The following is a 46,079-nucleotide window of genomic DNA, read 5'->3' on the forward strand; positions in this document are numbered from 1 at the left end:
CAGGTACGCGTCGCCGAGCGCGTGTGCGGCCGCCCACCCCCGCTCGAACGCGGCTGCCGCCTCGGCCAGCTCGCCGCGGTTGAACGCGAACCAGCCGCGACCCCACGCCGCGAGCACGCCGAGGTCTCGCCTGTCCAGCTCCTCGGCCAGCGCCATGGCGTCCGCCGAGGCCGTCCCGAGCAGGTCTGTTCGCAGCCCGTACATGGCCGCCTGGGCGAGGCCCCGGAGCATCTGGAAGTCGGGGCCGCCGTCCTCGCGCAGCCGGCGCGCGGCGGTGAAGTGCTCGATCGCGCGCGGGATGTCCATCACCGAGTGGTGGGTGGACAGCGCACCCCCGATGCGGCCGTGCACCGACGCGGCCGCGCTGTCGTCCTGGGTGTGCTCGAGCGCCGACTCGAGGAGCCGGACGGCGTCGCGGTAGCCGATGCTCGACCTGATCCGGAGCATGGCCGCCCGCACCTCCGCGTCCGCCAGCCGGCCCGGGGGCGCGTTCGCGTTGGTGAGCAGGCCGACCGCGGCCTCGGCGTGGGCGATGGCCGCGTCCCACGCGTAGAGCCGCCGTGCCTCGTCGGCGGCCCGGAGGCTGATTTCCGCCGCCTGCACGGGATCCGCCGCTGGGCCGGCGGCGCGCAGGTGCACCGCCGCGGTGACCACGTCGCTCGACCGCTCCGACTCCAGCAGCGCCGTCGCGGCCCGCACGTGGAGGCGTCGGCGTCGCGGGACGGGCAGGTCGGCGTACACCGCGTCGCGCATCAGGTCGTGGGGGAACGCGTAGCTGACCGTCCACGAGCTGCCCGACACCACGAGGAAGCCAGCGCCGACCGCGTCCTCGACCGCGTCGATCAGGTCGTCCTCCGACTCGTCGGCGAGCCGCAGCAGCAAGGAGAACTCCACCTCACGGCCGAGCACCGCGGCGCGGCCGACGACGTCCTGGGTCCGCTCCGGCAGGCCGCGCAGCCGGTGCCGCAGGATGTCCCGCACACCGGCGGGCACCGGCCAGCCGTGGCCGCCCAGCTCCCCACGGGAGTCGAGGTCGCGGACGACTTCCGTGGCGTAGAGCGGGTTTCCGCCGGTGTTGTGCCACAGCTGCCGGACGAACCCCTCGGGCGGATCGGTGGCGATCAGCTCGGCCACCAGCGCCCCGAGGTCCTCTTCGGACAGTGGGCGCAGGTCGAGCCGCTCCGCGACGCCGCGTCCCCCGATCTCGGCGAGCAGCTCCAGCAGCGGGCCGTGCCTGCCGCCGGGCGGGTCGCGGAAGCACACAGCGACGAGCACGTGCCCGGGCAGGTGTCTGATCAGGTGCCCGAGCAGCAGCGCGCTCGCCCGGTCGACGCGTTCGGCCTCCTCCACCACCACGGCCACCGGGGCGAGGGCCGCGAGCCGCGCGAGCACCCACCCGACCGCGCCGAACACGGCCTCCCGGTCCTCGGCCCGTGCGTCGGCCCGTGACTCGGCCGGCAGGTCGAGCAGGGCGGCTAGCCGGTCCCGGACGGCCTCGGGCGCGCCGGCGAGCACGGCCGCGGCGTCCACACTGGACCGCAGCGCGTCGGCGACCGGCTGGTAGGGCACCGCCGTCGCGTGATCGCAGCGCCCGACCAGGACCACCGCCGGGTCCGCGGCGACGAGGTGGGCGAACTCGGCGACGAGCCGGGTCTTGCCGACCCCGGCCTCGCCGGAGACCACCACGACCCGCCGGTCGCCGTCGCGAACCGCCCGCCACAGGTCCAGCAGCCGGCCGAGCTCCGCGGACCGTCCCACGAGCCGCACCCGACGGGCCACGGACAGCAACGCGTCCGGCGGGGCGACCGCCGGAGTGCCCGCGGGACGCGCGGCATGGTCCGCGCGCGGTGCGAGCGTGGGGTCGTGGCGCAGGATCGCGGTCTCCAGCTCCGCGAGCGCCGGTCCCGGGTCCAGTCCGAGCTCGTCGGCGAGCCGCTGCCGCGCCGCGGCGTACACCGTGAGCGCGTCCACCTGCCTGCCCGACCGGTACAGCGCGAGCATCAGCTGGCCACAGAAGCGTTCCCGGTAAGGGTGGTCCGCGACCAGCGCCTCGAGCTCGGAGATCACCTCCTGGTGCCGGCCCAGCGCGAGATCGGCCTCGATCCGGCCCTCCAGGGCCACCAGGCGTAGCTCGTCGAGCCGGGCGGTCTCGGCCGCGGCGAACTCGGGGTACCCGAGGTCCTCCAGCACCGGCCCGCGCCACTGGGCGAGCGCTTCCCGCAGCAGGCCCGCCGCCCGCTGCGGGTCACCGAGGCCGAGGGACTCCTGCCCCAGCCCGGCGGTCCGCTCGAACCGGTACGCGTCGACCTGCTCGGGGGCCAGTCGCAGCCGGTAGCCCGGGCGCTCGGTGACGAGCGCCTCCGCGTACGCCAGTAGCCGCTTGCGCAGGTGGGACACGTGGGTGCGCAACGTGACCTCGGCGGCGGCCGGTGGCGTCGGACCCCAGAGCGCGTCGATCAGCCGCCCGGCCGGGACGACCCTGCCGAGGTTCAGTGCCAGCACGGCGATGAGCTCACGCTGCTTCGGGCCGCCGAGGTCGAGCTGGACTCCGTCGGCCACCGCCTCGAGCGGGCCGAGGATGCCGAGCCGCAGTCCGGGCGTCACCAGTGAAAAGTACGCGTTCGGAACCGGAAACGGCGTGCTCGGTCGCGGAGTGCGTGTCGCAGGTGGACGCAGTGGAATGCCCGAACCACAAGGATTCTCGTCGCCGGTGGCGGTGGCCTGGCGCTCGCGCAGGCGCTGCACCACGCCGGGCTCGAGGTCGTCTACGAGCAGGACCCGACACCCCGCACCCGGAACCAGGGCTACCGGATCCATCTCGACCCGACCGGCAACGCGGCCCAGATGTTCGCGGCGACCTGATCAGCCTCCTGCCGGCCGTGAGCTGAACTCAAGTCGATTCGTGGATCTAGCTCAACCATCCACATGACATGGCGTGCTTCGGACACATGACTGTCCAACTGAGATGAATTCAGTTAACCTACGGCACTGGCGACGTTGCCGCGAAGGAGAACCGCCATGCCGTTCGTGCTCATCCATGGCGCCACGTTGGGCGCAAACTGCTGGGACACACTCACCCCGCTGCTCGACGACGAGGTCCTCGCCGTCGACCTGCCTGGCCGCGGCGGCCGAGCGGAGACCGACCTCCGTACCGTCACCCTCGCGGACTGCGCCAAGGCCGTGGTCGCCGACATCGAGCGACACGACCTCACCGACGTCGTCCTGGTCGGCCACTCCTTCGGCGGCGTCACGGTGCCGCTGGTGATGACCCTGATACCCGAACGGATCCGGCACGTTGTGCTGTTGTCCGCCGTCGTCCCCGAGGACCGCACCCGCGTGCTCGACCAGATCGACCCGGACGTCCGGACCGCGGTCGAAGCCGCCATCGCTGGCGGCATCTACTCGGTCGGCGAAGAGGCAGCGCGAGCGATGCTGTGCAACGACGCCGACAACGACCAGTCCGCGTTCATCCTCGACCGTGTCGTCGACGACGCCGCCGCACTACTGACCGAAACCGTGGACCTGAGCGGCTACCGGCTACCCATCCCCCGCACCTACATCCACCTGTCCAACGACCACTGCTATCCCCCGGAACTGCAGACCAAGTCCGCCGAACGCATCGGCGCGGGCGTCGTCACGATCGACGCGGGGCACATGGCGATGGTGACCGTGCCGGACAAGATCGCCACGATCATGAACGGTCTCTGAGACACGACACGCGGGCGTGAACACAGGGACGGAAGTCCCGGTTGTCGAGGACCGTCGGACCGCAGCGACGGCCGGCGGGCACGACGCATGCTGTTGGTGGCCAAGGAGGAAAGCGATGAGCCACCAGAAGGTCAAGAACGTCATGAGCACCGATGTCGCCACTGTGCGCGAGGGCACTCCGTTCAAGGACGTGGTCCGCGCACTGTCCCAGCGGGACGTGAGTGCCGTGCCGGTCGTCGACGACGACCGGCGTGTGCTGGGCGTGGTGTCGGAGGCGGACCTGCTGATCAAGCAGGGGACACAGGAAATCGAGTTCACCCGCTCACTGGCGAGTTGGTGGCGAGGCAGGCGCAACATCCGCCGCGCCGTCGCGGTCACCGCCGGCCAGCTGATGAGTAAGCCCGCGATCACGGTGCCGGACAACGCAACCGTGGCAGGCGCGGCCCGGCTGATGACCCAGCACAACGTGAAACGCCTGCCAGTCATCGACCCCGACGGCAAGCTGGTCGGCATCGTCAGCCGCAGGGACGTGCTGACCGTGTTCCTCCGCAAGGACGAGGACATCCGAGACGACATCGTCGAACGGGTCTTCGAACACGGCATCGGCATCGCGGTCAACCCGGCCACGATCAGTGTCGAGGTCCGGGACGGCGAGGTCACCCTCACCGGACAGCTCGCTCTGAGAAGCCAGCTGTCCCTGGTCGAGGACATGACCCGCCACATCGACGGCGTGGTCGACGTCATCGCCTCGCTGACCTACCGCCACGACGACACCCACGAACACATCCCCGAAGGCATGACGGTCGACATCACCCGACCGCCCCGCGTCCAGTCATGACCACCACCAAGCCGGACCACAACACGATGCTCGCCGCGATCGAACTCGCCAACCGCGCACCGTCGGTGTGATCGGTGACAACTCGGCGCACCTGATCGCCGACGCACCCATCAGCTGGCGGCGACCGACCCCGAGGGCAGGGACCTGCTGTCGCGCTCGCCGGCACGATCCCCCGACGCCGCACGGACCGCCGCCGCTTCACCTCCTGGGGAGGTGCCGGCCGACCACCTCGACGTCATGGTCCGCGAAGCAGCCCAAGCCGGTGCACTGCTGGTGCCGGTCACCGACAGCGCCACCCGGTGGCAGCTCACCCGCGCCATCGATCTCGCGGCAACGCAAGCAGGCAGCCAACCCCGACTACCAGGTGGAGCTGGCCGCGTGGAGCGGGCGCGGCTACGCCGCCCAGGACGGCCTACTCAACGCCAGCACTCCCGTCGCACCGGTGCGGCACGACGACACCGCGATGCGCGCCTTCCCCCGAGGGTCGCTCGCCAACGCACCGACCGGCCGGGGCGAGCAGGACGGCGGTGAGCTGCTCGTGCTCGCCACCCAGCAGGACGACCCGGTATCGCTGCTGCGTGCAGGTGAAGCGGCTAGTGCCGCGCTGCTGACGGCCACCGACCTCGGGCTCGCGACCTGCCCGCTGTCGCAACCGCTCGAGATCACCGACACCCGCGCCACCATCCGCGACCAGGTCCTCGACGGCACCACCCACCCCCACCTGATCCTGCGCGTCGGCTGGGGCGCCCATCTCGGCGCCCCCGCTGCCGCACAGCCCTGTTCGCCGGACCGAGGACACCGTCGACTACCTGCCGGGCACCCTCAGAAGGGCGTGACCATCCACATCACCGCCCCCGGTGATCGCCGGCCGCGACGACTTCGTGTTCCCGTCTGTGGACGACGCGGCTCGTCGCCCATCCCTGGACAGTCGGGTCAGCTCAGGGGTCCGGCAGGCGTGGCCATTCCGGCCCCTTCGAGCGCGGTGGCGGCGACGGCACGCATGCGGCGAAGCAGCCTGGTCGTCACCGGGCGCACGCGCGGATGCTCGCCACCGTTTGCCGCGGCCTCGTCCTGCCAGCGCTTCTGCCGCGCCGCGAACGTCGCCGGATCGGCCAGCTCAGCGCAGTCGAGGGTGTCGTGGTCGATGTCCACGGTGATCGTGTCGCCGTCCTCGATCAGGGCGATCGGGCCGCCCAGTGCCGCCTCCGGCCCGACGTGACCGATGACCAGGCCGACCGAACCACCGGAGAAGCGTGCGTCGGTCATCAGCGCGACGGCGATGCCCTTCTGGCGGCACAGGGCGGTGATGCGGGAGGTCGGGTCCAGCATCTCGGGCATACCGGGCGCGCCACGCGGGCCCTCGTAGCGGATGACGACCATGTCCTGGTCGGTGAACACGTCCGGGGTGTCGATGAGCGCCGCCAGCAGGTCCTGCTCGCTGTCGAACACCCGTGCCCGCCCGACGAAGCGGTTGTCCACGAGGCCGGCCTCGACACCGGCCAGCTTGATCACCGCGCCACCGTTCGGGGCGATGTTGCCCGCGAGCAGGCGAAGTCCACCCGTCGGTTTGAAGGGGCCCGCCACGCCGAAGACGACCTCACCGTCCGGCGCTGGCGGGTCGAGCCGGGCGATCTGCTCGGACAGCGTCTCGCCCGTGCAGGTCAGGGTCGAGCCGTCGAGGACGCCGTGGCCGAGGAGTTCCTTGACGATCACCGGCAGGCCACCGACCGCGTCGATGTCGACCATGCTGTACTTCCCGAACGGACGGGCGTTGACCAGCACCGGCACGTCCCGGGAGAGCTTGTTGAACTCCTGCTGGGACATGACCTCGGTCCAGAAGTCGATCCCGGCACCGCGAGCGATCTCCGGTGCGTGCAGGACGACGTTGGTCGAGCCGCCCATCGCGATGGCCACGATCGTGGCGTTGCGGAACGCGGCCGGGGTGGCCAGGTCACGGGGAGTGATCCCCCGCTGGGTCATGATCTCCAGGCAGTCCACGAGCTGCTCGGGGAACACCTCGACCCGCCGCGGGTCCTCCGACGCCGGCGACACCATGTGCAGCGGCTCCAGCCCCAGCATCGCGATGAACGACTGCATGGTGTTGTACGTGAACATGCCCCCGCAGCTGCCGTACCCGGGACAGGCGTTACGCGCCCAGCGCTCACGCTTCTCGGTGTCCGGGTCGCCCGCGACCTGGAAGCAGCTGACCAGGTCGATCGTCTCGCCGGTCAGCGGGTCCGTGCCAGGGCGGATGGAGCCGTCGGAGAGCACGACCGCCGGGACGTTGCGCTCCAGGACCGCCGCGGTGGTGCCGACCGGCGGCTTGTCACACGCCACCACCGCGATCACACCCCGAATGTCGCTGCCCTCGAAGTGCAGCGACAGGCCGTCGTTGGTGGTCTCCCGGCCGATCAACGAGTAGCGCATCTGCGGCGTGCCGTTGCGCTGGCCGTCGGAGATCCCGCCCGAGTAGTTGGGCGCCAGCAGCCGCACCGGCAGGTCACGCTCGGCGATCCGGCGGCCCATGGCCGCCTGGATGGCCTCGACCTTCTCGTTCACGCCGATGTAGCAGACGCTGTCACCCAGCGTCCCGACCACACCCCACGGCATCCCGTGGATTTTGTCGACGTCCTGCCCCAACACCCGCGCCGTGGCCACCGCCTGACAGTCCTGACCAGGCCGCCACACCTCCTGGCCGCTCGACTCGCTCATCCACCCATCCCCTCGTCCGGTACCGTCGCCAGCCTCCCGATTATCAGGCCGGGCGTCAGTGCGGGCTCGGGCGCACCCACCTCGTGTCACGCCGACCACGTCGGCACGGCGGGTGAGTGGGTGTAGAAGTCGCGGTGAGCGATGGCGGCGCGGCGCCAGGTGTAGGTCGCCGCGAGCAGGCGGCCCGCGGTCGGCTCGGGTCGACGGGTGAGCATGCGATCCATAGCCGTCGCGATGTCGTGGACATCCGCGGCGAACGCGACGGAACCGCCGGCCCCCGCGAAGACCTCTCGTAGTACCGGGAGGTCACGTGCGACCACGGGCACTCCGGCGGCCAGTGCCTCCATCGCCGCGAGTCCGAATCCCTCCTTCGTGGACACCATCGCCAGCGCGGACGCCTCCGCGACCAGCGCGGGCAGCGCGTCTTCCTCGAGAACGCCGGTGATCACCGGCTCGACTCCCAGCTCGGCCGCACGGGCCTCGAAAGCCGCGCGGTACTCGCGGTAGTCGAAGAGCGTTTCCCCGCCGCCGATCACCAGTCGCAGGTCGGGGTGGTGGCCCCGCAGGAGGGCGAATGCCTCCAGCAGGTCGATGGATCCCTTGCGTGGCTCGATTCCGCCCAGCGCGAGGACATAGCGGCCGAGTTCGGCCCGCCACCGTTCTCGGCCGGCGGCGTCGTCGGCCGCCGCGGCGAAGCGGGCAGCGTCCACGCCGTTGGGGATGACGGTCGGTGTGAGGCCCCAACGCCTGTTGACCTCGTCGGCTACCGACGCCGACACGCAGATGCGGGCGGTCGGCTCGACGACGGCTCGTTCGTGGCACCTCGCGAGTTCCGGGGTGGTGAAGTCGTCGAGGTGGTGGATGGTCCGCAGGCACGGGAGCGCGGCGTTGGCGCTGATGCAGTCCTGTGCGTGGACGATGTCGTAGTCCGTCCTCGCCAGCGAGAAGGCTTCACGCAACACCGCTATGGACCGGACGATGCGTTCGCCGACGGGCTCGTCCTCGGCGGCGTGGAAGGGCACCGTGTGCACCGTGACGGCAGGGTCGACCGGTCGGAAGAAGGTCGTGTCGCCGCCGCGGCCCAGGGTCCAGACGTGGACGTCCTCGCCGAGTTTCGCGAGTGCCTCGGCCAGCGCGAGGGTGTGCACGACGCCACCGCGTGGGCGGGTGGAATAGGTGAGGAGAGCGATGCGCGTCACGAGGTGCTCCGGTAGGTCTCCGGCTTGAGCTCGGTGAGGTGGTGCAGCACGCGGCGTGCGGTCGCGATCTCGGCGGCGACATCCAGTTCCGCCACCGCGATGCCCGCCTTCGACCACGTGCGGGCGAGGATGTCGCCGCCTGGGCCGACGACCTTGGCCTGGCCGAGGAACCGCATCCCGCCCATCGTGCCGGTCTGGTTCGACGACGCGAGCACCACCTGGTTCTCGGCTGCGCGGGCGCAGTCGTAGAGGTCGAACAACCGCGACTGCCGGTCCTGTGCCATGCGGGGCGAACGGTTGGTGATGCTCGTCGGCCAGGCGGACAGGCACGCGATGATGTCCGCACCGTCGACGGCGAGGCTCCGCGCGGACTCCGGGAAGGTCTTGTCGTAGTCGATGAGCATGCCGATCCGCCCTACCGGGGTGTCGAACGCCGCGAAGGAGTCACCCGGCGCGTAGACCGCGGCCTCGCCCAGCGGTTGGTGCACCTTGCGGTGCCTGCCCAGCACACCGTCACCGTGTACGCACACCGCCGCGTTGAACCGCTTGTCGCCGTCCAGCTCGCAGTAGCCGACACACACGACCATCTCCCCCGCCAGCGCCGCCACCTTCGCGAGCAGCGGGTGGTCACGCTCGAGCGCGGGCGGCAGCGCGTCCGGGTCGGGCTGCCGCAGGTCGGCGAGGTACCCGCCGAGCGCGGCGTCCGGCAACACCAGCAGCTGTGCGCCGTCCTGACGAGCGTGCTCGATCAACGTGCCGATGCGCTGCAGGTCGAAGTCGAGGTCACGCCCGAAGTGCGCAGCCACAACCGCGATCCGTGTTGGAGACATGGGCGCATCATCCCGTCCAATGTGGTGGGTACGCCTCGGGCCTGCGGTCACGGAGGTGGCCCATCGACCGCCGTGCGGTCTCCAGTGCCGCCGTGACGTCCAGCTCCGCGATCGCGACGCCTTCTGCCACACCGGTGTCGGCGATGATCTCCCCGCCCGGCTCGACGATCTTGGCGCTGGCCACGAAGCGTAGGTCGCCGAACGTGCCGGACTGGTTCGCCGACACCCACACCACCTGGTTCTCCAGTGCCCTTGCCCGGTCGAACAGGTCGAACCGGCGCTTCCAGCGGTCCTCGGCGAGGTCGGCGGCGGCGTTGGTGCGGCTGCCCGGCCACGCGGACACGCAGACGATGATCTCCGCGCCGTCCAGCGCGAGTGCCCGCGCGGACTCGGGGAACGCCTTGTCGTAACAGATCATCATGCCGAGCCTGCCGACCGGCGTGTCGAACGCCGTGAACTCGGCACCCGCGCCGTAGTTCGCGTCCTCCGACAGCGGCTGGTGCACCTTGCGGTGGTTGCCGAGCACACCGTCCCCGGTGACGCAGACCGCGCTGTTGTAGAGCCGCTCCCCCGCGTCCTCGCAGTAGCCCGCGACCACGACCATGTCACCAGCCAGCGCGGCCACTCGCGCGATCTCCGGGCCGTCCAGGCGAAGCGGCGGCGGGCCATCGGCGCCACCGTCCAGATTGGCCAGATAGCCGCCGAGTGCCGCCTCGGGTAACGCGAGCAGGCCAACGCCCTCGGCACGTGCCTGCGCGACCAGCTTCTCGATCCGCGCCAGGTCCGCGTCGAGGTCGCGGTCGAACGGTGCTGCCACCGCGGCCATCCGCACGACGCTCATGCCCGTCCCAATCCGGTCACCCCGGCGGGGACGACCTCTGTCAGTGCGCCGTCCGGCCAGCGCAACCACACCCCGCCGCCGGCGACGAGTTCGCCGCAGTCCGCCGTCACCGCGGGCCCGGCGGGCGGCACCGGCGCTGCCGGCGCGTCCGCCGTGAGCATCGCGAAGCCGGGGAAGCAGGTCAGCCAGTCGCCCACGGTCGCGTGTGCCGGGCGCGGCACGGCGGCGACGTCGAGGATCGCGCCGCACCCGCTGGCCTCGGCGAGCATGCCGAGCGTGCCCGCGACACCGGCCATCGAGACGTCCTTCGCGGCGGCGGGCCGCACAGCACCGACCGAGGCCAGCATGGTGCGCAGCTCACCCGGCGTGCGGCTTGTCGTCGAGTCCCACTGGCGGCCCGTGTAACCACGCCGCCAGCGACCGCCGAGGTCGGCGGTCAACCGTACGGTGTGGCCGGGTCGGCCTCCGCCCCCTGGCACGGGGTGACGGGTACGGCCGAGCGCGGTGACCGCCAGCGCGGCGGGCACGCCGAGCTGCGTGTGACCGCCCAGCACCGGCACGGCGTAGGCCTCGCTCGCCTTCCGCAGACCGGCGAGCACGCGGCTGGCGAAGGAGGCGTCGCGGGCACCGAGCGCGTCCAGCAGTCCGACCGGCGTGGCACCCATTGCCGCCAGGTCGTTGACGTTGACCAGTACCGAGCACCAGCCCGCCCACTCCGGGTCACGCTCCACCATGGACGGCACGATCGCGTCGCAGGCCGCGACCAGATCACTGCCCGGTACGGGAACGCCGTCGTCGCCGACGAACCCCGGCACGCCGGGGAGCCCGGTGAGCAGCGGGCCGAGCGCGCTCTTCGTGGCGGCCGCCAGCGCCGCGATCCGCCGGATCGGCTTGCGCATGAGGACGTGCGGCGTGCCCGCGACCGTCACCGGCCCCACGGCTTCCCAGCCCAGGCGCGCGAAGAACCGCTCGTTGCTCGCCTGCACGGTCGCCTCGAACCGGAGCACGCCAGCGCTTTCCGCGTGCACGCAGGCGGCGTCGACCAGCGCGGAGCCCACGCGGTGCGTCGACCGGTAAGCAGGGTCGACGACCAGCCGCCCACCCTGCCACCAGCCGAGGTCCACGCCGCCAGTGACCGGGCCGAGCCGGACACCGCCGAGGACCGTGCCACCGGCGTCGCGGGCCACGAGGACGACCGTGCGTGGGTCGTCGTCTCGCTCGTCGAGGTCGTGGCGCGGGAAGAGCCCTTGCTGCTCGACGAAGACAGCATGGCGGAGCCGGTGGTAGGCGGCGAGCGTCGCCGCGTCCTCGGCGACCTCGATGGTGAACGCCGGCCCGCGGGCGACACTCGCGGTGTCGCCCAGCAGTACCAGCACGTCGGCCATCGTCATCTCAGCCTCCTGCCGTCGAGAGCACGCTGCACGCACCGCATGCCGCGCAGCCCGCCTGCTGGTCGGCGCCACGCATGCCCGCCGCGTGCAGCAGTTGACCGACGCGCCGCGTGACGTCCGCCACGAGCGACGCGGGTGGCGCCACCGCCCCGTCGCGGCGGGCGAGCGTGCCGAGCATCGGGCGCATCGGCACGACGAACGGGTACACGCCCCGCTCGATCAGCCGGGCCGCTCCGGCGACGAGGTCGTCGGGATCCTCGCCGAGACCGATGAGCAGGTACGTGGACACCTGGTTCCAGCCGAAGACACGGACCGCCTCGTCCCACGCGGCCTCGTACTCGGCCAGCGGCACGGTGGACTTGCCGGGCAGCCAGTGCTTTCGCACGTCGTCGTCGAGCGACTCGACGTGAATGCCGATCGAAGTCGCGCCGGCCTCCTTCAGCTCGGCCAGCACACCCAGGTCACCCGGCGGCTCGATCTGCACCTGGACCGGCAGCCCGGGAACCGCCGCCAGCACGGCTCGAACGCAGCGCGCCAGGGTTTTCGCGCCACGGTCTGGACCCTTGGTCGTGCCGGTCGTGAGCACCATCTGCCGCACCCCGTCCAGCCGCACCGCGGCCTCGGCCACCTCGGCGAGTTGGGCCGGGGTCTTCGCGGCGACGGTGGCGCCGGCCCGCAATGACTCCTCGATCGCGCAGAACCGGCACCGCTGGTCCTCGGCGTAGCGGACACACGTCTGCACCACCGTGGAGGCCAGGACGTCCTTGCCGTGCAGCAGCGCGATCTGCCGATAGGGGATGCCGTCCGCGGTCTCGAGGTCGTAGAACCGCGGCCGCCGCACCGCTTCCACGGACAGGCCAAGGTCGAGCGTTCCTTTGTGGACACGTCCGTCCCTGACCGTGTACGGGCTCTCGGGGTCGAGCGGGATCGCCGCGTTGGCGCCGTCCACGACGAGATGCCCGTCGTCGCTCGGGCCGGCACCCTTGTGACGGGTGACCGGCGCGGCCAGGTTGACGCCGCGCACGGCCAGGTCAGCTCGAATGTCTACTACGGACATTCGGTCACCACATGTAGGTGGAGTTGATGATCGCGCCCTTGCGGGCGTAGTGAATGAGCGCGTCCTGGACGTCGAGCGGGTGCGTCGGGATGACACCCTCGATCAGGTCCTCCTCGCGCAGGCCGTGCAACGAGAGCCCGAAGCGGCAGCAGTAGACCTTGCCACCTTCCTTGATGAACGTCTTGAGCTGGTCGTTGATGTTGTGCTCGCCGGGGAACGCCGAGTTGCCGGTGGTGGGGAAACCTCGGGTGGCCATGCAGTTCATCGCGCCGGGCCCGTAGAAGTAGATCGCGGACTCGAAGCCCTTCCTCAGTGCGCGGGTGGCCTGCAGGATCGCCACGAAGCTCACCGACGACTCGTGGGCGATGCCGTGGACGAGCGTGAAGTAGGACTGGCCCTCCTCGGCCTGGTAGTCGGGGAAGACCTTGGTGCCGCCGTAGAGGTTCGAGCCCTCGGGCAGCGACGGGTGCGGGATCTCGTTCAGGCTCTGTGATTCGAGCTCGGTCAGGTCGGTCATGGTCTGTCTCCTTCGATTTCAGTCGTAGAGCTCCGCGAAGGTGTCGCGGAAGACGAGGTCGGCGAGTTCGCCGTCGCCGGCGACGGCGGCCAGCCGCGCGTACTCGCCGGCGTGGTCGCCCCAGGGTTGGTCGGAGGCGAAGAGGATCCGGTCGTGCCCGATGCCGCGGCGCGAGACCTCCTCGGCGAGCCATCGCGGCGTGAACCCGATGGCCCAGGAGAGGTCGGTGTACACGCGTTTGCCCGCCGCGATCCAGTCGAAGAACCGGCTGCCCGCGAGCTTGATGTGTCCGCTCATGCCGCCGCCGAAGTGCACCAGGTGCACCGCGACGTGGTCGCCGTACCAGTCGACCAGGTGCCCGACCTCGTCGATGTCCGACGCAGCGCCCGGCGAGGTGTGCACGTGGACGACGAGGTTCCGCTGCCGTGCCACGGCGAAGATCCGGTCGAGACCGGGACGGCAGTCCTGCTCGGTGGGCCGCCCGCCGAGCAGGAAGCTGAGCTTGAGCGCCCGCACGCCTTCCTCGCCGGCGAGCGTGAGTGCCTTGTCGGTGCGCTCCCGGTCACGCGGCAGTGGTGACACCCACAGTGCGGCGCGGATCCGGTCGTCGCGCGACGCGGCCTCGACGCAGAGTTCGTTGAACGAGAACGCGATGTCGGGGTCGGGCACGCCGTAGTTCGGGATCACCAGCGCGCGCTCGGTGCCTTCCGCGTCGAGGTCGGCGATCAGGTCCTCGATCGTGGCGCGCGCCGTGACATCCGGGCGCACCGGCGGCCCGCCGTAGAAAGGAAACGCGGGCAGTACACCGAGGTGCCGATGCGCGTCGGACAGTCCTTTTCTGGCCATGGGGGAATTCCGTTCTCACGGCAGGAGATGTCACGCGACGGTGCGTGGGGCGACCCAGTCGTCGTCGCGGGGGTAGGTCGAGGTCGCCGTGCCGGCGATCCAGCGCACCTCCGCGCTGGAGGATCGGCGGCCGAACTCGGCGATGCGCGCCGCCAGGTACTGGGCGTCGGCGGCGACACCGCAGAACCGGCCCGAGCCCCACGTGTGCTGCCACGGCAGACCGAGGAAGTAGACACCGGGAAAGCTCGTCACGCCGCGATGATGGGTCGGGTAACCGCGACCGTCGAACACCGGGAGGTCGATCCACCGGTAGTCGGCGCCGAACCCGGTACACCAGACGACCGACCCGATCTCCGCGGCGGCAAGGATCCTCGGCTCGACCTCCGGACGCCACACCGGGTCATATCGCTTCTCGGCAGGCGCGTCGATGCCCCTGGCGGTCAGACAGGTGTCGATCGAGTCCTTGATGGACTCGGACACGGCGTCCGCCGCGTCGAGGTTGGCGCGCAGGTCGGCGGCGAAGTACAGCGTGCCGGCGCGGACGTCGACGAGCCTGCCGTAGAGCCGCATGCCGTCGCGGGCGAAGGCACGCAGGTCGATGTCCCGGCCCCCGTCGCGGCCGGTGACATAGTGGTTGGCGCGGAACCGCACCGCGTCGACGTCGGCGAACTCGTCGATGCCGCGGCGGTAGTAGCCCATGTCCTCGAGCCACGCCACCACGTCGCGCCCCCGGTAGCGCCGGGCCACGCGTGGCGCGCTGCCCACCGCGAGGTGCACCCGCCTGCCCGCGAGGTGAAGGTCCTCCGCGATCTGGCAGCCGGACTGCCCGGTGCCCACGACCAGGATGTCGCCTTCGGGCAGCCGCGCGGGGTTGCGGTAGTCGGCGGAGTGGAGCTGGACGATGTCGTCGGGCAGCCGTTCGGCGATACGCGGCACGCGCGGCGTCTGGTACGGGCCCGTTGCCACCACGATCTGGTCCGCCGTCAGCGTGCCCGCCGAGGTGGTCACCGTGAACCGGCCGTCAGCCTGTTGACGCAACCGGGTCACCGCGACACCTTCGGCAATGGGCACGTCGAAGGACTTCGCGTAGTCCTCGAGGTAGGCGACGATCTCGTCCCGCGGCATGAACCCGTCAGGATCTCCGCCCGGATAACCGAAACCAGGCAACTGGCACTGCCAGTTCGGCGTGACGAGACAGAACGAGTCCCACCGCCGCTCCCGCCACTCGTACCCGACGCGCTCCCGTTCGAACACGACGTGGTCGACACCTGTCCGGGTGAGACAGTGACTCATCGACAGGCCCGCCTGGCCACCACCCACGACGACCACCGACCGGTGAACGCCCTCCCACTCCCCGGTCATCGCTCGAACCCCGCGACCGGTTGACCGGAACCGCCGGGCCGGCGTACGAGAAACCGGATTTCGGGCACCGCGTCTCCTCTGTCGGAGTTTCTCGGTGAAGACGGCCGAAGAAACTCCGGCAGCGTTGGCGGACCTGACCGCGAAACCCATTCCACAACCGATTCATTGCCAATCGGTTGCATCCGAACTACGCAGGTGTTTCCGGTGCCGGGGAATTGTTACGTACCCGACCGTTCGTGCTTAACACAACGGTCCCCACGGGTCGCGAGGGTGTTCTCAGTGGGAAAATACTGCGAGGTCGTAGAGGGAATAGCCGTATCCGGTCCCCCGCCGCACGCCGACCATGCGGACGTAGCGCGCCTCGGTGGCCTGGAACGTGATGTTGTCGATTCCCCCGTTGCCGGTGCTGGTGGTGTGAACCTGTCGCCACGTACTGCCATTGGTCGATGTCTCGATCCGATAGGCCGCGCCGAAGGCGGCCTCCCAGTCCAGTCGGACCCGTGCGACCCGTCGTGTGGCGCCGAGGTCGACGGTGATCGAGTCGTTGTCGCGCCACTCGCTGGCCCACCGGGTCGTCGGGTCGGTATCGACCGCGTGTGCGGCGGGGTGGCCCGACTGTGCGCCGGTCGCGGTGGCCGTCCTGCCCAGGGCGAGGTTGGTGATGTCGTCGCCGCGGCGTGCGGGGAACTCCACCACCTGCTGGTAGGTCGGACGGTTCTGCCAGGAGATCTTGTCGTGGCCGATGCCGCCGATCTTCTGCTGCACGATCGAGTCGGCGCACCACTGGTCGCCGGCCTCGCAGTTGCCCTCGTCGCCGGGGTAGGTCACGGTCAGCGGTTCGGCCGCGGCGCCGAGCAGCGTGTCGGACAGCGCCTTTCGGCACGCGCTCAGGCCGCCACACAGCGGGGTCGTCGTCTTACCGGCCGGGTTCTCGCCGAGCACCGCGCGGATGTCCTGTGACACCTGGCCGAACCAGCCGTACTGGAACGCCGAGCCGCTGTGCGGGTGGCCGGTGTTCAGCCCGGGTTCGCCCAGCTGCCAACCGGACGGCGACTCGTTGATCCGCATGACGCCGGTCAGCGCGCGGTACGCGTCGGCGCCGACCTTCGGCTCGTAGATCGCCTTGACCAGTCGTGGCCACCACGCGTCGAACAGGGCGATCGCGCCGGCGTGCGCATAGGTGTGGCTGCCCAGGCTGGTCTCGGTGCGCTTGCCGCCGGCGGCCAGCCAGGCGCGCAGTGTCGCCGCCTGCGCGGCGGTGGCGGGGTCGCCGTCCAGCACGCGCAACAGGTTCGGCAGGATGCGCTCGGCACGCATGTCGGTGACCGCGGCGTCGGCCATGGCCTGGGTCAGGGTGACCCGGTTGACCTTCCCGCCGTTCGCGATCAGGTCGCGCACCCGCCGGTCGAGCACGTCGCCGCGCTGCACCGAGGACTTCTCCGGGCTGCCGCTCATGCCCGGCGCCTGCTTGTTGTTCCAGCTGATGTAGTAGTCCTGGTTCACCGAGTTCGGATGCTGCGCGAACGGGGTGTAGGTGGCCGTGTTGCCGTTCGGGTTCCAGTCCTGCCACTCGTTGGCCACGCCGGACCACGCCGGCAGCGCGGGATCCATTGTGGACTTGCGGACCGGGTTGTCACCGGAGTTGACGTACGCGACGTCCCGCGAGTCGGCGTAGAACCAGTTGAACGTGTAGTTGACGTCCATCGCCGCCTGCTGGAACTCCTGCGCGGAACGGATCGCGGCCGGGTCGTTGAACTTCTGGAACCCGATGATGGAGTCGGCCTCGTGGAGGAACGTCGATCGCACGGTGGTGTAGGCGACCGGCTTGCCGCCGACCGTGGCCCGGTGCGTGACCGGTCCGTACCTCGTCCGGTAGGAACGAAGCGTGTAGGAGCCCGCGGCCGTGCCGTCGGCCAGCGTCGGCGTCCAGGCATTCTTCCGCTCCACCACGTCGAACGGCAGGCACTCACCGCGGAAGCGGTAGTAGCCGGACGCCTTCGTCGGTGTGCCGCCGTTCGGTTCGCACAGCTCGACGGCGTAGGTGTCGATGATGTCCTGTCCCGCCGTGGTGGCGCTCCACGCGTAGTCCTGACCGCGGCCGAGCAGGGTGTAGAAGCTCAGTCCGGCGAACGACGCGCCCCTCGACGAGATCCCCGGCCCCTGCAGTTCCTGCAACGTCAGCAGCTGCGGCGCGAAGTACCCGGTCTGCGGGCCGAACACGGCGACCGGGTGGCCGGACTCGGTGTGGGCGCCGGAGACCACCAGCGCGTTGGACATCCCCCGCGCCTGGAACATCCCGGCCGCCGCGGCCTGCTGCTGGGTGGAGACCGCTGACCCGGTCTGGTCGAACACCATCTGCTGCGGGGTCACCGATCCCTTGTCCGGCAGGGCGAGCCCCTGTGGGTTCGCCGGCGACGCGGCATAGGGGAACGACCGTCCATCGTGGATGGTGCTGATCGCCTCGGGGTCGTTCTGCGACTGGAACTCCTGCCAGCGCCGCTCGCCCTCCGCGAGGCCGTAGCGCTCCTGCAGCGCGAGCTTCGCGACAGCCTGCTGCACCTCGTTGCCGCCGCCACCGCCGAACTGCGCGCCGACGAGCGACGCCAGCACGACGATGTCGGTCAGCGTGAACGGCTCGATGGTGCCGGCGTTGGTGATCGCGTCGATCTTGCCGATGGCCACGTACTCCCCGGGGAAGTACCGGCCGTCCTTGGCCTGCCTCGCGTAGGCGTTGATGCCATCCACATAGGCCTGTGCGTCGGAGTACGCCAGCTCGCCGGCGGGCCCCTGCCTGCGCACGCTCTCGATCTGCGCGGTCAGTTCCTGCTCCGTGTAGGGCGACGCGGCGAAGAAGCCCTGTTCCAGCACGCGGTTACCCTCGGCACCTCCGGCGAACGAGGTCACCTGGCCGCGCCCGGCACGCCGCATCACGTCCATGAGGAACAGCTTGTTCTCCGCCGTGGCGTACCCGGCGCCGAACATGGTGCCCGACCGGGTGGTCCCGTAGATGTGCGGGACGCCGGCCTTCTTGTCGCGCACCACGGTGACGTCCGCGCGCGGCTGGTAGCTCCGCTCGATGTCGTCGGCGGCCACGCCGAACGAGTTGTCGTTGAAGAACTGGGTGATCGTGTCCGTGGTCAGGGTCTGGTACCCGCTGGCCAGGCTCCCGTACATCCCGAGCTGGTCGGCGGAGTGGGCCGGCCTGGCCCCGCTGACGGTGTGCGCCAGGAGCTCGGCGAAGGTCGCGTTGCCGTTCTGTCCCGGTGGCAGGATGTCCGCGCACTGCCCGAGGCAGTAGTCCAGCTGGGATGCCGTCCGCACCGTCACCGGTGCCGCCATCGCGGGCACCGTGACCACCGCCGCGACCGCCGCGCCCACGGTCAGCACGCCGAAGGCCCTTTTCGTCCACGAACGACCAGACATCGTTGTCCTCTCGTAGCACGACGATTGGATCGTGACTTGAACACTCGTCCAAGTCAAGGGCAGGATGGCGCAATGGCACGGGTACCGGTCGCTCAGCGCAGGTGGCAGCTGATCGAGGCGACCATCGCGCTGCTCTCCCGCGAGGGCGTCGGTGCCGCGTCGATCCGGCGGATCAGCGAGGAGGCGGACGTCCCGCTCGGCCTCGTGCACTACTGCTTCGCCTCGAAACAGGAGCTGATCGCCGAGACGATCCGGCAGCTGAACACGGAGAACACGACGGCGGCGCGGGCGGCGCTGTCCGTCCCGGCCGACGCGGGAACGGACCTGAGGAGCGCGCTCACCGCAGCGTTCCGGGCGTACTGGTCACTGGTCGAACGGTCGCCGAGGCGCCAGCTGCTCACCTACGAGCTGAACGCCTATGCGTTGCGCGACAAGGAGCTTGCCCCGATCGCCGAGCAGGCCCATCGCGAGCTGCTGACCAATGTGCGCGTCCTGCTCGACGAGATCGCGACGGCGACCGGCCGGCAGTGGACGGTGCCGCTGGACGACGTCGCCCGGCTGGTCGTCACGGTCACCGGCGGCGCCACCCTGAACTGGCTCAACGACAGGGACTCCACGGCCGCGCTGACCACGGCAAACCTCGTCGTCGGCGCGCTCGACGCGCTCGCCACCTGACTTGAACGGATGTCCAAGTCAGTCTGACCGAATGATCGGCCTTTCCACGTCGGCCTCCCGGCGGCGATGGGCCAGGCGGGCGACGACGACCAGGAAGCCGATGGCCGTGATCGGATACGTGTTGATCACCAGGTGTTCCCACGGGAGCCAGGAGGGGCCGTTGGGCGAAGCGAGAAGGTGCGGCGATACCACGAATGCCGCGGTGACCACCAGCAGCACCACGACCGCCCCGCGCCGACGGCGCGAACTCGCCGTGTCGTCGCCGATCGTGGCGAACGCACGATGGGCGATCATCAACCAGGCCATCGCCAACCACACCCAATGCGCGATCCAGGACAGCGGTGACACCAGCAACGCCACCGCCGCGTTGGCCAGCAGAGCCAGTGCCCGGTCGGCGTGCCGTATCGCTATCGCGCCGACGACCAGCACGATGACGATGAGCGCGATCCGCGTGGCCAGGTGCGCGCTCTCGGACAGGTGAAGCCGACTCAGCGCCGCCGCGATGGTCTGGTTCTCCCGGGTCGCGGGTCCCGATACGCGGTGCGGTTGGAACAGGACGCCACCGAACCAGAAACGCACCGACTCGCTGGGAGCCAGCGCGAAACCCACACCCGTGGCGACGACGCCGGTGACGACGGCGGTCACCGACGCCCGAAAGTCCTTACGTAGGAGGAAGAAGAGCAGGAAGGCGGCTGGGGTGACCTTGATGGCCGCGGCGAGACCGACCAGGATGCCGCGGGGCAGGCGGGTCGCCGGGCCGAGGCAGTCCACGACCACCGCGGTCATCAGCAGGATGTTGATCTGCCCAAGGCCGACGGTGGTTCGGACCGGCTCGAGCACGGCCAGCACGGGCATTGCCACAGCGACCAGGCGAACCGTGGTGTACGTCGGCGCGGTTGGGCGAAGTCTCCGCAGAACCACATAGCCGCTGATGGCAAGACAGGCCACAGAGGCCGCGACGATCGTCACCTTCGCGACCGAGAACGAGGTCATCGTGAACGGCGCGAGTGCGATGAGCGCGAACGGCGGATAGATGAAATCCGGCACCTCGCTCACCCATCGCGAGGACAGGGAACCGTAGAGATCTCCTCCGTTCGTCCAGGCGGCGGTGCCCTCCCAGTACGCGCTCAGATCGATGAAGTGGTTGTAGAACAGCGGAACCAGGATGAGTTCGATGACCACGCACACAGCGACGCTGACGCCGATGACCTGCCAGTGGCGTCGCGAGGACGGTTCCAGGACGAATCTCGAGACTCGATGAGGCGGGCGCGCCCCGGTGGCACGTCGAGGCGAGCCGGCCACGCTCGTCGCCACGTCTTCCCCTGTGTGCTGATCTTCGGCCACGTCGCGCAGTACGGGCGCCCGCCGGTGGGCGGTTCACCAGCCGGAAATGAAAAGGATCACACAAGCAGTCCGGTTGGCGAGGCAACCAACCTTCGCCTGGAGCCGCGAGCTGGGTGTCATCGCTCAGAACAGGGTCGCGGGCTCGACCGGTTCCGGTTCGGGTAGCGCCTCGAGGCCGGGTACCAGCGCTCGCACGTGGTCGTGGAATCGGCGGGCGAGTGCCGGTGCGTCGTCGTTGTCGGGGGTGTGTACGAAGACCGTCGGCGAGCGGCCCTCGCGCAGCCAGTCGGCGACCACCTCGGTCCACGGCCGCCACCCCTGGACCGTCTCCTCGATCGAGTCCCGGCCCAGGTAGCGGACGATCGGCCGGTCGGTCAGCGCCCGGGTCCGCCGGGGCAGCCGCGGTTTCTTGGCCCAGGCGTCCTGCTCGGCCTCGCTGGTCGGCGGGCTCTGGAAGAAGACCGTGGTGTCGAACGGCACCCACTCGGCGTCCGCGTCAGCGAGCGTGCCCTCCAGCAGCGCCGTCGAGCGGGCGTCGGTGAAGAACCCGGGGTGGCGCACCTCCACGGCGCGTCGACGGTCGGTGGGCAGCCGGCGCAGGAAGCGGCCGAGGGCCTCGACGTCGGAAGGGCCGAACGAGCCGGGCAGCTGGGTCCACAGGACCGCCCGTTCGCCGAGGGGTTCGATCGCGTCCAGGAACGCCCGCATCTCGGCCTCGACACCGACGAACCGGCGCTCGTGCGTGACGATTTTCGGCAGCTTGACCACGAACCGGAAGCCGGGATCGGTCTGCTGCGCCCACGTCGCGACGGTTTTTCTGGCGGGCGTCGCGTAGAAGGTGGTGTTGCCCTCGACCGCGTTGCACCAGCCGGCGTAGGCCCGCAGGCGCTCCCAGGCCGGCAGCGACTGCGGCAGGAACCGCCCGGGCCAAGCCTTGTGGGTCCACATCGCACAGCCGACATGCAGACGTGTCACTCCGCCCAGCTCCCCTCACTCGTGAGAGAAGCTACTACCCGGGCGGGAGTCGTCACTCGCGACCTGATCACACGTACGGAAGGTGCAGGTTGTCGACGGAGAACATCGCGTCCGTGCGGCCTTCGAAGAGGGGGACCAGGCGGCGGAAGTGGTCGCGCATCGCGGTTTCGAAGTCCGCTTCTCCGCTCAACAGCCAGGTCGCGCCGTCGAGTAGCTCGGGGAGGTCCTCGGTGATGCGTTCTGCCGACATGCTCGGTGAGCGGGGGCCGTCGTCCTCGACGGGGTCCGGTTTGTTGCCGAGCATGACGTAGCTCGGGAAGCGCTTCAGGTCGGGTAGGACCGAGTAGAACGGGACGCCGGGGTTGAAGTAGTACTCGGCCCAGTCGTTACCGGCCAGTGCCAGCCACGGGGTGCCGACCGCCATCGCGGCGAACGCGAAGCCCGTGTGCGGGGACAGGAACAGGTCGCAGCGTTCTACCGCGGCCAGCTGTCGAGCCAGCGGCACGTCCACCGCCCACGCCGCGTCCGGCACCACGTCCGCGATGGCGGTGAACTCCTCGCGGGTGAACGTGGTGTTGGTGCGGCCGTCCTCGGCCAGTTTGCCCACCAGGCAGAAGCGCGCCGTCGGCCAGCGCTCCGTGAAAGCGCTCAACACGCGGCGCCAGCTGGCCACTGACGGGTATCGCCACCTCGGGCTGCTGCCGCCGGGCAGCACCGCGATCGTGGGGCCGCCGTCCGGGAGGAGTTCAGCGGCCCAGGTCCGCGCCTCGTCGGGCAGCGTCAGCTCGAGCCGGTTCTTCGGGTGGTACGACGGTCGTGGCGCGCCGATGGGAAGGTGACCCCGGCTGGCGCGGAAGTGCCTGGCAGCCAGGTCGTAGTAGCCAGCCAGTCCGGGGAACAGGTCGTGCTGCCACTGTTGGTGACCGCGAGGATCGTCGACGACCCAGTCCCACTCCGCCGGCACGTGCGAGAGCACGTCCGGGCTCGGCGGCTCGAACACGTCGACGTCCACCGTGTACACCTCGTCGATGTGCTCGCACCACGACGCGAGCTCCACGGCCGTCTTCTCGAGCAACACCACACCGATACGCCGGTCCGGGTCGGCGCGACGGAAGCCGAGGGAGTACTGCAGGGCTTCCACGGCGTGACCGACCGGATGGCAGTAGACGAAGTTCACCAGTACTGACTCAGCGGGCACACCGCCAACCCTAGAACCGCGTGCGAACGGTTTACGGTGCCGGTGGTCGCCGTGCCGCGCGGTCCTCCGGTAGCGGGATGCCCGCCTGCCACTCCAGTTCGCGGAGCTGCTCGTCCACCGCGAACCGCTGCGCTTCGTTCGTCGCGGACTCGAAGGCCTGCAGCAGGAGTACGTAGCCCTTCGCGGTCGCGGCGCGTCGTGTCGACGTGCTGCCGGGTTCGGTGAGGCGCAGCACCCGGTCGGCCAGCCGGTTGAGCCGGGCGTTCGTCCTGGCCCGCCAGTCGCGCCTGCGCCGCAGGACATACTCCGCCAGCGACCACACCTCGCGGACCAGGAAGGCGACGACCACCAGGAGGACCACACCCATCGCCGCCGACATGACCAGCACGATCTTCTCGACCGCGCCGTCGTTCGCGGGGCGTGGCGGGCCGCGGGCCGGTGGCGGTGTGCCGGGGAACGTCTCCGCCACGTGGGCGTCGAACGCACGCACGTACTCCTCGACGTGGACGGTCCAGTCATGGTCCGTGTCGAGGAGCGTCACGGCCTCCCGCGCCGTGGCGGTCAGGTTCCTTTCGTAGTAAGGGGATCCACCGTCGCAGGTCTTGATCGGCATTCTTGGGACGTCGTTCACCCAGAGCACGATCACGCCTGGCAGGATGTCCGCGAAATCGGCACACATGCCGGTGCGCTCACCCACGATCACCGCGATCGGGCGGTCACCGATGATCCGCCGTGCCCGCTCGGCGTCGAAGATCCGCTCCGCGCCCGGTGCGACGTGGACCGACGTGTAGCGGAGTTCGTCGGGCAGCGCGGTCAGCTCGGCGGACTTGCGTGTCTCCGTCAGCACCACCCAGGTCGCTGACACCAGGATGATCAGCACGATCACCCAACCGTGCGGACGGCGCCAGGTCACCGGTCCTCCTCACGGTCGCCCGCCACCACGAGCCCTTCCTCGGCGACCTCCCGCACCGCGGCCATCGCCTCGGGCGTGAGGGCCTGGTCGAAGAGCGCGCGTGCGGTGGCGTACCGCTCGGCGGCGGCCGGGACGTCGGCCTGGTCCTCGGCCAGCCTGGTGCCCAGCTCCTCGATCGACAGGTATGCCCTGGCCCGCGCCTCCCGCAGCCCTTCCCTGGTCTCGCGCCTGCGCAGCGCCCACCGCAGGTACAGGACGAGCAACATCGCCACGACCGTGGCAGCCGCCGCGACCAGCGTGACGACGATCGCGGAGCCGGCCAGGTCGACCTTCTCCGGCCGCGGCAGGTCGTACACCGGCCGAGCGGGCGGTTCGGTCATCCGGTCCAGGACGGCGGTCACCACGTCCGTCGAGCGACCGCGGTTGAGGAGGACCGGGCCGTAGGCGGCGTTCCGCGCGTGTTCGGCCCGATCGGCGCCGGGGCCGGCGAACTCGAGCCAGGCCCCGTGCGCGACGACGACCAGCTCGCCGGGGAAGCGAGCCGCCAGCCTGCCCGCGTAGTCGACGTACACCGGCCCCATCGGGACCCGCGCCAGGCGAACGCCGTCGCGGGGTTGGCTCACGGTCAACTGGTCGAGCTGCGCGTCCGTGGCGGGCACGGTCGCCGGTGACGCCTGTTCGCCGAGCACGACGCCGGTGACGTCACCGTAGGCGAGGACCTGCCGCAGAACCCGCTCGTCGGCCGTCGCGAGTGGCCGCTCGCTTTCGGTGCCCTCGTACCGCTCGATCCACAGCCCTTCGACAACCGTGAGCGCGACTCCGGTGTCGCCGGCCCACTTCAGGAGGGCGACCAACCCCGGCGGCAGACCGGACTGGGGAGCGAGCAGCACCCTCTCGTCGTCGGGCACCCTGGCCACATCGACGGTGGTGACCGCACCGGGCAGCCGCACGACCCGGTTCTGGGAGAGCTGGTCGATCAGCTGCTGTGGATCCGGCGGTTGGGCGGTGGCCGGTGAGCCGGACAGCAGCAGGCACACGGCCGCCGCGAGCACCGCTCCCACCGTTCGCATGGCGGGCAGCTTCGCACGCAAGTGCCTGCCCTGTCTGGCAAACGGCCGCTCCCGTACGACCGGAAAGTTCCGTTCCGGAGGACTCCGCCCCAACCTGAACATTCTAGGGACACAACGAGATCTCGAAGACGGGACGGGTGATCAGCGTCACGGTCGGGCCCCCTATCATGGCGCCGTCTACTCCCCCTCCTCCCCCGAGTTCGTCGCTCTCGAAAGGGCTCAACGACCATGCCCGAGATCATCAACACCCTCTTCGGCCGCTCCAAGAACGCCACGACCAGCCCCGGCGAGGAGGTCGAGCCGACCGTGATCGTGACCGTGGATCCGACGGACGACGCCACCGCGACCGAGGAGGTCGCCGAGGGCGTCGAGACCGCGCCGAGTGCGGACAACGTCGTTGAGTCCACTGAAGACGAGTCCACCGACAACACACCGGCTGACAGCGACTCCGAGAACAGCAGCGACGACGCCGCAGAGTCGGCCGATGTCGACGATCAGGCTGACGACGAGCCCGTCGCGGACGACGCCGCGATCGAGACCGATGCCGAGGAGTCCGAGCAGCCCGCCACGGACGAAGAAGCCGCCACGGACGACGACATCGCAGAAGACATCGCAGTAGACACTGCCGCCGAGGTCTCCGATGAGGACGGCGGTAGCGCGGAGAACGTCGAGCCCGTCGCTGCCGAAGCCGATGACGCGCTGGTCGCTGCCGAGACCGCCGCCGACACCACCGACGTGGACGCTGACGACGACACCGACGCTGACGCGGACGACGCCGAAGACGCCGACCAGATTGAGCCCGTCGTCGTGCCCGTCGTCGTGCCCGTCGTCGTGCCGGTCGCGTCCGAGGCTCGGCCCGCTGCGGGCGCTCGCGGGAGCGTCACCGTGGGCGAGGGGGTCGTCGCGAAGGTCGTGAACATCGTCGTCGGCAAGATCGATGGCGTGCACAGCATTGACGACGAGGGCATCTCGGTCGCGTTGGACAACGACATCGCCACGGTCAAGGTCTCGTTGGTGGTCGAGTTCGGACACGCGATCAAGGCGCTGGCCGAGCAGATCCGGGTCGACGTGATCGAGGCCGTCGAGCAGTTCCTCGGCCTCGACGTCGCGGCTGTGGACGTCCACGTCAGCGACATCCACGCCGCCTGAGGCGAGCAGCCACGACACTCGGTCCTGGATGCGAGAACGCGGCCAGGACCGAGTGTCAGCCGTTCTACCCCTCCGCCAAGAGCGGCCAGATCGCGGCCGCCACCGCCAGCAGGCGATCGTCGTCACCGGAGGGAGTGGACAGCAGCACGCTGCCACGCAGACCACCCGGCAGCGCGCCATGCGGCACGGCGACCCCCGGCAGACCGAAGTAGCTCAACAACATCGTCGTGCGCAGAGCCCGGCGGTTGGCCGTCGCCATCACGTCCAGGTCCGCCAGCAGCGGAGCAACCGCCGGCGCCGGGTCACGGACCGTCGGGCACAGCAGGACCGCGCCAGCCAACTCCTCGACCAACCGGTCCCGCAACCCCGCCTGCGCGGCACGCACCACCGGCTCACCGGCCGCGTTGAAGTCGGCCAACCGACGCAGCACCAAGGGATCCACATCGCTCGGCCCGGCCAAGAAGTGGCCATGCCGCGCATACGCCTCGGCGACGGCCAGCGTGCCGTGCCGGTCCATCAGCTCCTGCGCTTCGCCCAACGACGGCAGCGGGCGGTGGTCGATCCGCACACCGGACCGCGCCAACGCGGCCAGCGTGTCCTCGAACGCGGTCCGGACGGCCGGGTCGCAGTCGTCCAGCAGCTCGCCGGTCGGGACCACACACCGGAACTCCGTCTCATGCGACTCGACCGGCGCGCCACGCAGCCACGCGTCGGCACGCACCGCGGCCGCGACGTCATGCGTGAACACACCGATCGTGTCGAGACTCGGCGCGAGCGGCTGCATGCCGGTGCGGTCGTAGCGATCGATGCTCGCCTTGTACCCCACCAACCCGCAGAACGCCGCCGGCACACGCACCGAACCGGAGGTGTCCGTGCCGACCGCCAGGTCCACGATCCCGTCCGCCACCGCCACGGCCGACCCGGACGACGAGCCGCCCGGCACCCGGTCCGGCGCCAGCGGGTTGACCGGATTGCCGAAGTGCGGGTTCAACCCCAGCCCCGAGAAAGCGAACTCGCTCTGGTTCGTCTTCCCGACACACACCGCGCCGCGGGCTGCCAGGTTCCGCACGATCGGCGCGTCCTCCGTTGCCACCGGCACGTCGCGACGAGTCGCGGAACCGTTGGTGGTGCGTGTGCCGGCGACGTCGAACAGGTCCTTCCACGCGACCAGCGGGCCCGGTCCTTCCCGGCGCGCTCGCTCCGCCGTGACCGTGATGAACGCGGCCGACTCCCGCGCCCTGCGCAATGCCTCCTCGATCCGGTCAGACATCATCCACCCCCACGTCCACGTCCACGTCAGCGTGCCGGCAGTGTGACCGACAGGCGGCGGCGGTACGCGTCCAGGACCACCGCGACGCAGGGTGTTCGCCGACCCAGATGACTATCGGAGAATGAGCGGGAGCGACTGCAGACCGGTGAAGTCCGGCGAGGGCTGGGAGACCGGCGGTCGTTCCGGGTCGGTGCGCAGGTCAGGGTAGCGGTCGTACAGGATGTTCAGCGCGACCCGGCCCTCCAGCCGGCTCACCGACGTGCCAAGGCAGAAGTGCACACCGAGCCCCCAGGACAGGTGCAGGTTGATGTCGCGGTTCGGGTCGAACTCGTGTGGGTTCGGGAAGATGCGTTCCTCACGGTTGGCCGCGCCGATCCACACCGAGACGAGCCGGTCGCGCGGGATCGCGTGCCCGCTGACTTCCGTGTCGACCATGGTCGCCCGGATGATGCGCTGGAACGGCGGGTACATCCGCAGCGACTCCTCGAGCGCTCCCGGCAGCAGTGTCCGGTCGTCGAGGATCCGCTTGGCCTGCACGGGGTTGATGTCCAGCGCCAGCACGGTGTTGGCGAGCATCGACGCGGTGGTGACGTGCCCGGCGATCAGCATCAGGTTGGCGAAGTTGACGACCTGGGCGTCGGTGAGCCGCTCGCCGTCCACCTCCGCCTGGACCAGGGCAGTGAGCATGTCGTCGCGCGGGGAGCGCCGACGGTCGGTGGTGTGTTCGAGTAGGTAGGCACGCAACTGCTTGATGTCGGCGACGCGCTGCTCCATCGCGGCCGCCACGTCCTCCAGCGCGTCCTTGTCGCTGTTGAGGTGCTTGGTCATCAGCTGCTTGAACCAGACCCGGTCGGACCCGGGAACGCCGAGCATCTCGGCGATCACGATCACCGGCAGCGGGTAGGCGAGCGACTCCACCAGATCCATCCGGTCCCCGTCGCCGGCCTCGTCCAGCAGCTCGTGGGTCAGCGCGGCGACGCGCGGCTCCAGGTCGGCGACCATCCTCGGCGTGAACCCGCGGTTGACGATCTTGCGCAGCTGGGTGTGCTCGGGTGGATCGAGCCGCACCATGTTCCCGTCGGTCAGTTCCGTCGCGAACTTGAACTTGCTCGGCATCAGCCGCTGGGAGTTGCTGGAGAAGGTCGCGGGATCCAGCATGATCTTCTGCGCGTCGTCGTATCCGTACACGTGGTGGATTCGCGTGTCCTCGTCGAACCGGACCTTCGCGGGCGGCAGCTCCCCGCGCATCCAGACGTGCTGCTCATGCGTGTCGAACACGGGACTCCCTCGGTTTCCGCGACGTCCTTGCCCGGACAGACAGGAAGTTACCGGCGCCGGACATGACAGGGCATCACCAAAGCTTGTCGTTCTGTCTCCGGTGCCGGCCGGGACTACCCGCGTTGGGGATGGCCTCGGCGAACGGCGTGGGCAAGCCTGCTAACGACGGTGCGAGAACCAGAACCCTGACTGGAGGCAATTCGTGACGACAGTTGGAGTTTGGCGTGCGCTGTCACCAACCGAGAAGATCCAGGCCGGGCGAGAGTCCTACATCGGGTTCTCGGTGCGCGCCGCAGGCCGACTGGATCTTGGTGCCCTGACGACTGCCTACGAGGCCGTGTGTCGCGCCTATCCGCAGTTCGCGGCCCGGCTGGAAGCCGGCGACGACGGACCTGTTTTCACGGCGTCCGACGCCTTGCCGGACGTCCGTGTCCACGACGGAGACCCCGAACGCCCGTTGTCCGGTGTGGACGTGGCTCAGCACCGGGCGTTGAGCGCGCTCAACGTCGTACGCGACGGCGACGACGTGAGTGTGTGTCTGGTAACCCATCACGGCATCGCCGACGCCGACCACGCCATCGCTGTGTTCGCCGCACTGTGGTCCTGCTACACCGATGTCGTGGCCGGCCTGCCCGTGGACCTGCCCAGTCATCCGTTTCCCAGGTCGTTGGAGGACCTGCTGGCCGAGCGCGGCATCCATGGTTCTGCCCCCACCGAAGCGGGTGTGGCGGTCCAACCGGTATCCGAACAGCCCGCGGTCGTCCGGCACGTGGTCCAACATCGCCTGACGGTGGCGGAGACGACGGCACTGGCGGAACTCGGCCACCGTGAGCACGTGACGATCAACGGCTTGTTGTCGGGCGCCATACTTCTCGCCGAGGCCGAGATTCGCGGGCTGCCGGTGACCGACCTGGTGTACCGGTTCACGGTGAACCTCCGCGGTCATCTCACTCCGCGGGTCGGTCCGACCGAGGGTACGAACGTGCTCGGCGGCGCGGGTTTCCAGGCCACCAACGGAATGGAACCCACCGCGGTGTCGATCGGTCGCGCGGTCGGTGAGCAGCTACGCGCGGGGCTGGCCGACGGTTCCATCCAGCGCAGCCTCCTCGACCTCGTCGCGCAGTCGAGGCCCGGCGCGAAACCGTGGGATCCGAGCAAGGCCCCCGCCATTGTCAGCATGATGAACTGGGGACCGATACCACCCATGCGCACACCGGAAGGTCTACTGTTGACCAACTTCCGCTCCGCCTCCCGCATCAGGGAGACCTCGGCCATGGGTGGCTACGTGGTGAGCACCTTCGACGGACGCACAGGTATCGATCTCACGTGGCCCGTCGACGATCCGGAACTGCCGAGGCGCCTCGACTGCCTGCGTGAACAGTTGGGCCGTTTGCGGTTGACCGACAAGCTTAACGGCTGAGGCGTGCCGATGTCCGCCGCCGGACTGCTGACCACGACCGACGACGACCTGCTGCACCGGTTCACGGAGTCGGCCAACACACAGGACCGGGTGCTGGTCCCGACGCCCTCGTTCCGCAGCTGGTTCGCCGAACGCGTGCAGGCCAACAGCTATCGGGTCACGCGAGTTCCGTTCGGCGGGCTGTCCGGCTGGCGGTTCCAACCGGACACCGGGAACCTCGTGCACGACAGCGGCCGGTTCTTCACGATCGAAGGACTGTCGGTGAACACCGACCACAGCGAGCGCGCGCACTGGACGCAGCCGATCATCCGGCAGCCGGAGATCGGCATCCTCGGCATTCTGGTCAAGGAGTTCAACGGTGTCCTGCACTGCCTGATGCAGGCCAAGATGGAGCCGGGCAACGTCAACCTGACCCAGCTCTCCCCCACCCTGCAGGCCACCCGCAGCAACTACACCCGGGTACACAAGGGAAAGCCCATTCCGTACCTGGAGTACTTCATGGCACCGTGGCGTGGCCGGGTGCTGGTCGACGTGCTGCAGTCCGAGCAGGGCGCGTGGTTCCTGCACAAGCGCAACCGCAACATGGTCATCGAGGTCACCGACGACATCCCGGTGCTCGAGGACTTCTGCTGGCTGACGCTGGCGCAGCTGCACGAGCTGCTGCACGTCGACAACCTGGTCAACATGGACTCGCGGACGGTGCTGTCCGGCATCCCGTTCGCCGCGCCGGTCGACCGGCCGTCCATGCTCGACGAGGACTCGTTCCGCGGCGCGCTCCTGCGGTCCCTGGCCGAGCGCAAGGGCGCGCTGCACGAGCTGCCATCGTTGCTGAGCTGGTTCACCGAGGCCAAGACCAAGCACAGCCTTGACCAGCAACGGATCCCGCTCAACCAGGTGTCCAGGTGGCACGCCACCGACGAGCACATCAGCCGTGACGACGGCAAGTACTTCACGGTGATCGGCGTCGACGTCCGTGCGAGCAACCGCGAGGTGGCGCACTGGACGCAGCCGATGCTGGCGCCGGTCGGCCAGGGGCTGCTCGCCTTCCTTGCCAAGCGGATCGGTGGCGTGCTGCACGTGCTCGTCCAGGCCCGCACGCAGGCGGGCACGTTCGACGTGATCGAGATGGCCCCGACCGTGCACTGCACGCCGGAGAACTACGCTGGCGCCGAGCCGCCGCCGTACCTACGAGAGGTGCTGGAGGCCCCACCCGAGGCGATCAAGCACGACGTCGTGCACTCGGAGGAGGGCGGCCGCTTCCACCACGCGGAGAACCGCTACCTGGTCGTCGAGGTCGGTGACGACTTCCCCGTCGAGGTGCCACCGGACTTCATCTGGATGACCGCGCGGCAGGCCACCGATCTGGTGCGGTACAGCAACTACTTCAACGTCGAGGCACGCAGCCTGCTGACGTGCCTGCACACCCTGTGGTGAGCCGGACGCGCGAAGAAGATCGCCGCCGATAGTCTGATGAGGAATCGGTGAACCGTTGCCGCACAACGGTTGTACTCCCATGAGAAAACGCAGGAGAAAATACCTGATGGATGATTCCGTCGACCGTCGAACCTTCCTCGCCTCGGCCGTGCTCGGGTCCGCGGGCGTCGTGGCGGGCGTGAGCCTGCTCGGTGCGAGTGCCCCGGGTGCGACGGCCTCGGCGGCGACAGGCCGCGGACGATTAGCACCGTCCGCGGCGCCGAACTTCGGTCTCACCAAGTTCCTCGACGCGCTGAGGATTCCGCCGGCGATCCGGTCATCCTCGCGACAGAACCTGGACGATCTCACGATCACGATGACCAATGCGCGGATACGGCTGCACTCGCAGCTGCCCGAGACCACGGTGTGGGCCTACGAGGGACAGTTCCCCGGCCCGACCATCGAGGTGCGTAGCGGCAGGCGGCTGCGGGTCGCGTGGACCAACGAGCTCGAGGGCACGGTCCCGCTCGTGGCGGTGCGGGCGCCGTTCGCGCAGCCGACACCGGCGAACGTGCCCGGCTACCGCAACCCGGACGGCAGCCTGCCCGCCGGGGTCGAGCTGATCGACGGTGTCGCCGAACTGCCGCCGTGGAACGTCGTGCACCTGCACGGCGCGCTGACGAACGGCGGCAACGACGGCTGGGCGCACAACGGCATGCTGCCGGGGAGCACGCAGCTCACCGAGTACCCGAACCGCCAGGCGGCGACGGCACTCTGGTACCACGACCACGCGATGGCCGTGACGCGCTTCAACGTGTTCGCCGGTCTGGCCGGCATGTACCTGATCCGGGACGACGAGGAGGACGCGCTCGGACTCCCGGGCGGTGACCACGAGATCCCGCTGATCATCGCCGACCGCAACCTGGACACCGACCCCGCGACCGGCGCGCTCACCGGTCAACTGCTGTTCAAGTTCCAGTACCTGCCAGCGAACGGCATAGCTGCCCCCGTCACCGGCCCGTTCACCCTCGTCAACGGCGTCATCTGGCCGCACCTCGACGTCGAGAAGCGCTGGTACCGCTTCCGCGTGCTCAACGCGGCGAACGCCCGGTTCTTCCGTCTCAACCTGGTCGACGAGGCGGGCACCGTCCAGAACGACGCGGTCCGGATCGCGGGCACGGACTCCGGCCTGCTGCCCGCCCCGGCGCCGATGCCCGCGGGCGGGCTGACACTCGCCCCGGCCGAGCGGGCCGACCTGCTGATCGACTTCAGCCGGTTCCCGGGGCAGCGGCTGCGTCTCGTCAACACCGGTGCCACGGTCGAGCCGGACATCATGGAGTTCCGCGTCGGGAACCAGGGCCAGCCCGACCCGTTCCAGTTGCCGGCCCGACTGTCCACATCGTACGTCCGACTGGCACATGGCACGACCGTGCCGGAGGACCACGACGAGGTGTTCGTGGCGACGACCTCTGCCGGTGTGGCCGGCCGAGCGCACCCGGAGATGTGGGAGCTGACGGAGATCACCGACCCGGACGAGCTGCCGGAGCAGTTCCCTGCGGAGGGGGTCATCCAGCTCACCGACCCCGCGACGGGAAACGTGCGAACGTTCCGGAAGGTCGCGCGCCTGTTCGACGACACGACGACGATCTTCATCGACCGAGGCCGGTGGGTGGTGTGGAACCTGCTCCAGCTCGGCGGGGCCCCGCACCCGACGCACATCCACATGGCGCGGTTCCAGCTGCTGACCCGGCGGACCTTCACCGACCTGACGGCTTTCGACATCGCGGCCGGCGGCACCACCCGGCCGCTGCCCGCACCGAACGACGGCCCGCCGATCGAGAAGTACGAGGAGGGCTGGAAGGAAACCTTCAACCTGCGGCAGGGTGAGTGGATCACGGTCGCCGGCCAGTTCGAGGGCGCGACCGGCGAGTTCATGTACCACTGCCACATCCTCGACCACGAGGACGAGGGCATGATGCGCCCCTTCGTCGTACACCCCGCCGAGGTGGCCCGGTTCCACATGCACTCGGGTGGCTCCAACCACGGCGGGCATTCAGCCGCCTCCAGCAACACCGCGCCCTCGAGCGGCCACGGTGGGCACTCGTAACCACTAACACAACGACCGACCCGCAGTGCCCATGGGGCGCTGCGGGTCGGTTCGGTCCTGGTCGGCGTACGCCTTTATGGTGCGTCCCAGGTGATCGGCAGTTCCTGCACGCCATAGGCGAGCATGTCGGGGCGCAGGGGGACCTCCTCTGGCGGCACCGTGAGGCGAAGATTGGGCAGGCGTCGCAACAGTTCGACGTAGCCGACCGCCAGCTCCATCCGGGCCAGTTGCTGGCCGAGGCACTGGTGCACGCCGTGGCCGAACGCCATGTGTGAGGTCCGCACCCGGTTCAGGTCCAGCTTGTCCGGCTCCTTCCAGTGCTCACTGTCCCAGTTGACGGCCAGCAGCGAGATCACCACGGTCGAGCCGGCCGGGATGTGCTCGCCGCCGAGTTCCAGGTCCTCCTTGGGGAACCGGAAGACTCCGGTGTTGCTGACCGACAGGAAGCGCAGCAGCTCCTCGACCGCGTCGCCGACGCGGGACGGGTCGTCGCGCAGCATGGCGAGTTGCTCGGGGCGCTGCAGCAACACGAAAATGCCCAGCCCCAACATTCTCGCCGTGGTTTCGAAGCCGGCGATGAGCACCAGGTTGATCATATTGATCAACTCGTCGTCGGTGAGCGCCGGATCGGCCCCTGCGTGGTGGATCAGGCCGGAGATGATGTCGTCGACCGGGTTCTCGCGCTTGTCCGTCACCAGCCGCTGTATGAACGCGCGCAGGGCTTCGTAGTTCTCCTGCGCCACCGTGATCGGCACGTCCATCTGCATCAGTGCCGCCGCGCGTTCCTGGAACTCCGCCCGGTCCTCGTAGCGCACCCCGAGCATCTCGCAGATCACCAGCGAGGGCACCGGGAACGCGAAGTCCGCCATCAGATCGGCGGTGTTTCCCTTGGCCAGCATGGCATCCAGCTGCGCGGTGACGATCTCCTCGATCCGTTCGCCGAGTATGCGGATCCGGCGGACCGTGAACTGCCCGGTGAGCAACTTGCGGTAGCGGGAGTGCTCCGGCGGATCCATGTTGATGAACGACCCGGCGCGCGCCTTGTCGTCCCGCATCTTCGCCTTGGTTTCCTCGGACAGCTGTTTGAACCTGGGGTGGTAGGTGAACCGGTCGGCGGAGAACCGCGGGTCCGACAGCACCGCACGAGCCTCTTCGAACCCGGACACCAACCAGAACGGGTCACCGGTGGGCAGCGCCGCCTTGGTGATCGGGGTTCGCTCGTTCTGGTTCGCCAGGGCCGACGGCAGCGTGAACGGGTCTTCGCGGTAGAAGAACTCGAGGGGAAGCGGTGCGCGGAGTGATTCGCCGGCTGGCGGATTCTCGGTCTTCTGGGTCACCGCGAAGCCTCCCCGTCCTCAAGGAAGCCGGTGATCGACTCGGCCAGGCTCGCGGCGTCCAGCCCGTGCAGCCGGTCGTGGTCCGCGGCACTTCCATAGGCGCGCACCTCCTGGTCCCGCCGGACACCGAGTGATCGCAGCCGGTGCGGCACGTCGCCGAGCGCCTCGGCCACCTCGTGCGCGGAGGTCCCACGCAGATAGGGCTCGACCATCACCACGTTCGGCGCCGATGCCACCACCGCCGAGCGCAGACCCGCGTGGTCGAACGGCCGGACCGTGGACGCGTACAGCACTGTCACGTCCATAGTGGACGTCGCGGCGAGGACGGCCGCCAGCACCGGACCGACCGCGACCACCACACCGGCGCCACCCTGGCGCAGCACGGTGAACCCGTCCGAGAGCGGAATCGCCTCGCTGTGGACCTTGTCGGACAGTCGCAGGTAGACCCGGCCGTCACCGGCGATCGCCTTCCGCAGCAGCGGCTCGACCTCGTCCTCGTGGCCCGGCACGTGCACGGTCCAGCCGGGCACCGTGTCGAGCAGCGCCACGTCGCCGGGCGCCTGGTGGGTCCGGCCCCTCGGTATGTCGTCGTAGGAACTGCCGATGCCGACCAGCACGGCGCCGACGTCCTGGTGTCCGAGGCTGATCTTGATCTGCTCGAACGGCCGCTCGACCAGGAACGGCGCGTAGGTGTGCACCACCGGCCGGTACCCGGCCAGCGACAGGCCGCCCGCGATCCCGATCATCGCCTGTTCACGGATCCCGACGTTGACCACCCGCTCCGGATACCGGGCCCGCGCCTCGTTGAAGAACGGTGACGAGATGTCCGCGGTCACCAGGGCCAGCTTGGAGTTGGTGGACAAGGACTCGACCACGGTCTCGACGAAGACGAGACGCATCAGCTTTCGGGTCACCTGAGTGGTCACGACTGGTCCGCCTCCCCGGATTCAGATGTGTTGGTCACGTTGGGGAAGGCACGTCCTGTTGACACAGGAAGTGTCATGCCATTCCCCCCGCGCTGTCGTGGATCTCCGCGACCACGGCCTGTGGCCGCCCGTCGCGTGCCTGGGTCAGCGCCCGGTACAGCTCGTCGTGGTCGCGACCGTCCACAGTGGTCGTGAGCCAGTTCTCCGACTCGAAGCGCCTGGCGATGCCACCCGGCCAGCCGAGGCTCGCCGAGGAGTTGTCGATCACGATCGCGGTGAGCTGGTCGAGCCCGAGCCGCCCGGCGATCGCGATCGCCTCGTGGTTGCTGCCCTCGTCGAACTCACCGTCGCCCAACATCACGACGACCCGGGCGCTGCGGCCGTCGGCACGCAGCCCGAGCACGGTCCCCACGCCGAGCGGGAGCCCTTGCCCGAGGGAGCCACTGCTGATCTCGACCCCGGGCACCAGCACCCGGTCCGGGTGCAGACCGAGCGGCGAGCCGAGCTTGGCCCAGGTGTTCAACTCGTCCGGGTCGATGAAGCCCTTCGCGGCGAGCACCGCGTAGTAGGGCATCGGCGCGTGGCCCTTGGAGAGATAGAACCGGTCCCGGTCGGGATCGTCGATGTTCGCCGGCGACACGTTGAGCACGCGGTCGTAGAGCACCCAGATCGCGTCCTGCGTCGACGTCAGCGACAACATGTGCGCGTTGCCCCCGACCATCCTGTCGATGAAGCCTTGTAACGTCTGTTCTGTCGTCTGCACTGGTTCCACCTGCAACGCTTCCCGGGTTGTGGTGATCAGGCCGGCTTGCGGACCGTCAGGAGAAGTCCAGTCTTGCCCAGACCGCTCGTCCAGGACATCACCAACGTGGGTAGCGGTGGCAGGCCCCGGCACCGGCCAAGCCCTATCAGGTTGAGGGATGCTCGGCCGGTCGCCCCTTCCCTATCGTTCGAAAGCGGTGCCGTAACGCGCCCGCGCACGCCAGGGCGCGCGAGGCGGCGACACCGACGAGGTGGACGACGAGGTCGTAGCGAGCCACCATCCGCACGGACTGCCGCCAGGAGGACTTGTTGAAGGTCATCATTCTTTCCGGGATCACCCCCTCGACGTTCTTCGCTCATGTCTCGCTCGCAACGGCCCTGCGCGACGCCGGGCACCAGGTGATGGTGACCGCCGCCGCCGACGACGTGATCCCGAGCATCGCGGCGGCCGGGCTCCCCGCCCTACCGGTCATGGAGCCGGGACTGACCCGAGAGCAGATCTTCGCCGAGGCCGGGCTGGCACGGGTGCCGGAGGACGCCGTCGAACGTGAGTACATGGCGGGTCGGTGGTTCGCGCTCATCGAGACCAAGCCGCTCGACGCCCTCCTGGCGTTCGCCAAGGACTGGCGCCCGGATGTCGTCGTCGGGGGCATGCTGGCCTATGGCGCGCCGCTGCTGGCGGCCCGTCTCGGGGTCCCGTACGTGCGGCAGGCCTGGGACATCCACAACCCGAAACTGTTCGACGCGGGGGCGGCGTTCCAGTTGCGGGAGGCGTTGGCGGAGCTGGGGCTGGACGGCCTTCCCGAACCCGACATGATGATCGAGGTCATGCCGCCGAGCCTGCGCACACCGGAGACCAAGCCCGCGCAGGCGATGCGGTGGATCGCGGGCAACTCGCAGTGTCGCCTGGAACCGTGGATGTACACCAAGGGTGCGGACACCCGGATCGGCGTCACCATCGGGACGGGAGTGGCGGACTACAACCAGTACGACTTCGTCGAGGGCATCGTCAAGAACATCGCCACCCTCGACGTCGAGGTGGCGGTGGCGGTCCCCCAGGCCGCCGTCCCCGTCCTGCGGGAACGCCTGGACGAGAACGTCCCGGTGGGCTGGGCCCCGCTCGACGTCCTCGCACCCACCTGCGATGTCCTGGTGCACCAGAGTGGTGGCAGCACCATGATGACGGCGTTGAGCTTCGGGGTGCCTCAGATCCTGCTCCCCGACGCCGGGCAGTTCCGCCAGGGCGACATGGCACGCCGCCTCGTCGAGGCCGGCGCCGCACTGACACTCTCCCACGAGCAGGCCACGACCGAGATCATCGCTGAGACCTGCCAAGAGATGATCTCCAACCCGAGCTACGCCGCGGCCGCGGCCGGGCTCGCCAAGGAGATCGCCGCGCTGCCCCTGCCATCCGAGGTGGCCAGGCGCATCGAGTGGCTCGTCCACGAAACGTCCGCATGACACCGGAACGGACACAGGAGGTGGCGATGCGGTTCAACGCTTTGCGGGTCGCGGTCGCGGCGATGGTGGCCCTGTCCTTGGCTGTGCCGGCTCAGGCCAGCCAGCGGCAGGAGGAGCCGGTTTCGCTGGTGGGCAAGAAGATCCTGTTGGCCAACGACGACGGCGTCCAGGCGGCGAACCCCAACGGATCGGACGGCCGGGGCCTTTACGTGCTTCGGCGGGCGTTGTGTCGTGCTGGCGCCGACGTGGCGATCGTCGGACCATGGACACAACAGAGCGGACGAAGCCGGGCCACGTCGGGGGCCGGCGTCGTGTCCGCCTCCGCGCCGGTCGCCGTGCCCGCCGAGTTCTCCGCCGACTGCGCGAGCGCGCCCGCGCGCGGGTTGGTGCTGGGCGTATGCCAGGGAAGCGTGCCGTGTGGTCCCGACAGCCAGTCGGTCACCCCGGCGGACGCGGTCATCATCGCGCTGACCGGCGTGCTGCCGCAACGTCTCGGGTGGAACGAGGGACCAGACCTGGTCGTCTCCGGGATCAACGCGGGGCCGAACACGGACTTCGCGATCAACGGGTCCGGCACGATCGGCGCGGCCACCGCCGCGGTCGAGCGGGGAGTGGCCGCCGTCGCGGTCAGCGCCGGCACACGCGTCACGCCACCACCCACGACCGAAACCTATGCGGCCGCCGCCGACGTCGTCATCCGCCTACTCGCGTCGCCCCGCCTGTGGACCTTCGTGCGAGACATGGTCCTGGTGAACGTCAACCAGCCGGACGCCCAGCCCGGCTCCGAGCCGGCGCCGGTGCGCTGGACGTCAGTGGGACGGATGGCGCAGGGCGAGGTGACCTACACGCCGACGGGCGACGGGGCCTACCAGGTGTCGTTCAATCCGGTACAGCCCCCGCCGGAGTTCGAAGAGGACAGTGACACCAAGGCCCTGCTCGACGGGTACGTGAGTGTGTCGGCGGTGGACGTCAACCGTACCTACACCGGCCCTCTGCGCTGACGGGACCGGAGGGCGCGCCGCGCGCGCCCTCCGGTCCCGAGTCACTCGCCCCACTTCGCGTAGATCACCGGCTGTTCCCGGTGCGGGAGCTGGTACAACCTCATGTTCTCGAGGCCGAGCACCTCGCGGAGTGCGGTGGTGACGCCGGGCCACCGGGGGTGTCCGAGCTCGTCGAAGGCGATGATGCTGCCCTTGGCCAGGTGGGGGCGGATCGCTTCGAACACGTCGCGGGTCGGTTCGTAGAGATCGAGGTCGAAGAAGGCCATCCCGATGACGGTCTCGGGATTCTCCGCCAGATATCGAGGAACCGTCTCCCGGACGTCTCCCTGGACGACGAAGGTCCGTTGGACGTGCGAGACGGGATCGCCCGCTTCGTGCGCGGCGAGCACTTCGCGTAGGTGGTCCACCTCGTCGTGCGGGACGGCGAACCGGCCGACCGCCGCGCTCGGGCTCACCTGGTCGATGTCGGAGAGGTCGGGGAACCCGGTGAAGGTGTCGAACCCGATGATCCGGCGGAAGGAGTTGTACGGCTCGTGAATGCCGCGCAGTGCGGCGAGAATCGCGAGATGGCGTCCATGTAGGACGCCGAACTCCATGATCACGCCGGGGAGCTCGAGAAGCTCCCGGTAGAGCGCGTCCATGGTCAGCAGGTCGGCGAGCTGATGGCGCCGCAGGTACACCGGCAGGTTGTCGATCAGGTACACGGGCGGGATCGGCGTCTCGGTCAGTAGCTTCGTGAGCCGTTCCCGGACCTCTTTTTCCTGCGGTGACTCGTGCGGCAGGATTCGCGGGTTCTTGTGTTCGGTCATGCTTTTCCCTTCAGCGTCAGGCGATCCAGGCGTGCGGCGCTGACCCTCCCCTGCCGACAGGGGGGAACAGGGCGTCGAGCCTGGCGATCTCCGCCTCGGACACGGGCGTTTCCAGTGCCTGGATCGCGCCGTCGACGTGCTCTTCCGTTCGCGGCCCGATGACCACACCGGTCACTCCCGGGCGGGACAGCACCCACGAGAGCCCGACCTGGGCGGGATCTCGGCCGATTTCGTGGCAATACCGCTCGTATTCCGCGATGGTGTCGCGCCAGTCGTCCAAGGTGGCGGCCGCGCGGCCCTGTGCGGACTTCACCGCGGTCCCTTCGGCCAGTTTGCGGATGACGCCGCCGAGCAGCCCGCCGTGCAGTGGGGACCAGACGAGCACCGCGATGCCGTAGGCCTGTGCGGCGGGCAACACCTCCAGTTCCGGGAACCGGGTCACGAGGTTGTACCCGCACTGTTCGGACACCACACCGAGGAGGTGTCTGTGCCGGGCGGATTCCTGTGCGGCGGCGAGGTTCCAGCCCGCGAAGTTGGACGAGCCGACGTACCGGACCTTCCCCTGGCCAACAAGCTGTTCCATGGCCTGCCACACTTCGTCCCAACTGCTGGTGTGGTCGACCCGATGCATCTGGTAGAGATCGATCCAGTCGGTGCCCAGTCGCCGTAGCGACGCCTCGCACGCGGCGATGATGTGCCTGGCGGACAGGCCCTCGTCGTTGGGTCCCGGGCCCATCTCGTTGCCGACCTTGGTGGCCAGTACGACTTCGTCCCGTCGCGACGCGCTCGCCGCCAGCCACCGCCCGATGACCTCTTCCGTATGTCCTTTGTAGACACGCCAACCGTACATGTTCGCGGTGTCGACGACGTTGATACCGCGCTCCAGCGCGTGATCCATGAGCTTGTTGGCCTCCGGCTCGTCGACCCGGCCGCCGAAGTTCACGGTACCCAGGGCGAGACGGCTGACCTTGAGGCCGGTTCGTCCCAACTGCGTGTAAAACGTCATGAAGGTCGTCCCTGTGGCATGAGGGCGGGTGCTCAGCCGATCGCGGGCGTCTTGCCGCCGGCGTACTCCCAGAGGTATTTGCTGAGCACTCGCCGGTAGTAGTCTTCGCGGCCGATCCTGGCGATCTCCGGCACGAAGCGACGCAGTTTGGCGACGGACACCGGCTGGGTCGCGACCTCGGCGACGTATTCGCGGTCCGCCCGGATCCCGAGCTCGGTCTCGATGTGGTCCACGAGCCGTTCGACGGGCACCGCCGTTCCGGAGGCGACGTTGACGACGGTGTGGCCGACGCCCGCGGTGAGCAGCCGGTCCACGACCGTGACCACGTCGGCGACGTCGATGAGATCCCGCCACGCGCCACGGAAGAGCCGGACCGCGCCCGACTGGATCTGTCGCACCATGCTGGGCACCAACATCCGCGGGTGCTGCGCGGGACCGACGACGTGGGTCAGCCGGAGGACGAGGTAGTCGATGCGGGAGACGGCGAGGACCGCTTCCAGCGCCAGGTTGTGCCTGCCGTACGCGGTCGTGGGAAAGACCGGCCCGTCCTCGGTGCCCGCTTCCCCTGGCACCGCGTACATGGCCGCCGCCGCGGTGGAGAAGAACACGAGTTTCTCCTGCCGCCGCTCGCAGCGGGAGATCAGCTCGTAGAGGCGCGTGGCTTCCCGTGCGAAGTCCGCCTCGGGGATCTCGGAGGCGACCGACACCCCGAAGGCGGCGACCACGACCCCGGGATGGGAGGCCGCGAGGGGTGCGAGGTTGCCAGCGAGGAAGCCGCTTCCGATGACCTCCATCAGGGGTCCTTCGTCAACGCCGGCGACACCAGCACCTTCACAGAGTCCTCCCGGCGGCCTGTCGGAAACCAAAGCCCAGTCTTGCCCAGGCCACTCGGCGAGGACATCACCAACGTGGGTAGCGGCCAGGACCATGTGCCGGCAGGCCAGGACTATCAACGTAGGTGATGGTCCCGGCGAACGGTGTTGGCGCACGATGTCGCGACAGGAGGCGAGTATGAGCGAATCCGTCACCCACGCAGACCTGCGCGAGGTGCTTCCCGGGTGGATCGCCGGGACATGGACCATCGACCCCGATCACTCGTTCGTCGGGTTCACCATTCGACGCCTGATGGGCAAGGTGCACGGCCGGTTCACCGCATTCGACGCACGGGTCGTGACCGAGGAGGACCCCGCCGACTCCACCGTCACCGCCACGATCGAGCTGGCCTCGGTGGAGACCGGGGTGGAGATGCGCGACGACCAGTTGCGCTCGGCCGCCTTCTTCGACGTCGAGAACACCCCGACGATGCGGTTCTCCAGCTCCTCGCTTCGCTACGCCGGCGAGAACTGGGTGCTCACCGGCGACCTGACCATTCGCGACATAACCCGGCCGGTCGACATCGACCTCGCGTTCCTCGGCATCGACCCGAACGGACTGACGGGTCAGACACGGATGGGGTTCGAGGGCCGGACCACGGTCCTGCGGTCCGACTTCGGCCTGAGCTTCGGGCTCGCCGTCGAAGGCACCAAGGTCATCGTCGACGACCGGGTCACCATCACCCTCGATGTCGAAGCCGTACTGGACACCTGACAGCAAACCGGAGCGCCGGCGGCCGGAGCGGCTGGGCCACTCTCGCCACCGGCGACCGTGGCCGACTCACGTCGGTTTCGTCACCCAGTTCCCTTCGAGCATCGGTCGCATCGATTTCCAGCTGGCCGCCAACTCGACACGCGATGCGACGCTCATCTTCTGGTAGACCTTTTTGAGATGGCATGCCACGGTGTGCCGGGAAATGAACAGCTGCCTGCCGACCTCGTTGTTGGTGTGCCCCTGGCTCACGAGCTCCGCGACCGCGAACTCGGTGTTGGTGAGCCCGTGCGGTAAATCGCCTTCACGTTCGGCGGCCCGGATCGCACCGCGGCGCACGCCGAATTCCCGAAGCTTGTTCACGACACGGGAAGCATCGCGGGTGGCACCGACCGCGGTGTAAGCACCCAGCGCCGATTCGAGGATGCGAATCGTGTTGTCCCGCTCGGTTCGTCGTTCGGCGAGCAGAGTGGCCATGTCTTCTTTCGCGGACGCCCCGCACCACTGGTCGGGATAGAGATTCGCTGCCTCGCACAGTTTGACCGGGTCGCTCTCCAGCAGTCCGGCGGCATGTGACGCCGCACCCCGAATGACACTGAGCCCCGGATTTTCGGTGGCCGCGACCTCGGCCGCGGCTACCGCTTCTTTCGCGAGATCATGCGCGCCCAACATGCCGGCGGCACGAACCAGCCAGGAGGCCGCCGCAGGCTCTGAGACCAGCAGCTGGCGAAGGACGAAGGGGTTGGTGACGATGCCGGCAATGAGACCCGCCGCGCTGTCCACGCCGTTACGAGCCTCCGCCACCTGAGCGGTCACCCACGCGCCCGCGGCCTGCCCGAAATAGCCCAGCAGGGCTTCCCCGGTCAGCTTGTCCACCAGATGCGCACAGGCTCTCATGTCCGCTCGGCGAAGCGCGCTGTGCGCCATCACGACATAGCCGGCGGGCCGCAACGGCCGGGCGCCACAACGCTCGGCGATCCGCAGCCCCGCTTTCACCTCGGTGAGAGCATCGTCGACACGGCCAGTGGCGAACAGCAGCTCACCCCGGATGATGTGCGATGTCGCGGTCGTGCGCTGCGCCTCCGGATCACCCTTGCGTGCCCCGAGGGAGTTGAGCACGCGCCAGCCGTCCTCGAGTTTTCTGGCTTTGGTCAGCAAACCCACGTGCCACAAAGGGGCCAACGCGCAGAGATCGTGATTCTCTTCACATTTGACGTCGGTCGCGGTCGCGGCATACCGCAATCCCTCGTCGAGTCGCCCGTCGTGCCACAACAAAGCGGAGCGTCGGAGTAGGTCGGCGGTCGCACATGAGCCGGGTAACAGATCGTCCACGCACCCCGCGAATGGATGTTGAGGAAATCTTATCTGCGAGTTGTGGCGGTTCAGGTCACAGAGCAGCGCCACGCCGGAAAGGTCCGGCTTCACCAAAGAAGACACAAGATTCCCATTGTCCCGATGTCGTTGCCTATTAACGAATTACTGTCAGTAGCCGGTCAGTTACCAACACTACCTTCGCAGGGAGCTCCCCGTCCAGCGTCACCGGCGAAATCGTTCGCGATCATGCTTCAGATGGTGAGAAAGTCCCCAAAATGGTCACGCGGTGGCGTTATATCCGATTCGCCAGTTTCGTGCTCGAGACGTCCGTGTTCACCCCATGCCGTGAATGGCATGAAATGTATTCGCGTCACCGATCAGTCAATCCGCGGCCAGATGCAACAGCGCCTTGGCCGCCAGGCGATAGCCGTATGCGCCGAGGCCGACCACCACACCGCTCGCCAGCGGGGCGATCACCGACTCGTGCCGGAACTGTTCGCGCGCCCAGACGTTGGACAGGTGCACCTCGACCCACGGCGGTGTATAGCTCGCCAACGCGTCGCGCAGACTCCAGCCGGCGATCATCAACGCGCCGGGATTGACGATGGCGCCGACGGTCGTGTCGCGGTGCTCGTGGATCGCACCGACCAGTTCGCCCTCCCCGTCACGCTGTACCGAGACGACGTCCCACCCACGGACGCTCACCTCCTCGGCGACCGCCTTCTCGATGTCGGCGAGTGTGTCGGTGCCATAGACCTCCGGCTCGCGATAACCCAGGGCGCCCAGGTTCGGGCCGTTCAGCAGCAGCACGACACCCACAGCGCGGACCTCCTTTCGCAGGCTGGGACCGGTGATCGGCGTGGCGTCCCTCGTTCTGACAGCACCGCGGGCGGGATGGCCGTCTATCGCATTGCCTCCCAGCTGGCCGCCAGCTCGACCCGCGATCCGACACTCATCTTCTGGTAGACCTTCTTGAGGTGGAATGCCACGGTGTGCCGGGAGATAAACAGCTGCCTGCCGACCTCGTTGTTGGTGTACCCCTGGCTCACGAGCTCCGCGACCGCGAACTCCGTGTCGGTGAGCCCGTGCGGCAGTTCGCCAGCACGCTCCACGACACGGGTCGCGCCGCGCCGCACCCCGAAGTCCCGCAGCTTGTTCACGACGCGGGAAGCATCGCGGGTGGCACCGACGGCGGTGTAGGTGCCGAGGGCCGACTCGAGAGCGCGAACCGTGTGCTCCCGTTCGCGCTGTCGCGTGGCCAGCAGGTCGGCCAGGTCCTCCCAGGCTGACGCCGCGCACCACCCGTCAGGATGATGACTCGCCGCCTCGCACAACTTGCTGGCGTCCCTTTCCAGCAGTCCGGCGGCATGCGCCGCCGACGCCCGGATGACGTCGAACCGCGGCTGTTCTGCGGACGCGACACAGACCGCTGACACCACGACGTTCGCGAGGTCGTCCGCGCCCAACTTACCGGCGGCACGGACCAGCCAGGACGCCGCCGCCGGCTGCGACACCAGCAGCTGACGAAGCACGAGAGGGTTGGTGATCATGCCGGCGATCAGGTCCGCGACGCTGTCCACCCCGGTACGAACCTCAGCCACCTGAGCGGTCATCCACGCGCCCGCAGCCTGCCCGAAGTAGCCGAGCAGGGCCTCCCCGGTCAGTTTGTCCACGAAGTGCAGGCAGGTTCGCATGTCCGCCCGGCGGAGCGCGCCGAGCGCCATCACGACGTAGCCGGCCGGACGCGATGACCGGTCCCCGCACCGTTCCGCGATACACAGCCCCGTGTTCACGTCGGCGAGGCCGTCGTCGACCTGCCCCATGGCGAACAGCACCTCGCCCCGGATGAGGTGCTGTGTCGCGGCCATGCGCGGCGACGTCGGCCGGCCCCCGTGCGCCTCGAGGGAGTTGAGCGCCTGCCAGGCCGAGTCGAGCTCCCTCGCCTTGGTCAGCAGCGCGACGTGCCAAAAGGGAGCCAGCGCACAAAGCTCGTGCTTCTCCTGGCATTTGACGTCGGCCGCGGCCGCGGCATACCGCAATCCGGCGTCGAGACGCCCGTCGTACCAGGACAGAGCGGACCGTCTAAATAGGCCAGCAGTCTCACATAAACCCGATAAGAGGTCATCCACGCAGCCCGCGAAAGGATGATGAGGAAATCGAAATGGCGGCGTGTTGCGGTTTCGTTTACCCACACAAGCAGACAAAAGACGACCCCACCGATCCCCATGTAGTCGGCCTGACAGTCGATTACGACCTGTAGCTAACCCGTTACCGACACTACTACCGGGCGCGGCTCTTCGTCCAGTGGGGGCGTAGGGAACCCGTTCGCAGTAGAGGCTTCCC

At 69.2% G+C, this 46,079-nt stretch carries 38 protein-coding genes (1 of these 38 cut by a window edge); 10 read left to right on the forward strand and 28 right to left on the reverse strand.

The window, feature by feature from the left end:
* On the reverse strand, positions 1-2,604 hold the 5' portion of the coding sequence (locus tag VF106_RS40575; protein WP_330845328.1) for an ATP-binding protein. Its footprint begins 807 nt before the window's first position; the window shows 2,604 of its 3,411 coding nt (coding positions 1-2,604); the start codon lies at positions 2,602-2,604; its stop codon lies beyond the left edge, outside the window.
* A gap of 414 nt (positions 2,605-3,018) precedes the next feature.
* On the opposite strand from VF106_RS40575, the gene VF106_RS40580 reads away from it, so the two are divergent.
* Positions 3,019-3,708 (forward strand): alpha/beta fold hydrolase, encoded by a 690-nt coding sequence (locus VF106_RS40580; RefSeq protein ID WP_330845329.1) that lies wholly within the window; start codon positions 3,019-3,021, stop codon positions 3,706-3,708.
* Positions 3,709-3,823: 115 nt separating this feature from the next.
* Complete coding sequence (locus VF106_RS40585; RefSeq protein WP_330845330.1) at positions 3,824-4,546, forward strand: CBS domain-containing protein; 723 nt, start codon at positions 3,824-3,826, stop codon at positions 4,544-4,546.
* A 412-nt stretch (positions 4,547-4,958) separates the two neighbouring features.
* Here the strand turns inward: VF106_RS40585 and VF106_RS40590 are convergent, their stop codons facing one another.
* The 11 genes from VF106_RS40590 to VF106_RS40640 all read right to left on the reverse strand — a co-directional run bounded on the left by VF106_RS40590 (position 4,959) and on the right by VF106_RS40640 (position 18,724).
* The gene (locus VF106_RS40590) at positions 4,959-5,297 is read right to left on the reverse strand and encodes a hypothetical protein (protein WP_330845331.1); all 339 of its coding nucleotides are present in this window, start codon (positions 5,295-5,297) and stop codon (positions 4,959-4,961) included.
* Positions 5,298-5,479: 182 nt separating this feature from the next.
* Positions 5,480-7,258 carry a dihydroxy-acid dehydratase domain-containing protein gene (locus VF106_RS40595; protein WP_330845332.1) on the reverse strand — a complete coding sequence of 593 codons (1,779 nt, stop codon included), beginning with the start codon at positions 7,256-7,258 and terminating at the stop codon, positions 5,480-5,482.
* A gap of 86 nt (positions 7,259-7,344) precedes the next feature.
* Positions 7,345-8,457, reverse strand: a complete 1,113-nt coding sequence (locus tag VF106_RS40600) for an MSMEG_0565 family glycosyltransferase (RefSeq protein WP_330845333.1) — start codon at positions 8,455-8,457, stop codon at positions 7,345-7,347.
* Positions 8,454-9,287, reverse strand: a complete 834-nt coding sequence (locus VF106_RS40605; RefSeq protein WP_330845334.1) for a carbon-nitrogen hydrolase family protein — start codon at positions 9,285-9,287, stop codon at positions 8,454-8,456. The genes VF106_RS40600 and VF106_RS40605 overlap by 4 nt, the downstream gene beginning before the upstream one ends.
* Before the next feature lie 7 nt (positions 9,288-9,294).
* A complete protein-coding gene (locus tag VF106_RS40610; protein ID WP_330845335.1) occupies positions 9,295-10,128 on the reverse strand; it encodes a carbon-nitrogen hydrolase family protein in 834 nt (277 codons plus the stop codon).
* Positions 10,125-11,519 carry an MSMEG_0567/sll0787 family protein gene (locus VF106_RS40615; protein WP_330845336.1) on the reverse strand — a complete coding sequence of 465 codons (1,395 nt, stop codon included), beginning with the start codon at positions 11,517-11,519 and terminating at the stop codon, positions 10,125-10,127. Before VF106_RS40615 ends, VF106_RS40610 begins: the two co-directional genes overlap by 4 nt.
* A 1-nt stretch (position 11,520) precedes the next feature.
* On the reverse strand, positions 11,521-12,576 hold the full coding sequence (locus VF106_RS40620) for an MSMEG_0568 family radical SAM protein (RefSeq protein ID WP_330845337.1): 1,056 nt from the start codon (positions 12,574-12,576) through the stop codon (positions 11,521-11,523).
* Between the two features lie 4 nt (positions 12,577-12,580).
* On the reverse strand, positions 12,581-13,093 hold the full coding sequence (locus VF106_RS40625; protein ID WP_330845338.1) for an MSMEG_0572/Sll0783 family nitrogen starvation response protein: 513 nt from the start codon (positions 13,091-13,093) through the stop codon (positions 12,581-12,583).
* Between the two features lie 18 nt (positions 13,094-13,111).
* A complete protein-coding gene (locus VF106_RS40630; RefSeq protein WP_330845339.1) occupies positions 13,112-13,939 on the reverse strand; it encodes an amidohydrolase family protein in 828 nt (275 codons plus the stop codon).
* Positions 13,940-13,969: 30 nt separating this feature from the next.
* Entirely contained in the window at positions 13,970-15,301 is a 1,332-nt protein-coding gene (locus VF106_RS40635; protein ID WP_330845340.1) for an MSMEG_0569 family flavin-dependent oxidoreductase, read from the reverse strand.
* Between the two features lie 276 nt (positions 15,302-15,577).
* Positions 15,578-18,724, reverse strand: coding sequence for a penicillin acylase family protein (locus VF106_RS40640; RefSeq protein WP_414639171.1), 3,147 nt, complete (start codon positions 18,722-18,724; stop codon positions 15,578-15,580).
* A 72-nt stretch (positions 18,725-18,796) separates the two neighbouring features.
* On the opposite strand from VF106_RS40640, the gene VF106_RS40645 reads away from it, so the two are divergent.
* Positions 18,797-19,399: a TetR/AcrR family transcriptional regulator gene (locus VF106_RS40645; RefSeq protein WP_330845341.1), complete on the forward strand. Its 603-nt coding sequence runs from the start codon at positions 18,797-18,799 to the stop codon at positions 19,397-19,399.
* An 18-nt stretch (positions 19,400-19,417) separates the two neighbouring features.
* On the opposite strand, the gene VF106_RS40650 is transcribed toward VF106_RS40645, so the two are convergent.
* The 5 genes from VF106_RS40650 to VF106_RS40670 form a co-directional block, all read right to left on the reverse strand.
* Positions 19,418-20,581, reverse strand: coding sequence for a glycosyltransferase 87 family protein (locus VF106_RS40650; RefSeq protein ID WP_330845342.1), 1,164 nt, complete (start codon positions 20,579-20,581; stop codon positions 19,418-19,420).
* A gap of 285 nt (positions 20,582-20,866) precedes the next feature.
* Complete coding sequence (locus tag VF106_RS40655) at positions 20,867-21,718, reverse strand: DUF72 domain-containing protein (protein WP_524535872.1); 852 nt, start codon at positions 21,716-21,718, stop codon at positions 20,867-20,869.
* A 67-nt stretch (positions 21,719-21,785) separates the two neighbouring features.
* Positions 21,786-22,916: a glycosyltransferase family 9 protein gene (locus VF106_RS40660; RefSeq protein ID WP_330845343.1), complete on the reverse strand. Its 1,131-nt coding sequence runs from the start codon at positions 22,914-22,916 to the stop codon at positions 21,786-21,788.
* A 31-nt stretch (positions 22,917-22,947) separates the two neighbouring features.
* Positions 22,948-23,829: a hypothetical protein gene (locus VF106_RS40665; protein WP_330845344.1), complete on the reverse strand. Its 882-nt coding sequence runs from the start codon at positions 23,827-23,829 to the stop codon at positions 22,948-22,950.
* The gene (locus tag VF106_RS40670; protein WP_330845345.1) at positions 23,826-24,899 is read right to left on the reverse strand and encodes a hypothetical protein; all 1,074 of its coding nucleotides are present in this window, start codon (positions 24,897-24,899) and stop codon (positions 23,826-23,828) included. Before VF106_RS40670 ends, VF106_RS40665 begins: the two co-directional genes overlap by 4 nt.
* 228 nt (positions 24,900-25,127) lie before the next feature.
* Here VF106_RS40670 and VF106_RS40675 point away from each other — a divergent pair, with 228 nt between their 5' ends.
* A complete protein-coding gene (locus tag VF106_RS40675; protein ID WP_330845346.1) occupies positions 25,128-26,048 on the forward strand; it encodes an Asp23/Gls24 family envelope stress response protein in 921 nt (306 codons plus the stop codon).
* Between the two features lie 64 nt (positions 26,049-26,112).
* Here VF106_RS40675 and VF106_RS40680 read toward each other — a convergent pair whose 3' ends face one another.
* Both VF106_RS40680 and VF106_RS40685 read right to left on the reverse strand, forming a co-directional pair.
* Positions 26,113-27,318: an amidase family protein gene (locus tag VF106_RS40680; protein WP_330845347.1), complete on the reverse strand. Its 1,206-nt coding sequence runs from the start codon at positions 27,316-27,318 to the stop codon at positions 26,113-26,115.
* A gap of 111 nt (positions 27,319-27,429) precedes the next feature.
* Complete coding sequence (locus VF106_RS40685; RefSeq protein WP_330845348.1) at positions 27,430-28,596, reverse strand: cytochrome P450; 1,167 nt, start codon at positions 28,594-28,596, stop codon at positions 27,430-27,432.
* A 202-nt stretch (positions 28,597-28,798) separates the two neighbouring features.
* Here VF106_RS40685 and VF106_RS40690 point away from each other — a divergent pair, with 202 nt between their 5' ends.
* From VF106_RS40690 to VF106_RS40700, 3 genes are all read left to right on the forward strand, one after another.
* Positions 28,799-30,016 carry a phthiocerol/phthiodiolone dimycocerosyl transferase family protein gene (locus VF106_RS40690; protein ID WP_330845349.1) on the forward strand — a complete coding sequence of 406 codons (1,218 nt, stop codon included), beginning with the start codon at positions 28,799-28,801 and terminating at the stop codon, positions 30,014-30,016.
* Between the two features lie 9 nt (positions 30,017-30,025).
* Positions 30,026-31,450: an NDP-hexose 2,3-dehydratase family protein gene (locus VF106_RS40695; RefSeq protein ID WP_330845350.1), complete on the forward strand. Its 1,425-nt coding sequence runs from the start codon at positions 30,026-30,028 to the stop codon at positions 31,448-31,450.
* Between the two features lie 106 nt (positions 31,451-31,556).
* Positions 31,557-33,536 (forward strand): multicopper oxidase family protein, encoded by a 1,980-nt coding sequence (locus VF106_RS40700; protein ID WP_330845351.1) that lies wholly within the window; start codon positions 31,557-31,559, stop codon positions 33,534-33,536.
* 74 nt (positions 33,537-33,610) lie between these two features.
* On the opposite strand, the gene VF106_RS40705 is transcribed toward VF106_RS40700, so the two are convergent.
* The 3 genes from VF106_RS40705 to VF106_RS40715 all read right to left on the reverse strand — a co-directional run bounded on the left by VF106_RS40705 (position 33,611) and on the right by VF106_RS40715 (position 36,562).
* The gene (locus VF106_RS40705) at positions 33,611-34,873 is read right to left on the reverse strand and encodes a cytochrome P450 (RefSeq protein ID WP_330845352.1); all 1,263 of its coding nucleotides are present in this window, start codon (positions 34,871-34,873) and stop codon (positions 33,611-33,613) included.
* On the reverse strand, positions 34,870-35,799 hold the full coding sequence (locus VF106_RS40710; RefSeq protein ID WP_330845353.1) for a transketolase family protein: 930 nt from the start codon (positions 35,797-35,799) through the stop codon (positions 34,870-34,872). Before VF106_RS40710 ends, VF106_RS40705 begins: the two co-directional genes overlap by 4 nt.
* Before the next feature lie 73 nt (positions 35,800-35,872).
* A complete protein-coding gene (locus VF106_RS40715) occupies positions 35,873-36,562 on the reverse strand; it encodes a thiamine pyrophosphate-binding protein (protein WP_414639173.1) in 690 nt (229 codons plus the stop codon).
* A 308-nt stretch (positions 36,563-36,870) separates the two neighbouring features.
* Between VF106_RS40715 and VF106_RS40720 the strand changes: the two genes are divergently transcribed.
* Both VF106_RS40720 and surE read left to right on the forward strand, forming a co-directional pair.
* A complete protein-coding gene (locus VF106_RS40720; RefSeq protein ID WP_330845354.1) occupies positions 36,871-38,022 on the forward strand; it encodes a glycosyltransferase in 1,152 nt (383 codons plus the stop codon).
* A gap of 26 nt (positions 38,023-38,048) precedes the next feature.
* Positions 38,049-39,023 carry a 5'/3'-nucleotidase SurE gene (surE, locus tag VF106_RS40725; protein ID WP_330845355.1) on the forward strand — a complete coding sequence of 325 codons (975 nt, stop codon included), beginning with the start codon at positions 38,049-38,051 and terminating at the stop codon, positions 39,021-39,023.
* A 41-nt stretch (positions 39,024-39,064) separates the two neighbouring features.
* On the opposite strand, the gene VF106_RS40730 is transcribed toward surE, so the two are convergent.
* Genes VF106_RS40730 through VF106_RS40740 form a run of 3 tightly spaced genes read right to left on the reverse strand, consistent with a single transcriptional unit; the run spans position 39,065 to position 41,632 of the window.
* Positions 39,065-39,832, reverse strand: a complete 768-nt coding sequence (locus VF106_RS40730; protein WP_330845356.1) for a class I SAM-dependent methyltransferase — start codon at positions 39,830-39,832, stop codon at positions 39,065-39,067.
* A gap of 16 nt (positions 39,833-39,848) precedes the next feature.
* Positions 39,849-40,838 carry an aldo/keto reductase gene (locus tag VF106_RS40735; protein WP_330845357.1) on the reverse strand — a complete coding sequence of 330 codons (990 nt, stop codon included), beginning with the start codon at positions 40,836-40,838 and terminating at the stop codon, positions 39,849-39,851.
* Between the two features lie 32 nt (positions 40,839-40,870).
* Positions 40,871-41,632 carry an NAD-dependent epimerase/dehydratase family protein gene (locus tag VF106_RS40740; protein WP_330845358.1) on the reverse strand — a complete coding sequence of 254 codons (762 nt, stop codon included), beginning with the start codon at positions 41,630-41,632 and terminating at the stop codon, positions 40,871-40,873.
* A 217-nt stretch (positions 41,633-41,849) separates the two neighbouring features.
* Between VF106_RS40740 and VF106_RS40745 the strand changes: the two genes are divergently transcribed.
* Positions 41,850-42,425 carry a YceI family protein gene (locus VF106_RS40745; protein WP_330845359.1) on the forward strand — a complete coding sequence of 192 codons (576 nt, stop codon included), beginning with the start codon at positions 41,850-41,852 and terminating at the stop codon, positions 42,423-42,425.
* Between the two features lie 66 nt (positions 42,426-42,491).
* Here VF106_RS40745 and VF106_RS40750 read toward each other — a convergent pair whose 3' ends face one another.
* From VF106_RS40750 to VF106_RS40760, 3 genes are all read right to left on the reverse strand, one after another.
* Positions 42,492-43,859 carry a helix-turn-helix domain-containing protein gene (locus VF106_RS40750; protein ID WP_330845360.1) on the reverse strand — a complete coding sequence of 456 codons (1,368 nt, stop codon included), beginning with the start codon at positions 43,857-43,859 and terminating at the stop codon, positions 42,492-42,494.
* Positions 43,860-44,117: 258 nt separating this feature from the next.
* Positions 44,118-44,555, reverse strand: a complete 438-nt coding sequence (locus tag VF106_RS40755) for a type II 3-dehydroquinate dehydratase (RefSeq protein ID WP_330845361.1) — start codon at positions 44,553-44,555, stop codon at positions 44,118-44,120.
* 83 nt (positions 44,556-44,638) lie between these two features.
* Positions 44,639-45,775, reverse strand: a complete 1,137-nt coding sequence (locus tag VF106_RS40760; RefSeq protein ID WP_330845362.1) for a helix-turn-helix transcriptional regulator — start codon at positions 45,773-45,775, stop codon at positions 44,639-44,641.
* Positions 45,776-46,079 lie beyond the last annotated feature (304 nt).

It is taken from the genome of Actinophytocola sp., assembly GCF_036378875.1.
Classification (GTDB): Bacteria; Actinomycetota; Actinomycetes; order Mycobacteriales; family Pseudonocardiaceae; genus Actinophytocola.

What these genes read in the sequence shown, in the direction of transcription:
- surE (WP_330845355.1), top strand. Translation starts at nt 38,049, where the DNA reads ATGCGGTTCAACGCTTTGCGGGTCGCGGTCGCGGCGATGGTGGCCCTG.
- VF106_RS40675 (WP_330845346.1), top strand. Translation starts at nt 25,128, where the DNA reads ATGCCCGAGATCATCAACACCCTCTTCGGCCGCTCCAAGAACGCCACG.
- VF106_RS40735 (WP_330845357.1), bottom strand. Translation starts at nt 40,838, where the DNA reads ATGACGTTTTACACGCAGTTGGGACGAACCGGCCTCAAGGTCAGCCGT.
- VF106_RS40740 (WP_330845358.1), bottom strand. Translation starts at nt 41,632, where the DNA reads ATGGAGGTCATCGGAAGCGGCTTCCTCGCTGGCAACCTCGCACCCCTC.
- VF106_RS40590 (WP_330845331.1), bottom strand. Translation starts at nt 5,297, where the DNA reads ATGGGCGCCCCAGCCGACGCGCAGGATCAGGTGGGGGTGGGTGGTGCC.
- VF106_RS40615 (WP_330845336.1), bottom strand. Translation starts at nt 11,519, where the DNA reads ATGACGATGGCCGACGTGCTGGTACTGCTGGGCGACACCGCGAGTGTC.
- VF106_RS40585 (WP_330845330.1), top strand. Translation starts at nt 3,824, where the DNA reads ATGAGCCACCAGAAGGTCAAGAACGTCATGAGCACCGATGTCGCCACT.
- VF106_RS40630 (WP_330845339.1), bottom strand. Translation starts at nt 13,939, where the DNA reads ATGGCCAGAAAAGGACTGTCCGACGCGCATCGGCACCTCGGTGTACTG.
- VF106_RS40730 (WP_330845356.1), bottom strand. Translation starts at nt 39,832, where the DNA reads ATGACCGAACACAAGAACCCGCGAATCCTGCCGCACGAGTCACCGCAG.
- VF106_RS40610 (WP_330845335.1), bottom strand. Translation starts at nt 10,128, where the DNA reads ATGAGCGTCGTGCGGATGGCCGCGGTGGCAGCACCGTTCGACCGCGAC.
- VF106_RS40640 (WP_414639171.1), bottom strand. Translation starts at nt 18,724, where the DNA reads ATGTCTGGTCGTTCGTGGACGAAAAGGGCCTTCGGCGTGCTGACCGTG.
- VF106_RS40670 (WP_330845345.1), bottom strand. Translation starts at nt 24,899, where the DNA reads ATGCGAACGGTGGGAGCGGTGCTCGCGGCGGCCGTGTGCCTGCTGCTG.
- VF106_RS40745 (WP_330845359.1), top strand. Translation starts at nt 41,850, where the DNA reads ATGAGCGAATCCGTCACCCACGCAGACCTGCGCGAGGTGCTTCCCGGG.
- VF106_RS40680 (WP_330845347.1), bottom strand. Translation starts at nt 27,318, where the DNA reads ATGTCTGACCGGATCGAGGAGGCATTGCGCAGGGCGCGGGAGTCGGCC.
- VF106_RS40620 (WP_330845337.1), bottom strand. Translation starts at nt 12,576, where the DNA reads ATGTCCGTAGTAGACATTCGAGCTGACCTGGCCGTGCGCGGCGTCAAC.
- VF106_RS40580 (WP_330845329.1), top strand. Translation starts at nt 3,019, where the DNA reads ATGCCGTTCGTGCTCATCCATGGCGCCACGTTGGGCGCAAACTGCTGG.
- VF106_RS40635 (WP_330845340.1), bottom strand. Translation starts at nt 15,301, where the DNA reads ATGACCGGGGAGTGGGAGGGCGTTCACCGGTCGGTGGTCGTCGTGGGT.
- VF106_RS40645 (WP_330845341.1), top strand. Translation starts at nt 18,797, where the DNA reads ATGGCACGGGTACCGGTCGCTCAGCGCAGGTGGCAGCTGATCGAGGCG.
- VF106_RS40605 (WP_330845334.1), bottom strand. Translation starts at nt 9,287, where the DNA reads ATGTCTCCAACACGGATCGCGGTTGTGGCTGCGCACTTCGGGCGTGAC.
- VF106_RS40700 (WP_330845351.1), top strand. Translation starts at nt 31,557, where the DNA reads ATGGATGATTCCGTCGACCGTCGAACCTTCCTCGCCTCGGCCGTGCTC.
- VF106_RS40695 (WP_330845350.1), top strand. Translation starts at nt 30,026, where the DNA reads ATGTCCGCCGCCGGACTGCTGACCACGACCGACGACGACCTGCTGCAC.
- VF106_RS40625 (WP_330845338.1), bottom strand. Translation starts at nt 13,093, where the DNA reads ATGACCGACCTGACCGAGCTCGAATCACAGAGCCTGAACGAGATCCCG.
- VF106_RS40595 (WP_330845332.1), bottom strand. Translation starts at nt 7,258, where the DNA reads ATGAGCGAGTCGAGCGGCCAGGAGGTGTGGCGGCCTGGTCAGGACTGT.